Here is a 53,807-nt window from a genome sequence, read left to right as displayed (position 1 = left end):
CATGGACGAGCGTTTGCAGCGCCTCCAGGCCGCCCTCAACCGCGACCAGCTGGCCTTCAACCAGGCAAGCGTCGGCAAGACCTGTGACGTGCTGGTGGAGCGCAAGGGCAAGCTGCCGGGCCAGTGGCTCGGCAAGTCGCCGTGGCTGCAATCCGTCTTTTTCGAGAGCCCGGATGTCGTAATCGGCGACATGGTGCGCGCCGAACTGGCCGAAGCGGGGCCAAATTCGCTGGCGGGTCGCCTGCGCGAAACCGTCTCGGCCTAGTTCTCGCCGAAGTATTCGCGGGCCACGGCAGCCGCCAGCCGCGTCGATGGCGCATTCGGACGCAGCTCGTAGAGCGCGGTGAGATAGGCGCGGTCAAACCGCGTGAGCCCTTCGGCACCGCCTTCCTCCGGAAACAGCGAGGCGATGCTCTCCGGAGCATCGGGCCGTGCTGCTTCGTGAGGCAACAGGTTCGGTGCCAGCAGCCGCAGCGTGGCATAATCGGACAGGCGATCGATCTCCATCCCTTCCACGATGTCGGAATCGAACAGCACGGCAGCGCTTACCACGCCGCGGCTGGAGGAAAGCTCCGCGCGGCTGGGCCATTTAATGTCGTTGATGCGGGCGACCACGTTGAGACCCGTCGTAGAACCGACCATTCCGGGCACCGTCTGGGAATAGCCGATCCTGCGGCCGCCGGTGTTGCGATCTTCCTGATTGTGCCAGACGACGATATCGTCTCCGCGCGCCACCGCCGCTTCCACTTTCACCCGCTCGTCCTGCGTCATCATCTCCGGGTGGTCTTCCTTGATACGCTGATACAGCGCGGGAATATCCGAGTGAACCAGCACCTGCGCGTTCACCCGGCAGCCTTCGTCTTGAACGGCAAGCCCGATCTCCTGGGCGTTGGCGCGAATGCGATTGGCGACATATTCGTTGCCGGCCCGGTTCAGTCCGCTCACCGCCAGGCAAAGCGCGTCGAAATAGCGCGTAGCCGGCGTGTCGAGGCCGACTTCGGCGGTCATGCGACTGGCCAGGGTCCGCACGTCCCGCTCTTCCTGCGTTTCGCCTTCGACGACGATCTCGCCTCCGGACACGACATCGTCCTGCGCCACCGTTGGCGCAGCGATACAGGCCATAAAAGCAAGCAGCGCCAAGCGCCGGGATTTGCCGACAATTTTCATGCAACAAAGTTCCTTCAAACCCGGATCGACCGTGACAGAATGAAGACTTTCCACCGACGTCTTTCTATCAATAGCTTGTCATCATCGACAAGCGCCATCATCTTGAAGTCAGCAAGAACCGGAAGGAATCGCCCAGACCCACATGGCCCGCAAACCGCACCGTGATGCCGGCAACCATGCCGCCACGATCGCCCACCCCGAAGAGCGACGCGATGCTTCACGGCGCGCCCGGGTAGAGGTTTCATTCGATGACCAGGCCGTTTTGGGCGCCCTGTTCGGCGAGTTCGACGCGAACCTTGTGCAGGTAGAGAACAGGCTTGGCGTTTTCATCGCGGCACGCGGCGACACCATTTCCATCGAGGGGCGAGAGGACGACGTGGCCCGTGCCCGCGACGTGCTGGTGAAGCTCCACGAAAAGCTGCTGACCGGTCAGGAGATGGATGCAGGCGCGATCGACGCACTGATCTCCATGTCGGACGAGCCGACCCTGGAAGGGATCATCACCGGCGACGCCAAGATGCCGCCGATCATGATCCGCACCCGCAAGAAGACGATCAGCCCGCGCAGCGCCACGCAGGGCGACTACATGCGTCAGCTGGCCAGCCGCGACCTGATCTTCGCACTGGGGCCCGCGGGTACCGGCAAGACCTACCTTGCCGTGGCGCAGGCCGTCAGCCAACTCATTACGGGCAGCGTTCAGCGCCTGATCCTCTCGCGCCCCGCCGTGGAAGCGGGCGAGCGGCTGGGCTTCCTGCCCGGCGACATGAAGGAAAAGGTCGATCCCTACCTGCGCCCGCTTTACGACGCGCTTTACGACACGATGCCGCCCGAACAGGTGGATCGCCGCATCGCCAGCGGCGAGATCGAGATCGCGCCTATCGCTTTCATGCGCGGACGCACGCTGTCCGATGCCTTCGTCATCCTGGACGAGGCGCAGAACACCACGCGCGAGCAGATGAAGATGTTTCTCACCCGCTTCGGCCAAAACAGCCGGATGGTGGTGTGCGGCGACCCGCGCCAGGTGGATATTCCCGGCGGCGACCAGATGAGCGGCCTGATCGACGCCGTTAACCGCGTCGAAGGGCTGGAAGGCATCGGCGTCACGCGCTTTACCTCCGCCGACGTGGTGCGCCACCCCATTGTTGGCCGCATCGTGGAGGCATACGAAGGCCCGGCCGAAGGACGCGGCCACGCCGATTGATCTCCATCGGTGAGATTGGAGGATCGTCGCGGCTTTTAGGGGAGCGCATTTGGCCTGGCGACACTATCGTGAACAGGGGCGTCGCTGGCCATTCTACTGGTTTGGCATAAATGCCGCGCTCTATTGCGTGACGCAGCTTGTTCTGGCCTTCGTTTTGCTCGACGAAGAGCAATGGTTTGTCGTTCTTTCGATAAGCCTTACTAGCCTCGCAGCGCTTTATGCGCGGCGCACCTGCGACTCGAACGTGAGCAAGGTCTGGCGGATTTCCCTGGGATCGGTGGTTCTGCTGTGGTGGGGCTACACCCTCTTGCTGGTTTATTGGCCCGACGGCGACACAACTGTCTGCTTTGATCGGATTCGACAGACGACCTTCAGAGGACCGCTCATAAATGCGGGGCCGGACCCTTCCTGTGCAGGCATTTCTTTGAGTGGAAACTGATAATTGATGCTTCTTGAAATCGACATCGAAGACTGGCCGGAAGGTGAATGGGAGGCCCTGGCAGAGCGCGTTGCGGAGGCGGGCGGCAAGGTCGCGCCCGAACTGGCGAATCCGCGCCTCGTCACCAGCCTGCTGTTCACCAGCGACGCGCGGATTCACGAACTCAACCGTGAATGGCGCCAACGCGACAAGCCCACGAATGTCCTCAGCTTTCCCATGCTGGAGCGGACCGATCTCGTGCATCTCGACCCCGACGAAGGACCGCCCGAGATGCTGGGCGACATTGCCCTCGCCTACGAAACCTGCGCAAGGGAAGCGGAGGCAAAGGGGGCCGCTCTGGAGGACCACGCGGCCCACCTGATCCTGCACGGCCTGCTTCATCTGGCTGGCCACGATCACGAGGTTTCGGACGAAGATGCCGATAAAATGGAGGCTCTGGAGGTGAAGGCGCTTGCACTCTTGGGTATCGACGACCCATATAACGCGTCCACTTCCTGAACGGAGAAAGCAACAGGGCGATGCCCGAAACCGAAAAACCGGAAGATTCCCAATCAGGGGAATCGGAGAGTAGTAGCGGCGGCGGATTGTGGAATGCGATCCGCGGCCTGTTCGAGGACCAGGGCGACACCAGCCTGCGCGCGCAGCTGGAAGAAGCCATCGACGAGCACGAGGATGGCACGGCCAGCGGCCGCGAGGAGCTGTCGAAGGGGGATCTTTCCTCCGTCGAGCTCACCATGCTGCGAAACCTGCTGCATTTCAGCGAGCACGATGCCGACGACGTGGCGATCCCGCGCAAGGAAATCATCGCGGTGGAAGCCAGCGCTCCGTGGGAAGAGATGGTCGGCCTGTTCGCAGAGCACGGCATCAGCCGCATGCCGGTGTTCCGCGATCAGCTCGACGATGTCATCGGCATGATGCACCTGAAGGACGTGTTTGCCTATCTCGCGGGCGGCAAGGAGCCCCCGCCGGACTGGACCGTGCTGATGCGCCAGCCGCTCTACGTGCCGCAGGCGCGCGGCGCGCTGGACGTGCTGGCCGACATGCGCCAGCGCCGCGTCCATCTGGCTATCGTGGTGGACGAGTTTTCCGGCACCGACGGCATCATCACCATCGAGGACCTCGTCGAGGAAATCGTCGGCGAGATCGAGGACGAGCACGACGAAGCGCCGATCGAACAGGTCGTCGCCATCGACGACGGCGTGTGGGACGCCGATGCCAGTGTGGAACTGGACGACGTGGCGAAAGTCGTGGGCGACCCCCAACTTGCAGAGGTCGAGGAATCGGTCGACACGCTGGGCGGCCTGGCCTTCGTCCTTGCCCAGGAAGTACCGCAGCCCGGCACCGTGCTGCTGCACCCCAGCGGCTGGCGCATCGAAGTGACCGCGGGCGACGAGACGCACGTCACGCGCCTGCGCCTCCACAGCCCCGTCCTCGCGGAAGAAGCAGCCGCCGGGTAGGCCAAGCCCTTCGCGTTGCGGCATTTCTTGTGCAGCGCGGCAAAAACTTGTCAGACGTTGTCAATTTGGCCTCGACAGAGGCTGTTTTAGAACAGACATTGGGACCATGCGCCGCCTTCCGCCCCTGCGCGCTCTCGAAGCGTTCATCCGCGTGGTGCGGCTCGGTTCCGCGCGCTCTGCCGCGAACGAACTTGGCCTGAGCCCGTCGGCGCTGTCCCGCCGGATCAGCAACCTGGAAAGCTTTACCGGGCGCAAGCTGTTCTCGCGCTCGGGCCAGACGATGAAGCTGACCGACGAGGGGCGCAATTTCTACGATGCCGTGGCGCCGCACCTGGAATCGCTCGCTGCCGCGGTCGAGGCGCAGAGCGAGAACGTGCAACTGCTGCGCCTGCGGCTGGGCGTGATGCCGCTTTTCGGCACGCAGCGCCTGTTCCCGCGGCTGAACGAACTGCGCGCCGCCCACCCTCGCCTGCATCTCGATATCGACACCGGCCCGCACCTGATAGACCGCGTGGGCGACACGCTGGATGCGGCGATCGGCCTGATGACGAGGCCGGCCCCGTCGCTGTATTCGGTGCAGCTGGACCAGAACACGGTGCACGCCATAGCCAGCAAGGACCTAGCCACCGAACTGGGCCCCGATCCCGACATGGAACGGCTGGAGAGGCAGACGTTCCTGCTGCACACCGACATGCCGGCGAGTTTCGATGCCTGGAAGGCCGCGCTGGGCCTGGAACGCCTGCAACCTGCCGCGGTGGACCATTACGATTCGGGGCAGCTGATCCTGGAGGCGGCGGCGCAGGGCATCGGCATCGCCATGATGCACGACGATCATCTGGCGCGGAACAACGATCCGCGCCTCGCCCGGATCTACGACGTGAAAGTCGAAAGCCCCTATTCCTACTGGTTCATCTGCCGCCCGGCGGACCTGGAGGCACGCCCGGTGCGGATCTTCCACGACTGGCTGGTGAAAGCAGGGCTCTGACCCTCTAGCATCGCACAGCGAAATCGGGCATCCTCGGGCAAAGTCAATAAGAGGGGACTGCCTGATGAAATACGCAAAAATGCTTCTTGCCGCCGCGCCGGTCATGCTCGGCGCCGTTTCGCTGGCCACGCCGGCCGCTGCGCAGATGCGGGCGATGAACGATCCGGTCACGCCGCATCCCGATCCCGAGAGCCTGTTCGTCGCCGACGATCCGGAGGAACACCGCAACGCGCAGGCGGCGCTGCACATCATGCGCGAACTGCTGCAATGCAATCAGTGGGACAGGGCGGGCGAATGGCTGACCGACCGCTATATCCAGCACAACCCGATGGCGGCATCCGGCCTCGACGGTGTGATCTACTACTTCACCGAAGTGGCGCAGGTGGAGCGTGTCGACAACTGCGGCGAACTGACCAGCCCGATCGTCGAGGTTGTCGCCGAGGATGACATGGTCGTCGTGCTGATCCAGCGCGAAGTGCCCTATGCCGACAATCCCGACGAAACCTACACGACGACCTGGTTCGATGCCTGGCGCTTCGTCGACGGCAAGGCCGATGTTCACTGGGATCCGGCTACCCTGCCCACCGCCCCGCGGCAAGCCGCCGCGCCGGCGGACGAAGCGGCCGATCGGGTGGCTATCGAGGATCTGATGTGGCGCTACGTGCGCGCTGCGGACACACTCGATGCCAATGCCTACGCGGCAGTCTTCACCGAAGACGGATCGTTCAACAACGTGCAGGGACGCGATGCCCTGCGGGACATGATCTCCGGAATGGCCGAGGGCCAGGCAGAACGCCGTGCGAGCGGCGACCTGACCGGTAACATGTATCACGTGATGGCCAATCAGACGATCGAGTTCGTGTCGCCCGATCATGCGCGCGTGCACTATTACTGGCAGACCATGTTTGCGGGCAACGACCTTGCCAATCCCCCGCGCATCGCAGCGGGCGGCCGGGGTGTTGACGACGTCGTTCGGGTTGGCGACGAGTGGCTGATCCAGAGCCGGAACGTCGTGCCGACCGATGGCTGACACGAAAAAGGGGCGCTGAAACCAGCGCCCCTTTCCAATTCGGGTTCAACCGTGGATCAGGCCACGGTGGCCTTCACGATCTTGCCGGGATTGGCGGGCGGTTCGCCGGTGGGCAGCGCGTCGACGTGTTCCATGCCGCTCTCCACTTCGCCCCAGACGGTGTACTGGTTGTCCAGGAACCGGGCATCGTCGAACACGATGAAGAACTGCGAGTTGGCGCTGTTCGGATCCTGCGTACGGGCCATCGAGCACACGCCGCGGATATGCGGGACGTTGCTGAATTCCTGCTTCAGGTTGGGCTTGTCCGATCCGCTCATGCCGGTGCCGGTGGGATCGCCACCCTGCGCCATGAAGCCCGGAATCACGCGATGGAACACCACGCCGTCGTAGAAGCCTTCCTTCGCGAGTTCGGTGATGCGGGCAACGTGATTGGGGGCCACGTCGTCGCGCAGCTTGATGACGACATCGCCACCCTTGCCGTCTCCGCAATCGAGGGTGAAGGTCAGTTTCTCGTCGGCCATATTCGATCTCCTTGAAAAGTTGGGTGCGGCCTAGAGGATCGCGCGGGCAAAGTCACGGCCACCCGCAAGCACCGCCTTGCTTTTGCTGCCACAGTGCATAGACGCTTGCCTTCATGGCCGACACCGATCTCGACGAACGCGACGCCGATACCTCCGCTTCTGCCGAGCGGGTGCAGGGCGAGGGCCAGCAGTTCGACGAGGAGAACCGGCTGAAGCCGGAATTCGTGCGCCAGGTGCGCGATGCGCTGTACGACGAGATCGAGGACAGCGTCTACGACCTGGTGGAGCCGCTCCACCCCGCCGACATCGCCGACCTGTTCGAGCTTCTCGAACGGCGCGAGCGCAACGATCTCGCTGCCGCCATCACCGACCTGATGAGCAGCGACGTGGTGGCCGAGCTCAACGACTACGTGCGCGAGGACATGGTGGAGGCGCTGCCGCCCGAGGCGGTGGCCGAGATCGTCGGCCAGCTGGACACCGACGATGCCGTCCAGCTGATCGAGGATCTCGACGAGTTCGACCAGCGCGCCATTCTGGCGGAAGTGGAGGCGGCGGACCGCGCCGTCATCGAGACCGCGCTCGCCTATCCCGACGAGACCGCCGGCCGCCTGATGCAGCGCGAGCTGATCGCGGTGCCCGATTCGATGACGGTGGGCGACCTCATCGACTATCTGCGCAGCGAGGAAGGGCTCACGACCGAGTTCTGGGAAGTCTTCGTCGTCGATCACCGGTTCCACCCGGTCGGCACCATCCAGCTATCCTGGATCCTGCGCACGCCCCGCACCGTGCGACTGACCGACGTGATGAAGCGCGACCAGACGCTGATCCCGGTCGACATGGACCAGGAAGAAGTCGCCCTGCGCTTCCAGAAATACGCGCTCATCTCCGCCGCCGTGGTGGACGAGAACGGGCGGCTGGTGGGCCAGCTGACCGTTGACGACATCGTCCACATCATTTCCGAGGAAGCGGGCGAGGACACGCTGCTGCTGTCCGGTGCGGGCGAAGGCGACATCAACGAGCCCTTGCGCGATGCCTATTCCAGCCGTGTGCGCTGGCTGGTCGCCAACCTCGGCACCGCCGTGGTCGCATCCGCCATCATCGCCTACTTCGGAGCGGCAATCGAGGAACTCGTGGCGTTGGCCGTGCTGATGCCGATCGTCGCCAGCATCGGCGGCAATGCCGGCACGCAGACAATGGCCGTGACCGTGCGCGCCATCGCCATGAACCAGCTGACCAAGTCCAACACCGGGCGCATCCTGCTCCGCGAGTTGAAGGTGGCCCTGATGAACGGGGCGACCATTGCCGTGCTGATCGGCATCGCGACCGCCCTTATCTTCACGCCGCCGCTGGGGGCGGTGATCGCCGCTGCCATGATCATCAACATCATCGTCTCGGGCATGGCGGGCGTGCTGGTGCCCGTTGCCTTCGAGCGGCTGGACCAAGACCCTGCGGTTGCCTCGAGCGTGTTCGTGACCATGATCACCGATTCGATGGGCTTCCTCGCCTTCCTGGGCCTTGCCGTGGCGTCTGGCCTGGCGGGCTAGGCCGGTTACGCGAGCCCCGCCCTCTCCAGCCTGTCGCGTGCGTCGGCGATGAACCTGCGAACGGTTTCGGCGATTTCCTGCGTCGCCGCGCGGTAGGTGGCAGGATCGTCTTCGATCTGCGAGGGCTGCCAGGCGAGGGTGTAGCTCATCAGGCGGATCCGCAGCGTTTCCGCCCGGGTGCGCAGCTGCGTATGCAGCGCGCCATGATTCCGAAGCTCTCCGTCAACCGCCAGCAGAAAGCTGCGAAACTCGACTGCGAAGCGTCGGCGCAGGAAAAGGATTTCGGCGGCATCGGGCGACTTCTCGTCGAGGGTGGCATCCACCAGCAAGTCGTAAGCGCGTTCGAGCCGATCCAGTGATTCGTGCACCAACACCGGCAATGCTCCCATCGGGCCGAGAAACCGTAGTATCGGGTTGGTCGTCGGCGCGAACAAGAAGAAATCAATGTAAATTTAACGATGTGGAGCAGGAAAACATCAATTATTGGCAAATTTGTGCAATTTGCTGAATAATACAAAGTTAACCATTCGTTTCGGTCAGGAGCATTGGCGATAGCCCGTCCCACTCGATACGAAGCCGCGATCGGCAACGGTTCGCCGCACACGGCGCTCCGGTGGCCTGCCTTATCCGTATTCTCGTTAACTACGTTCATCCCCGTGAAAGGCGGGCCCGAACAGGCGGGCCTGCAAGAGGGGCATGCATGTTCTGTGGATGCCGCAATATCCATCCACTGAATTGAATGAATTTGAACCGGCTGACCTATCAGGAATGCCTGCAGAGTGATGTGTGAGTTGCAGGTGCGCCATGACAGTCGAAGTATGTTGAAGGAGTAAGTATCATGAAGACCATTTCCGGACGTCCGGCAGCCATTGCCGCGATCGCCATGCTCGCCGTTCCCGCGGCGGGCCTTTCGGCACAGGAGCTGGAGCCTACCCAGGTGCGCGCCGAAACCGAGGCCGACATCAACGTCTACGGCACCCTGCCGACCGACCTTTCCGGCCTGGCCGCCGGTCCCGATGTCGAAGGCTTCATTTCCGCGCGTAGCGGACGCGAGATGCAGGTGACCAGCGAAGACGGCACCCGCACCACCGTGCTGGTGGCCGATTCCACCGATATCAAGGCGCGTGGCGGCTTCCTGGGCCTCGGCCGCGAGGAACTGGGCGTGAACGCGCTGCTGAACGGTCTGCCCGTTTCGGTGGAAACCGTGCAGTGGGAAGGCGGCCTTGTGGCCAGCCAGGTGCGTTTCAGCGACAGCGACCTTGAAACCGCCACGATGATCCGCACCGGCACCGACCAGCAGTTTGCCGAGCACGGCGCTGCGATCGAAGAGAATGCGGCTGCCGCCGAGGCGCTGCGTGGCCGCGTGGCGAACATCGACCAGTACAACGTGCTGGACGTGTCGAACGTCTATTTCGACACCGGCAAGTGGGATCTTTCGCCCGCCGCCCGTCGCGATCTGTGCAACACCGCGCAGGAAGCCAACGCCACCGACAACGCCCTGCTGCTGGTCGTCGGCTATACCGACGACGTGGGCGATCAGGACTACAACCAGGTGCTGAGCGAACGCCGCGCGGGCCGCGTGGTCAACTACCTGCAGCAGGAGTGCGACTGGGCACCCTGGCGCATGCTGAGCCCCACCGGCATGTCCGAAGCCGACCCCACGGCGGATAACTCCACCCCGGCCGGCCGCGCGCAGAATCGCCGCGTCTCGGTGAACATCCTCGTCAGCAAGGCTGTCGAAGGCATGTAATCTGGAACACCTGGAACACAGTCCAGGTGGCAAATAACGCAAGGCGCGCGATCCCGGCTTAACCGTCGGTTTCGCGCGCCTTTTTCGTTGTCCTTGCATGGCGACGCGGCATGTGCGCGTCGCCCGCCTGTAGGAAACTCGGCAGTGCCGGGCTGCTACCGGATCGCCACCGGGTTCACGATGGCCTGCACGCTGCCCTGCAACCGCGCCGCGCCCAGCACGAACATGAATTCGTGCACCCCGTCGGCGGCCAGTTCGCGGGTGTCGACGGTTTCGAGGATGTAGATGCCGTTCTCCGCGATCAGCATGGCGTGAACGGGCAGCACGGTGCCATCCTCGGGCGGTGCGTTGGTCTCCAGCCCGGCCGTATCGCTGCCCACCGCGACGACGCCCTGCTCCACCAGCCAGGCCGCCCCGTCGGCATTGATGCCCGGCGCCTGCGATATGAAGGTTTCCGCATCGTCCATCCTGGAAAGCCAGCCGGTGTGGAACAGCACCACGTCGCCCGCGCGTATTTCCACGCCCTGTGCGGCGGCCGCTGCCTGCACTTCCACCGCATCGAACTGGGCGAGCGGCTCCAGCACGTCCACGCCGCGATGGGCCGCCATGTCGATCAGCACGCCGCGCGTGGCAATGGCGGGAATGTTCTCCGCGCCGTAGCGCACCAGTCCATCCTCGCGCATGATGTCCTCTGCAGGCACGCCGCGATAATGCACCCCGTCGATGCCGATGTGGCCCAGCCCGTCGATCTGGGTGCCGATACCCAGGTGCGAATGCACCCGGTCGTCATGGCCGGTGACCTTGTTGGGGCCGTTCACGCCGAGGTCGACGATCTGCATCTCGTAGGTCCGGTCGCCCCAGACGGGCGTATCGGGGCCGCTGACCACGCCAAGGCGGTAGACCTTGCCCTGCGTCACCAGGCCGGCCGCATCGCGCACCATGGCGGTGGTAAGCCCCGTAAGCGCCCCCGCATCGGGATCGCTGTAAAGCTGCTCGGCATCGGCCACCGCCTCCGCCTCGCCATCCTGGGCCTCTGCAGCGCACCCGGCCAGGGCGAAAGCTGCCGCAGCAGCCACCAGTCTATGCATTCGTAATCCTCCCCGCGTCCTTGCGGCGCAGACTGCGACGGCGCGGCGCGCGTGGCAAGCCCCAAACCCCGGCGATACTTGAGCGCGCCGTCACGATACCTATCTCTGGCATCATGCCGCTGAACCTGACCAAGATCGCTTTCGGCGCGAAGAGCTTTGCCGATATCGAGCAGTGGTATGCCAACCGCGCCAGTTTCAAGGTGAACACCCGCTATCGCCCCACCCGCTGGGAAGAGACGATCGGCGGCTCGCTGTTCTGGATCCACGAGCACAACATCGTGGCCCGGTCGACGATCACCGGATACGAGCAGCAGGATAACGGCCGCTGGTGGATCGTGATCGAACCCCGGCTGGTGCGCGTGATGCCGCGCCCGAAGCGTGCGCACCAGGGCTGGCGCTACCTGAAGGGCGAACCGCCGCGCGACCTCAAGGATGGAGAAGAGGTCGGTGATCTCATTCCGGGACGCCTGGCAGGCAAGCTGCAACGGCTCGGCCTGATCTGATACCCAGCCTGCCGCAAGCAGCCATTCCCTTACTTGTGCGGCCCCTGGCCCGCCATTATCGAAATGTCCGGAACCGCAATTCCCTCAAGTGGTTATGCCCTTATGTCGCACAATCAGCCCACCCCGCTCGACAAGAATCTGATGGCCCGCCTGCGTGCCGCTTGCCGCCCGTCCGGGTCCGGCAATGCGATCGGCATGGGCGACGATGAAAGCGGCGAATACGTGCTCGAAACGCGCCATGGCGTGCGCAAGGGCGCCACGCTGGGCAGCTCGATCAACTATCATCCGCGAAACGCCTGATCTCGGAACATCGCCCCCTCCTTTCCCGTTGATCGGGAAAGGAGAAACAATATGCCCGAACGTCAGAGCCGCCACCCCGACAACGAACTGATCGACAAGATGCAGGATGGCGCCACGCCTTCGCACGGAAGCCGCTCGGGAGGCGAAGTGAACACCCGTGTCGGCACGCGGGACGAGATCAACCGCGCCAGCGATCCGGACAATCGCGAGCCCGAAATCGGCAGCGATAACCCGTCGGATGACGCGAAGAAGGGTCCGAAGACCCGTGCCGCCATTCAGGAAGAGCGCAACAAGTCCTAGGCTGCGGCTTCCATATTGGCGATCTGTAGCAGCGCGCGGGCGAAGTTTTCCGGCTCCTGCGCGCCCTGCAGGCCATATTTGTGATTGACGACGAAGGTCGGGACGGCGGCAATTCCGCCTTCCCGGCCTCGTTCTTCTTCGGCGCGCACGGCGATTTCCAGCGCCTCGTCGTCCAGCGCGCGGCGGGCGGCATCGCCGTCCAGCCCGGCATTCTCGCACAGCTCAACCAGCACATCGCGATCGGCCATGTTGCGCCGCTGCTGGAAATGCGCGGCGAACATCGCCTCCTTCAGACGGGTCTGTTCCGCGGGACCGTATTCGGCCAGTGCCCAGCGCAGCAGCTTGTGACAATCGAAGGTGTTCCACATCATCGGGGGCGGCGCTTCGCCTTCGCCCCGCCAGTCGATGGGAAATCCGACACGCTCGGCCGCGCCCGCCAGTTCGGCGCGCATGGCCTCCACCTCTTCCTCGCTGCGGTTGTAGGTTTCCGCGAGGTGCTCGGACTGGAGCCGGCCTTCGGCGGGCATGTCGGGATTGAGTTCGAACGGCATCCAACGGATCGTGACCTCGACATCGTCCGAGACAAGCCGCGCGCCCTCGATGAAACTGCGGTAGCCGACGAGGCACCAGGGGCACATCACGTCGGACCAGATATCGACGACCATGGGTGTGCTCATGCGGTTTTCTCCAGCCAGTGTTGCAGCAGGTAATGCGCGATGGCCGTGGGCGGCGGCGGGATGAAGCTGGCCGCGTCCTTTCCGTTCGTCATCGCGTCCTCGACTTCGGCGCGGGTAAACCAGCGAGCGTCCTCGATCTCGGTCTCGTCGATCGTCAGTTCGCGGCGGTCGGCATAACCATGGCAGCCGATCATCAACTGCGAGGGGAACGGCCACGGCTGGCTGGCGATGTAGGATACGCCGCCCACCTTCACGCCGACTTCCTCCCACGTCTCGCGCGTCACCGCCTCTTCCACGCTCTCGCCCGGTTCGATGAACCCGGCCAGAGCGGAATAGCTGCGCTCGGGCCAGCCGCGTCCCCGGCCCACCAGAAGGTCACCATCGTGCTCCACCAGCATGATTGCGACCGGGTCCACGCGCGGGAAATGCTGCGCCTCGCACGATGGGCAATCGCGTTGCCAGCCGCCTTTGGCCAGCCGCGTGCGTTCCCCGCAGCGGGCGCAGAAGCGGTGCCGGGCATGCCAGTCCGCCACGCTGCGCGCGCCGCCGAACAGGGCCAGTTCCGTGCTGTCCAGCCGCATCAGCGCCATCATCGTCTCGCGCAGGGATACCGCCTGGCGCATGTCGCCCTCGGGCGGAACGGCCACGAACAGCGGCGCACCCTCGCTCAGGCCCAGGTAGACCAGTTCGGCATCCGTGCCGACCTTCGACAGATCGGTGAACGCCAGCGCACCGGCATTGTCGAACACCGGCATCACGCCATCGAGCGCCAGCAGCCGCGCATCGGACCGGGCGCGCATGGCGGCGAGCTTCGCGGGATCAGCGCGGGTATGATCGTCGCGGTCGAGATCGTGTCCGGTAAAGGCCAGTCCTTCCATCATCAGGCGGGCAGCATCTGCATCGCATCGCGCGCCACGACCTGCGGGAAATCGGACTGCACGTCATAGGCGTCAGCCGGCATGTACTGCGTCATCAGGTTGTGCCGCAGGCCGTGTTTCATGTTCACCAGACCTGCCGTGCCCGCAGCGCCGAACCAGCCGAACAGGCCTTCCGTATCGCCGGTGCCCACCAGGCCGCCCGCGCCGAAGCCGAACTGGCGTCCGTTGGAATCGAAGCCCCCGCCCTGCACCAGCGTATCGGGAAAGAGGTTGGACGTGGCCATTTCCACCGCCGCCTCGCTGGCAACGCGCCTGCCCTCGATCTCTCCCCTTCCTGCCAGCATCTGCAGGAAGCGATCGTAGTCGCGCCCGCTGGAAACGAGGCCCGCCCCGCCGAATGGGAACGCAGGCTCGTCGAGGAACACGGAACTGCGCGGCATGTCGACCGGGATCGGCAGGCCGCCCATCAGGAAATAGTTGGCCGTGAGGCGGTTCACATCGTCCCGGTCCACGCGGAAGCCGGTGGATGTCATTCCGCACGGCTCGAAGATGCGCGATTGCAGGAACCGGGCGAAGTCCTGCCCGGTCACCACCTCGATCACGTGGCCCAGCAGGTCGAGACTGACCGAATAGCTCCAGCGCGTGCCCGGCTGGTAAACCAGCGGCAGCTGCGAAAGACCCTCGGCGAATTCGGCGAGGCTGGATGCAGGCCTGCCCCCGAAGATCTCCTGCGCGATGGCCATGCGGCTGACCTGGCCCGGCACGATGCCGCGCTGGCGATAGGCCTGGTTGATCGGGCCTTGCTGGATGATCGAATAGCCCAGCCCCGCCGTGTGGGTCAGCAGGTGGCGGATGGTAATCGGACGCACCGCGGGTTCAAGGTTGTCGCGGGTGATCGGGCCGTCATAGCGCTTCTGCACCTGCATGTTGGCAAAACCGGGCACGATGTCGGCCAGCGGCTGGTCCAGCGACAGCAGGCCGTCGTCGATGCACATCACCGTGGCGAGGCCGGTGATCGGCTTGGTCATCGAATAGATGCGGAACAGCGAGTCCGGCCCCGCCGCGCCATCGCCCGCGAAGGTGCGGGTGCCTGCCGAGATGATGTCGGGCTCCTGCTGGCCGAAACCCATCGTGGCGACCATGCAGGAGACGATTTCGCGATCGACATAGCCGTTCACGAACCTCGCGACGCTGGGCCAGCGCGCCGCCGCGGATTGCTGCGCAAAGGCCGTGGAGGCGAATGGCAGGGCGGCGAGTGCAGCGCCCGCGCCCATCACGGCAGATCCGCGCAGCACGGCGCGGCGGGTGAGGAAGGCAGCGGCGGGATTGTGAAGCATCGGTTGGCAACCTCTCGCAGGATATGGCGGACGAATGGCTTACTCAGGCCGTATGGCTGCGGCAACTGTGCAGAAACACGAGCGCAAATTGCCATGACTTGAACGGAGCCGCTGTATTATCTATGTAGAACACATGCTCAACATCGCCTCTATTCTCATCGGCCTGCTTTCGCTGCTGATCGTCATTCCCGCCCAGATCCCCCTGCTGGGGTGGGCCAACTGGATTGCCCTGCCCTTCGTGGCCGTGGGCATCGTGATCGGCCAGCTGTCGAGCAGCAACGGCGGACGCAACTTCTGCCTCATCGTGCTGCTGATCGCGGCGGTGCGCCTTATGCTGGGCGGCGGGGTACTCTAGTCCCGATCCGCCAGTACCAGCCGCGCGGCCTTGGCAAACAGCGTCGGCAGGCCGGCGTCATCGATGGTGTCGACTGGCCACCATTCGCCCTCCCCCTGGGGTGAGGCGGCATTGCCCGCGTGGATCGCGACGCCAAGTTCCAGGTCGAAATGGGTGAAGCCGTGGCGCACGACGCCCGCCGCCCTCCACGCCCCCGCCACCGGCGCATCGCCTTCTCCATCGCCGCGTGCCGACCAGCCATCGTCGGGCAAGGCGCGCATGCCGCCGAGCATGCCCTTGCCGGGACGTTTCACCAGCCACACGCGATTGTCGCGCTCTATCCAGAACGCCGTGCCGGTGCGGCTGGGCTTGGCCTTTTTCGCAGCCTTCACCGGCAGTTCCAGCGGATCGCCTTCACTGCGCGCGCGGCAATCGGCCGATAGCGGGCAAAGCAGGCAGCGCGCGTCACGCGCGGTGCAGATCGTCGCGCCGAGGTCCATCATCGCCTGCGCGAAATCGCCCGCGCGCTCGTTCGGCGTGATCGCATCCGCCGCCTCGCGGATCTGCGGACGAGAACCCGGCAACGGCTCGCGGATCGCGAACAGGCGCGAGACGACCCTCTCCACGTTGGCATCGACCACCACGGCGCGCTGCCCGAAGGCGATGGCCGCCACCGCGGCCGCCGTGTAGGCGCCCAGCCCCGGCAGCTTCCGCAGTTCCGCCTCGCTTTCGGGAAAGCCGCCGCGCGCCGCCACTTCGCCGGCGCATTTCACCAGGTTGCGGGCGCGCGAGTAGTAGCCCAGCCCTGCCCAGGCGGCCATCACGTCTTCCTCGGAAGCCTCGGCCAGAGCCTCGACCGTGGGCCAGGTCTGGGTGAACTTGGCAAAGTAGGGAGCAACGGCGGCGACCGTAGTCTGTTGCAGCATGACCTCGGACAGCCACACCCGGTAAGGGTCCGGCGCAGGGGCGCCCGGCGGGCTGCGCCACGGCAGGTCGCGCGAATGGTTGTCGTACCAGTCGAGAAGCTTGGCTGAAACGGTGGCGGTCACGCCGCGCCTATGGCATGAGTGCGCCTTCCATGGAACGCGACACACCACCGAAAACGGGGAAGAGTGCGAAAGGCACTGGCGGCAAGCCGAAAGGCAAGCCTGCAAAGCCCTATCAGCGCCCGCGCGGCGGCCCCGCCAGGCCGGTGGCCGACCTTGTGCCGCAGATCGGGCGCGCGGCCTTCCGCCGGTTCGGTTTCGTGCAATCGAGCGTGGTGACGCGCTGGCCGGAAATCGTCGGCGAACACCACGCCAAGGTCTGCTCGCCCGAAAGCATCCGCTTTCCGCCGGGAGAGAAGACCGAAGGCATCCTGCAACTCGTCGTGCTGCCCGCCCATGCCCCGCTGATCCAGCACGTGATCCCGGAGATCATGGAGCGGGTGAACCGCTTTTTCGGCTATCGCGCCGTGGCCAAGGTGAAGATGCGGCAAGGCGCGGTTAAGCCGCCGCCTGCTGAAGAAAGGCGCAGCGCACCGCCCTCGCTGAAGCCCATTCCCATGGAACTGGGCGACAGTTTGCGCGATATCGGCGACCCCGAATTGCGCGCGGTGCTGGAATCACTGGCGCGTTCGGTCGCGCGGAAGGAAGAGGACGAAGGTCAATGAAGCGATGGGTAATCGCCGGGCTTCTGGCAGCGGCCATGCCGCTGGCGGTGGCCGGGGCGCAGGACTGGAACATGACCTACGAGACGACGGAGCGCGGCCACCGCGTGGGCAATCCCGAGGCGGATGTCTCGCTGATCCAGTTCGTCAGCTACACCTGCCCGCACTGCGCCTCTTTCGAGGTGCAATCGGAGGCCGCCCTGCGCCTGCACTATATCCACCAGGGCCTGGCGACCGTCGAAGTGCGATCCGTGATCCGCAATCCAGTCGACCTGGCAGCGTCCCTTGTCGCCGAATGTGGCGATCCGGAGGACTATTTCGGCAACCACCGCGCGCTGATGATGAGCCACCCGCGCTGGATGGAAAAGGCCCGTTCCGCCACCGAGGGGCAGATGCGGCGCTGGTCTGCCGGTTCGGTCGCAAGCCGCATGCGCGCGATCGGCGACGATCTGGATTTCCACGAACTGATGGAGCCGCGCGGCCTCTCCCGCGTCCAGGTCGATCAGTGCCTCGCCGACGAAGCCAAGGCCCTGTCCATCGCCGAAGCGGCCGAGGCGGACAATGCCGAGTTCGATATTCCCGGCACGCCCAGCTTCGCCGTGAACGGCACGCTGGTTCCCGGCGTGCACACCTGGAGCGCGCTTAAACAGGTGCTGGACGACCCTTCCTCGCTGGAAACGGGCGGCTAATAGGGGAAAAGCCTGTGCAAAAGGGCCGATTCGGACGGGTCGGCGCTTTCCAAACACCAACCTTACGGTTCTAAACTGCCGGTTCGCTGCAGTTTTGGCCGAGCAGATCATGACGGGGTATTTTTGACATGACCATTTCGCGCCGTATCGCATTCGCCACCCTCGCCGCGCCACTGGCGCTCGCGCTGTCCGCTTGCGGGGGTGACGCTGAAGGCGAACTGACTGCCAGCGAACCGCTGGATCCCGTTCCCGCGCCCGCGGGCCAGGAATGGACCGACGTCGTCGAAGTGACTGAGGACGACGGTTATCTGCTGGGCAACCCCGATGCGCCGCTCAAGCTGATCGAATACGCCTCGCTTACCTGCGGGGCCTGCGCCAACTTCGCCCAGACCGGGGCCGATCCGCTGGTGGAAGACTATGTTTCCACCGGCATGGTCTCCTACGAACTGCGCAACCAGGTGCACAACGCCTTCGACCTCACGCTGGCCGCCCTCGCGCGCTGTTCCGCGCCCGAAAGCTTCCACCCGCTGGCGGACCAGGTGTGGACCAATTTCGAAGAGGTCATGGGCCGCATGCAGGGCGCGCAGTCCCAGCTCGCCAACGTCGGCCAGCTGCCCGAGGACGAGCGTTTCGTCGCGATTGCCGAAGCCGCGGGTTTCCTCGATTTCTTCGCTGCCCGCGGGGTCAGCCGCGACCAGGCCCGTGCCTGCCTTTCCGATAACGAGGCGGTAATGGCCATCGGCACCCGCTCCGACGAGCAATCCCAGGAACTGGGCGTCAACTCCACCCCCACCTTCATCCTCAACGACCGCGTTCTCGACGAGCGCAGCTGGGAGGATCTGGAAGCCGTGCTGCAGAATGCAGGCGCGCGACCGGCCGAAGGCTGAGGCAGGCGGCGGGCGCTCATGGAGTTTCGCAAGCTTAGACTTAGCGGCTTCAAAAGCTTCGTAGAACCCGCCGAACTGCGCATCGACCCCGGCCTGACGGGTGTCGTGGGCCCCAACGGCTGCGGCAAGTCCAACGTGCTGGAAGCGATCCGCTGGGTCATGGGCGAAAACTCGCCCAAGTCCATGCGATCGGGCGGCATGGAAGACGTGATCTTCGCAGGCACGGCCACCCGCCCGCCGCGCGATTTCGCCGAGGTTGTGCTCCACGCGGTGGACGACGACGGCGAGCCGCTGGACGTGACGCGGCGCATAGAACGCGGCGCCGGCAGCGCCTACCGCATGAACGGCAACGACGTGCGGGCGAAGGACGTCTCGCTGATGTTCGCCGATGCCGCCACCGGCGCCCATTCGCCGGCGCTCGTCAGCCAGGGCAAGATCGCGCAGGTCATCGCCGCCAAGCCCACCGAACGGCGCATGATGCTGGAAGAGGCGGCTGGCATCGCCGGCCTGCACGTGCGTCGCCGGGATGCCGAGAGCAAGCTGCGCTCCACGGAGAAGAACCTGGAACGGCTCGAGGATCTGATGGCGGGCCTCGATTCGCAGATCGGATCGCTGCGGCGGCAGGCGAAGCAGGCGGAACGGTACAAGAAGCTGTCCGACGAAATCCGGGTGGCCGAGGCGCGGCTGCTGTTCGCCCGCTGGCGCGATGCGGCTGCGGCGGCGCAGTCGGCCCGCGACCAAGCCAAGAGCGCCGAGGCCAGGGTCGCGGAGGCGCAGGAGGCCGCGAAGGAGGCGCAGAAGGCACAGGCGCAGCTTGCCGAATCCCTGCACGAACTGCGCGATGAACTGGCCGACCGGCGCGACGATGCCAGCGCCCACGGTCACCGCATGGCCGCCCTTGCAAGCCAGCTGGAAGCGGCCGAGCAGCGTCTGGCCGACCTCGACCGGCAAAAGGCGCGCCTCGAAGAGGACAAGATCGACGCCGACCGCATGACGCGCGATGCGGCAACGGCCCTGAAGGACCTCGAATCCGCTCTCGACAGAGGAGCCAAGGCGCTCGTGGCGGACGAGGCGAAGCGCCCCGAATTCGCCAATGCTGTGGAGAAGGCCGAGAGCGAGGGGCGCAAGGCCGAACTGGCGCTGGCCAGGGCCACGGCGGACCATGCCGGTGTCGAGGCCGAGTGGCGCGTGGCCGAAGCGGAGATTTCGCAGGCGCAGTCGCGGCTCGACCGTCTGGAAGCGGAAGCCCGGCGACTGGAAGACCAGCGCGCCGCCTTGCTGGGCGAAAGCGACCCGGAGGACGATGTCGCCGCCGCGCAGAAGTCTGCCGAAAAGGCCGCCGAGCGGGTTGGCGAACTTCGCCAGTCGCTGGAACAGGCCCGCTCCCGGAAAAACGATCTCGCCGCCGCGCGTGACGAGGCCGCCTCGCAGCTATCCACCGCGCGTGCCGAACTGGCGGGCGTGGAGCGCGAATGGCAGGCGCTTAAGCGCGACCGCGAGGCGCGCGAGCGGCAGAAGAAGGGCAGCCACGGCCTGCCTGCCGCGCTCGATCGCGTGTCGGCCGAGCCGGGCTACGAACGCGCCCTCGCCGCCGCGCTGGGCCGCGATGCGCGCGCGCCGCTGGGCACGCCGGAAGGCAAGGCGGAAGGCCGGTTCTGGACCGGATCGAGCGCCCCCTCCCCCGTGGCCGACAGCCTGGCCGCGCACGTGCGCGAGTGCCCGGCTGAACTGGCCGCACGCCTGGCGCTGGTGCATGTCGTCGAGGCCGACGACGCGCGCGATCTCAACCCCGGCGAGTGGCTGGTGACCAAGGACGGGTTCCTGCGCCGGTGGGACGGTTTCGTCGCCCGCGGCGAAGGCGCGGCCGAAGCGGCCCGGCTGGAGGCGGACAATCGCTTTGCCGCATTGGAAGATCAGCTTCCGGCGCTGCGCGAGGCGGTGGAGAAGGCTTCTGCCACCCAGGAGTCCGCGCAGGCGGAACTGGCGGACCTGCAACGCGATCTCGTGGCGCAGGAACGTGCGCTGGGCGAGGCGTCCGAGCAGGAACGCCAGGCCCTGCGCGCGCTCGACCAGGCCGAGGCCCGTCGCGAGCGTCTGGCCGCCCGGCGCGAGGAACTGGCGAACAGCGGCAAGGATCTGGACGAACAGCGCAAGACGGCGGTGGCCGAGCTGGAAGCAGCCAAGGCCAGGAAAGCGGAACTTCCCGACCCGGCAACAGGTCGGGCCGCACTGGAAGCGGCGCGGGCGAAGAACGAGGCCGCGCGCGAATCCGCGCAGGTCGCCGCTGCCTCGCTGGCTTCGCACGACCAGGCTCTGGCCGTGGCGCGCGAGCGCGTGGCCACGCAGCGCAAGGACATGTCCGCATGGCAGGCGCGTGCCGGCGAAGCCGCGCAGCGCCTGGCGGGCATGGAGGCCCGGTTCGAGGAAATCGCCGAGGAACGCGCGGTGATCGCCGCAAAGCCTGCCGGGCTGATGAAGGAAATCGAGGGCGGCGAAGCGGTGCGCGCGCGCCTGACCGAGGAACTGGCGAAGGCCGAGGAAGCCGTGCGCACGGCCGAGGAACAGGCCCGTGCCGCCGATGCGCGCCTGTCGGACCTCAACGAAACCCTCTCCGCCGCGCGCGAGAATCGCGCCACGCTGGCCACCCGTGCCGAGAACGAGGAATCCCGCCGCGAGGAAATGGCGCGCGTTTCCGGCGAGCGCTTCCAGTCGCCGCCGCCGCTGCTGCCGGGGAAGTTCGAGTTCGACGAGGACGCGGTGAAGCAATCCTCCGCCGAGAGCGAGGAGATGGACCGGCTGGTCGCCAGCCGCGAGCGGATCGGTCCTGTGAACCTGGTCGCCGCCGAGGAACTGGAGCGGATCGAAGCCGAGCACGGCGCGAGCGCGCAGGAGCAGGCCGAGCTTACCGAAGCGGTGGCCCGCCTTCGCGGCTCCATCGGCAACCTCAACCGCGAGGGACGCGAACGGCTTCGCAAGGCATTCGAGGAAGTGGACGGCCACTTCCGCAAGCTGTTCGACCGGTTGTTCGAAGGCGGGCAGGCGCACCTGGCGCTGGTGGACAGCGACGATCCGCTGGAAGCGGGCCTCGAAATCTACGCCCAGCCGCCGGGCAAGCGGCTGCAATCGTTGAGCCTGCTGTCAGGCGGCGAACAGGCGCTGACGGCGACCGCGCTGATCTTCGCGCTGTTCCTGACGAACCCCGCCCCGATCTGCGTGCTGGACGAAGTCGACGCTCCGCTGGACGATGCCAACATCGAACGCTTCTGCGACCTGCTGGATGCGATGAACCGCGATACCAAGACCCGCTACCTCATCGTCACCCACAACGCCGTCACCATGAGCCGCATGCACCGGCTGTTCGGCGTGACGATGGTGGAACGCGGCGTCTCGCGCCTGGTCAGCGTCGACCTGGGCCAGGCGGAGGCTATGGCGGCGGAATAGCCTCTGAAAAGAAAAATGGCAGCGACCCCGAGGGGCCGCTGCCATCATGATCCAGCCTAGAGCAGGACAGGCCACATGGAATCCAGTCGCACGATGTTTGCGATGGCGAGCGGCGCTGCAAAGAACCAGGCAGCAAATGCGGCTTCAAAGAACTTGTCGGTCATAACTCAATACTCCTCGTCTCTTGTGATGAGGCGTTTATGACTTGCCGCCGTTGAAGTGATCGGGGTGCTGGCGCGTGGTATTTGCGCCGGAAGCGTGGTATTTGCGTGGTAGAGGCCTGGAATTGGTCGGCGGGGACCAACCATGACGACTATCGAGATCGGAGAAGACATCTCGGTGCGGCGCGGCGGCGACGTGGTCGAAATGCCGAAGTCGCGCAAGACGCGGGCCCTCTTCGCCTACCTCATCTTTCACGACGGCATGACTTCTCGCGAGCGCCTTTGCGAGATGTTCTGGGATCAGGCGGCCGACCCGCGGGGCGGCGTGCGATGGGCGCTGGCGAAGATCCGCAAGGCCCTAGGTCCGCAGGACGAATGGCTGCAGGCCCGGCGCGACGGGATAGGAATGACCGTCCCCTCAGCAGCCCTCATCATAGACAGGAAGGTGGGGGAGCGACTGCTGGCCCTGACCACGTCCGGCGATCATGACGATTACGCGCTCTGGCTCACCGCCCTGCGCGAGCGTCTGCTCGATCAGGCGGAAAAGGAGGCCGCGCACGATCCCGATGATGCGCCCGTGAAGCAGGTCATTCGATATACCCGCGCGATGGACGGAACGCGCATCGCCTATGCCTCGATGGGAGAAGGGCCGCCAGTCCTCAAGGCCGCCAACTGGCTGAGCCATCTCGAGGCCGAACTGGATGTGCCGGTTTGGTCGGGCCTTTATCGGCGGCTGGCCCAGAACTATCAGCTCCACCGCTATGACGAGCGCGGTAACGGCCTGAGCGACTGGGATGCCGATATAGATTTCGAAGCCTTCGTGAGCGATCTGGAATGCGTGGCCGATGCCATCGGCCTCGAACGCTTTCCCCTGATCGGCATCAGCCAGGGGGGCGCAGTGTCGATAGAATACGCCGCGCGCCATCCCGAACGCGTGTCGGCACTGATCCTGATCGGCGCCTATCCGGCGGGATGGCGATTGCATTCCGATCCCGAAGTCCGGCGGCGCAAGGAGGCGGAGGTGACGCTGGTGCAAACCGGCTGGGGCGAGAACACGCCGGCCTATCGCCAGATCTTCTCACACAGCTTTCTGCCCGAGGCTTCGAGCGAGGACATCGACAAGTTCAACGAGTTCCAGAAGCAGACGACGTCGGCGGAAAACGCGGCGCGCTTCATCGACAGCTTTGGCGATATCGATGTTCGCGACAGGCTGGAGCACCTGCGCGCGCCGACGCTGGTGCTTCACAGCCGCGACGATCAGCGTATCGCCATGAAGGTGGGCGCCGAACTTGCGGCGACCATCAGGGGCGCGCGCTTCGAAACGTTGCCCACGGCCAATCACGTGCCTCTCGCCCATGAACCGGCCTTCGCGAAGATGATGTCTGCAATCGACGATTTTCTCGCAGAGGTCGTCCCGCAGAATTCGGGCTGACCCAGCTCCGTTCCTAGTCGAGAACCGCCCGCGGCCCCGGTCCTTTCAGGCCGAGCTTGTCGTCCTTGTTGTAGAGCTGGCACTTGGTGAGACTGAGGCAGCCGCAGCCGATGCACTGGTCCAGCTGGTTGCGGGTGCGGTTGAGCAAGGTGATCCGCTCGTCGATCTGTTCGCGCATGGCGCGGCTGATCTTGCGCCAGTCCTCCAGCATGGGATTTCTTCCCTCGGGCAGCTGGGCGAGGTGTTCCTCGATCTCCGCCAGCCCCAGCCCCAGCTTCTGCGCGATCAGTACGAAGCTGACGCGGCGGATGTCACTGCGCAGGTATCGGCGCTGGTTTCCCCCGGTTCGAAGCGGGTTCAGCAGGCCCTTTTCCTCGTAGAAACGCAGCGCCGAAACGGCCACGCCCGTACGTTTCGACAACTGCCCGATGGTGATGAAGCTGGCCGTCGGCAAACCCGCTCTCCCGAGAAAAATTTTCCACAAATGCTTGACCTCAACTTAGCTTGAGGTTGCATGACAGTGCAAGCAATGATTCGCGCGGTTGCTTGCATGGGTGCTCCGCAATCGTTGCAGGACAATGATTTGCAAGGAGGATTTTTCATCATGTCTCACGCCCGAATCGAACACGTGAACCTGACCGTCAGCGATCTCGACCGCTCGATCGGCCTGTTCGAGAAGCTTTGCGGATGGCACGTGCGCGCCCGCGACAAGCACACGGTCAGCGGCGAATTCGCCCATGTCGGTGCGGACGACACCTATCTCGCGCTGTGGTCCGATGGAGAGGACCATTCGGGGCAGCAGAAGGGCAAGCCGATGAACCATGTCGGCATCGAGGTGAACGATCTGAAGGCGGCAGAGCGCGTCGTGGTGGCCGCCGGCCTCGAGACGTTCAGCCACGGCCAGTACGACCCCGGCCCGCGCAGCTTCTACTTCTTCGACTGGGACGGCATCGAGTTCGAGGTGGTCAGCTATGAATGAGATCGTCCCCAGGGAACCGCTGTTCCGCTCCCCATCGAAGCCGCGCCGGGAACGACAGGCAAGGCCGTTGCCGGGCCTGCCGCTGTCGCCTCAGAAAGCCTCTTCGTAGACGCGCGAAATGTCTCCGCCCCACTCGCCGTGGTACTTGTCCAGCAGCAGCTGGGCGGGGACTTTCCCGCTTTCCACGATCTCCCTGAGCGGCGCCAGGAAGCCGGTTTCGTTGTCGCCCATGGAGTTCTGCCGCCCGCGCGCCACCAGCCCGTCGTGCGCGATGTCGAGAACGTGGCGGGCAAGATCGCGCAGGGTTCCGCCGCGCGGCAATGGCGCGTTCAGGGCCTGGGCAGGCACGGCGTTGCGCAGGTGTTCGCGCTCTTCCATCGTCCACCCCTTCACGAGGTCCCACGCGGCATCCAGCGCGGCATCGTCGTAAAGCAGGCCAACCCACAGCGCGGGCAACGCGCAGATGCGGTTCCACGGGCCGCCGTCGGCCCCGCGCATCTCGAGGAAGCTCTTCAGGCGCACCTCGGGAAAGGCGGTGGACAGGTGATCCCACCAGTCGCTGGCCGTGGGCAGTTCGCCGGGCAGCGCGGGCAGTTCGCCCTTCAGGAAGTCGCGGAAGCTCTGCCCGGCGGCGTCGATGTAGGTGCCGTCGCGAAAAACGAAATACATCGGCACGTCGAGCATGTAGTCGACGTAGCGTTCGTATCCGAAGTCTTCCTCGAACACGAAAGGCAGCATGCCGGTGCGGTGCGGATCGGTGTCGGACCAGATGTGGCTGCGGTAGGAGAGGAAGCCGTTGGGCTTGCCCTCGGTAAACGGGGAATTGGCGAAAAGCGCGGTCGCCAGCGGTTGCAGGGCCAGCCCGGTGCGGAACTTCTTCACCATGTCGGCTTCGGAACTGTAGTCGAGGTTCACCTGGATGGTGCAGGTGCGCAGCATCATGTCGAGGCCCAGGTTGCCCACCCTCGGCATGTGTCGCATCATGATCTGGTAGCGCTGCTTGGGCATAACCGGCAGGTCTTCACGGGCCTTGTCGGGCCACATGCCCAGGCCAAGGAAGCCGACCCCGCAGGCCTCGCCCACGGTGCGGCACTGATCGAGGTGACGACCGGTTTCGGCGCAGGTCTGGTGCAGCGTTTCCAGCGGCGCACCGGAAAGCTCCAGCTGTCCGGCAGGCTCCAGGCTGATGGTGCCGTCGCTGCCGCTCATGGCAATGGTGTCGACGGTGCCGTCTGGCCCCTTTTCCTGCACCGGTTCCCAGCCAAACCGCTGCATCGACATCAGGATATCGCGGATCCCGCCATCTTCCTTGTAGGATGGGGCGTGATGGTCGTCGGTCTTGAACACCAGTTTCTCGTGCTCGGTGCCGATGCGCCAGTGGTCGCGCGGCTTTTCGCCCGCCTGCATGGGCGCGACCAGCTGGTCGCGGCTTTCGATCGGCGGTTCTAGCGTGTCTGATGCCTTGCGCGTGCTCATATCTGCCAGCCTCTAGCGGATCGGAATCGATTGGCCACCAGCAAATTGACCTAGTCCGTTTCCTCGTCTTCGCCGGAATCCCAATCGCCGGCCAGCCCCATCCACAGCGCGACGGCGGCGATGGCGGCTGTTTCACCGCGCAGGATACGCGGACCGAGCGAGATGGGCCGCGCCTGCGGAAGCGCGCGGATCGCCTCGCGTTCGGCGTCGTCGAAGCCGCCCTCCGGGCCGGTGAGAATGGCGGCGCGATGCGCGCCCTCCCCGCGTTCGGGATACTTGCTGAAGGCAAAGGCGTCGGCGGCGGGTCTGCCGCCCTCCTCATCGGCGAAGAACAGCAGGCGGTCTTCGGGCCAGCCTTTCAGCAGCGCGTCGAGCTTTTGCGGCTCGCCGAGCGACGGAAGGGCCGTGCGCGCGCATTGCTCTGCCGCTTCGGTAACGATGGTGCGGGCACGATCCGGGTTCAGCTTGTCGGCCACGCAGCGGCGCGTGATGACCGGCATGATCGCTGCAACGCCCAATTCGCTCGCCTTCTCCAGCACCATGTCGAAGCGGTCCTTCTTCAGGAGTGCGGGGCAGAGCCAGAAATCGGGCACGTCCTCTCGCGGGCGAAGCTGCTCCTGCACCTTGAGAGAGACCGAACGCTTGCCCGGCTCCTCCACCACCGAAAGCCATTCTCCGGTACGGTCGTCGCAAAGGATCACCGCGTCGCCGGGGGATACCCGCATGACCTTCGCCAGATAGTGGGCCTGCTGGCCTTCCATCGTGCGCGCCTGCCCTGCGGAGAGTTCGCCATCCACGAACAGGCGGGGGGCTGATTTGGGCGGCCAGGCTGGCGTTGCGGGCATGGCTTTCCACTAGAGCCAAGCGCGGCTAACAGGCAAGCCATGGCAGCCGATACGATCACTCCCGACAGCGAGCACCGCTCGCTTGCCGAGCGCCTGCCGCAACCGGCACGCGACTATGCGCTGCTTGCCCGGTTCGACAGGCCGATCGGCTGGTGGCTGCTGTTCTGGCCCTGCGCCTGGGGCACCTGGCTGGCCGGCGCGGGATTGCAGTGGCAGCTGATCGCGTGGTTCCTGCTGGGCAGTATCGCGATGCGCTCCGCAGGCTGCGTCTACAACGACATCGTCGACCGCGACCTGGACAAGAGCGTGGCACGCACCGCCAGCCGACCCATCGCCAGCGGCCGGGTGAGCCGCAAGGCGGCCTGGGTCTGGCTGCTGGCGCTGTGCGCGGTGGGATTGATCGTGCTGCTGCAACTGCGCTGGCAGGCGCAGCTGGTGGCACTGGGCAGCCTAGCGCTGGTGGCGGCCTATCCCTTCATGAAGCGGATTACCTGGTGGCCGCAGGCCTGGCTGGGCCTCGTCTTCACCTGGGGCGCGCTGGTGGGCTGGACGGCGCTGCGCGACGACAACCTGGGCGTGATGCTGGCGCTCTACGCGGGCGCGTTCTTCTGGTGCATGGGATACGACACGATCTATGCCATGCAGGACCGGGAGGACGACGCGCTGGTCGGCATAAAGTCTTCCGCCCTGCGGCTTGGCGGCAAGGTGAAACCGGGCGTGGGCCTGTTCTACGCCGCCGCCGTCGCCTTGTGGGGCCTCGCCTTCTGGCAGCTGCGCAGCGACTGGATCGCGCTGCTGGCGCTGATTCCCGCCGCCCTGCACCTGGGCTGGCAGGTGGTGACGCTGAAGGGGGACGATCCCGCCAATCCGTTGAACCGCTTCCGCTCGAACCGATATGCTGGCGCGCTGGTCGCCGCGGCCTGCTTCGTGGTCGGAAACAGCGGGGGCTAGGCCCTATTCCGCGGGCTGCGGCACCGCGCGTCCCCCACGCGGATTGGCCCTGCGGATCAGCCGGGCCAGGCGCGAGGTAATGACGCCGTTCTCTTCCATCCAGTCGTAGTAATCCCGGTATTTCGGGTCTTCCGCCAGCAGGTGGGCTTCCTCCGTTCGGGCGCGCCAGTAGTAGATGGCGCTGACGACTCCCAGGAACACGGTGTTGCGGATGGCGTCGGTCAGCGAATCCGAGGTGACCAGAAATGGCATGTAGCAGAACCACCAGAAGGCGTTCTTGGACAGGTAGGCCGGGTGGCGGGTGTAGCGATAGGGCCCGTTGGTGATGACGCCGCGATAGGTGAGGTTGGAAAAGCGGATGCCGAAAGCCACCGTCGCCCACGCGTAGATCGCGGTGAGGAACACCAGCCAGGCAGCCCAGACCCACAGCAGCGGGCCGGTATCAGCCAGCCAGTAGGCCCAGTCGGCGGTGTTGTGTTCGTACTGGATCACGCCGCCCTCGCCCATGAAGCCGAAGACGAACGGCGGGTAGCACAGCAGCGCCGCAACCCAGCCCGCCAGGAAGGGGTTGCCGCTGCGGATGTGGGCATCGAGCGGGCGCAGGGTCAGCAGGTATCCCACCGTGCCGATCTGGACGTCGATCACGAACAGCAGTTCGAACAGCAGCACGCCTAGGCGCACGGGATCGCTCAGGATTGCCGAGACATCGGTTTCCACCACGGCGGCGAATCCGGGCGGCAGGATGCCGATCATGAAGGCGCTGAAGAACCCCTTGATGATCCAGGCACGCCAGTGCTTCTTCACCTGCTCACCGTCCCACGCCTCTCGGCCCACCAGCATCGCGCCGAAATGCCAGCAATGGTCCCGGGGGTTCACCATTACCCGATCGAGCCAGATGACGTAGGGCACCGAGAGCACGAAAAGCGGCACGATGGCCCAGCCGATCACGCGCATGGCGAACAGGTAATTGCCGTCCCAGTACCACCGGCACAGCATGTAGAGCGCACCGATGATGAACCAGGTCGCCCACAGTCCGGCCAGCTTGGTGATGGAGATGTCGAGCACTTCGGAAACCGGCCGCCGGCGAGACCAGTCGATTCCGGTCGACGGGTTGCGGTGGACCTTCTCCACCAGCACCGACCATGCAGCCATGGAAAGCCCGGTGAGCACCATGGCCATCAGCGCGGCATTCGGGCCGGACAGGCGACCGCGATCGTTGGGCCAGCCCATGAATTCACAGATGTCCGGCCAGCTGCGCGCGAACAGGATGAACGAAACCAGCGTGACCAGGCCGACCAGGCCCACCCACGGGGAAACATCGCTGGCTGGCAGCCGCGTGCGCTGCTGGAGTGCATCCATCGCACGCGGACTAGCCGCGAACGGTTAAGGGGCGGGTAACGCCTGCCTTTTCAACTCGCGGCGTCCCGCTACGGGACATTCTCGACGAGCCGTCCGGCGGTCAGCGCCAGGCGTGGATAGTGCCGCCGTTGTCGAGGATATACAGCGTGTTGTTCGCCACCACGGGGGGCAGCGAAACGCCGTCGTCCAGCTCGGTGAAATCGGCCACCTCGCCGGTCGTCACGTCGAGGCTCTTTACCGCTCCACGGCTGCTTGCGACCCACAGGCGTCCGCTTGCCAGCACCGGCCCGGTCCAGAAGATCGGTCCCTCGCGGTCTTCGGCATCGCGCCAGCGATCGAGCTGGGTCAGCCAGCGGATGCGGCCGCTGGTGCGCTGGATGGCCAGCAGCTGTGCCTCGTCGGTCAGGGTGAACACCCATTCGCCCACCACGGTGGGGGTGGAAATGCCTGCCAGCGTCAGTTCCCAGATGCGCTGCCCGGTCAGCAATTCGTAGGCAGCCATGCGCCCACCCTGGCCGAGGGCATAGACGCGCCCCTGGTCGATGATCGGATCGGCGTCGACGTCGGTCAAGGTGCCGACCTGCGTGCTGATGGAAGTGCGCGCCAGAGCGTCGGACCACAGTTCGCGGCCGTTCTCGTAGCGGTAGGCGACCAGTTCGCCGGACGAGAAACCGGCAACAACCGTGCCCTGCCCCGCGGCCGGAGCAGCCACGCCGAACACGCCCGACTGGCCGGAAGCCGCCGCGCGCTGCCAGACGATCTCGCCGTCTTCAACGCTCAGCGCGAAGACCTGGTTGTCCTGCGTCATCACGAACACTTCGTTGAAGGCCACCGTCGGCGCGCCGCGCAGCGGACCGGCAGGCTTCACGCGCCAGATCTCGTTGCCGGTCTGGGCGTCCAGCGCCACCACGTCGCCCACGCCGTTGGTCGCATAGACGCGACCATCGTGGTAGGCAGCGCCGCCGCCGAAGGTCGCATCCTCCAGGTCGCCCGAAACGCGGATCTGGTGGCGCCAGCGGCGCGCGCCGGTCTGTGCGTCGAAGGCGTGAATCACCGCGGCGGTGTCGACAGCGTAGAGCATGCCGCCGCCAACCACCGGCGCGGCGGCGAGGCGGCGCGTCTTGGTGGTGCCGGCAATGTCGGCTGTCCACGCGCGGGAGGGATTGTTGGACAGGGTCACGTGCCCGGCAACCTTGGCAGCGTTGCCGCCCGTCTGCGGCCACGCGCTGTTGGTCGTGGCCGGGGGAACGACAACCGTGACATTGGCGAGTTCGGGATCGGCGGAGATGTCGGTCGCGATGCGCGAGAGAATGGGCACCCGATTGCCCACGGTGGGGGTATCTTCCTCGTCGTCTCCACCACCGAACAGTCCGCCGGCGCACCCGGTAAGGGCCAGAGCCAGTACTGGGGCCATCAACGGTGCGGCAAATCGTGTCGCCTTGCGGCGCAGGTTCGTCATCGTGTTCATACTCGCTTCTATTCGACCAGCTCGACAGAGCCCGCTTCCGGATCCTGGCCCGTGATTTCGGCCAGGGTGGCGTCCACATCCTCTATGGCGTCGAAGCCCAGGAGGCCTGCCAGCTGTCGGGCGCGGCCACGGATCGAATTGGGAACTTCTTCATTGGAGGCGAGGTCCATCAACAGGGCCCCTGCTTCCTCGGTCCGGTTCATGTCCAGGTAGGCGTGGGCCACCAGCTCTCCGGCACTGCCGTAATAGGGATTGTCCGGCACGGCGAGCGGACCGACGGCGTCGATCACTTCCTGCGGCTCCATCTGGTCGAAGCGGGCGGTCACGCTGCGGATGGTGGCCACGTCGCGCAGTTCGGAGGGCAGGTCTTCATTGGCGGCGACCTGCTGGTAAAGCTCGGCGGCAGCAGCGGCATCGCCACTTTCCACCGCGATGCCGGCGCGCAGCAGCGTGGCCATGGCGGCGGCACCGCCCTCGCCGCCGGCCAGCGCGGCCAGTTCTTCATCCGCGATATCGGTATTGCCGGCCTCGAGTTCGTCGATCGCCTGCACCAGCGCTTCGGACTGGCCTTCAAGGTCGCCCTCGCTGCTGTCCTGCCAGAACAGGAAGCCACCGAAGGCCGCCATCGCGACCACGAAGGCTATGCCCAGTGGCCATCCGTATTTCTTTGCGAAATCGCCGACTTCATCCTGGCGGACGGCCTCGTCCACCTCGCGCATGAGCATTTCCTGCTCCGCGTCGGCACGCTCCCGCGTCTTGGATTTCGCCGGGACATTGGAATTGGTCGGTTGTTTGGCCACTTTTTGTCGTTCGTGCTGGAATGGATATCAAGCCGCGCTCTTTAACGGATGACGCAGGCTTTTCAATCGAAGAGGGGAGAGTGTCCCCGCCCGCGTGAACCGCCCATTAAGGCCGATTTCGGACAAGTCACTGGCCGCGCGGGTATTTCTGCATCAGGCCCCAGTAAAGCGCCCGGTAGCGTTCGATCATGCGGCGTTCGTCGAATTCCTCGCGCGCCTTCTCGCGGTTGGCCTGGCCCATGCGCTTGCGCGTCACCGGATCGTCCGCCAGCCGGGCGAGCGTCTTGGTCAGGGCCTTCTCGTCGCCGGGATCGACCAGCGCCGGGCCGTTGTCGCTGGCAACCATCGAACCGATATCGCCCACGCGCGGCGCGACGATGGGAAGGCCGGCGGCCATCGCCTCCACCACGGAGATGGGAAACTGCTCCGACTGGCTGGAGAGCGCGAACATGTCGAACAGGCCGATCAGCTTGGCGGGTTCGGCCACGAAGCCGGGCAGGTGGACGCGGTCCTCCACGCCCCAGCGCTCGGCCTCGGCCAGCAACACCTCGCGCTCCGGCCCCTCGCCCGCGATGACCAGCTGCCATTCCTGGGGCATCCGGTCCATCGCGCGCACCAGCACGTCGAGCTGCTTCACCTGCCGCAGCCCGGCCAGGGTACCCAGCCAGAATTCGTCCTTGTGCTTGACCAGGTTGGGCAGGATGTCGCGTTTGGGCGGCGCGGCGAAGGCGCGCGTATCGATTCCGTTGGGAATGCGCCGCACGCGGGTACGCGGCTGGCTCCAGACATTGAGCGCGATGTCTTCCAGCTTGGCGGACGGCACCACCAGCGCCGCCGTGCGCCCCAGCGCGATCTTGCGATACCAGTTGCGCCGCCGCTTGAGCCGTTTCGCCTCGTCTTCGTTGAAACCGTCCTCGTGATGCACCAGCGGCGGCAGCTTGAAGGCATCGGCGAAGACGGTGTGCGCCATCACCGCGTCGATCGCGCCCCAGTTGTAGGTGCAGATCAGGTCATAGCCCGCCATGGCCTTTGCCAGCGCCGACAGCCGCCCCGGAGTCGGCTTGCCCTGCAGGGGCGGGAATTTCGGCCATGAAACCTTGGCCTTCTTGCCAATCAGCCGCGCCGCGCCGCGCTTTTCCAGGTCGCCCGAGACGATGGCATGGTCCACCTCCTTGCCCCACTCGTTGATCAGGCGGACGTTGCGCAGTTCCTTCCCCCCTGTATCGAAGGTGGAGTGCAGGTGCAGGATCTTAGGGGTCTTGCTCATGCAACGCGGCTCAACAGGCGGGCGACGGCTTCCAGCGCCACGGGTTCCTCCAGCGTGGGGGCGTGGCCCACGCCGGGCACGGTGACGGTCTCGATCCCTTCCACTTCCTCTTGCATGCGGCGGAAGGTGCTTTCCGCAAGCAGGTCCGAAAACTCGCCGCGCACGGCCAGCACCGGTCGCCCATGCAGCGCGCGCAAGGCGGGCCAGAGGTCGATTTCCAGGTTCTCTCCCGGCCTGGAGAAGGGTTCCGCAATCTTCATGTCGTAATCGAAGGCGATGCGCCCGTTGCCCGAAACGCACATCAGGCGCTTGGCATAGCGCAGCCAGTCTTCCGTCCCGAAAGCGGGATAGATGTGGCTGGAACTGTCGCGCAGGGCCCATGCCGCGTGCATCCACGTGGGATAGCTGCGACCCTGCCCCACATAGTCGCGTATGCGCGCAAGCCCGTCCTTCTCGATGACCGGTCCGATATCGTTGATGACGGCGCCCGCCAGCCGATCCGGATCGGCCTTCGCCAGCAACATGGTGATGATCCCTCCCAGCGACGTGCCGATGGCAACGACCTTTTCCAGCGCCGCCTGCTGGATCAGGGAGGAAACATCCTCCAGATAATGCGCGGGCGTGTAGCTGCCCGGATCCTTGGCATAGTCGCTTTCGCCCCGGCCGCGCAGATCGGCGCAGATCACGCGCCATTCGCCCGCAAAGGCTTCCGCCAGCGGCTCGAAATCGCGGGCGTTCCGGGTAAGGCCGGGGATGCACAGTATGGGAGGGCGATCATCGCGCCCCGGATAATCGCGGTAGCGCAACGTCAATCCGTCGCCGCTTTCCCATGTGCCGACCGAGAAGGCAGCGTCGCTCAATCCATGCCCCTTGTCCTGTGCGTGCCTTGCGGCGAGCCTTGCGAAGGGCCACTAATGGATGGATGCGACACGATCCGCAACCGGCTGAATACACCCCCGACACACAAATCGAGGAGGTGGCCGATTTCCTGGCCGATCCGGTCGAGCCGGCGCGCTTCCCCGAGCACGTGCTGCGCTTCCGCAACGATCGCTGGGACGGGTCGGTGGGGCTGGAAAGCCTTTCCGAAGAGGCATGGGTGAATCACTTCGGCCGGTTCGAGCCGTTGCCGGACAACCTGCCGCGCCCGCTGGCGCTGCGATACCACGGCCACCAGTTCCGCGTGTACAACCCGGAAATCGGCGACGGGCGCGGGTTCCTGTTCGCCCAGCTGCGCGACGGGCCGGGCCGCCTGATGGACCTTGGCACCAAGGGCAGCGGCACCACGCCCTACAGCCGCACCGCCGACGGTCGCCTGACGCTGAAAGGCGGCGTTCGCGAGATCATGGCGACCGAGATGCTGGAAGCGCTTGGCACCAACACGTCCCGGACGTTCTCCATCATCGAGACCGGAGAGGCGCTGGAACGCGGGGACGAACCCTCACCCACGCGATCTGCCGTGATGGTTCGCATGTCCCACGGACATATCCGCATCGGCAGCTTCCAGCGACTGATGGTGCTGGAGGAGCACGAGCACCTCGCGCGCCTGGTGGACTACTGCCTGCGCGTCTATCCCGGCCCGCCGCCGCCCGAGGATGCGCCGGGCCGCGACGAACCTGCCATCCAGCTGATGCACCAGGTAACGGAGCGGCTGGCCGACCTGGCGGCCAGCTACATGGTGGCGGGCTTCGTCCACGGCGTTCTCAATACCGACAACATGAACATCACCGGCGAAAGCTTCGACTACGGCCCGTGGCGCTGGCTGCCGGCCTGGGATCCGGGGTTTACCGCCGCCTATTTCGATCAGACCGGCCTCTATGCCTTCGGCCGGCAGCCCGAGGCGATCCGCTGGAACCTTGGCCAGTTCGCCATCGCCCTTCGCCCGCTGGTGGAGGCCGAGCCGCTGGTGGCAGCGCTGGAACGCTTCGGCAGCCTCTATCACCACGCCATGACGCGGCGGTTCTGCTGGCGGATGGGCATCGAGGAGCGCGGGCTGGAGACCGATGCCGCCGTCGTGAACGCCGCCGAGAAGACCATGCGCGAGGGAAAGATCGGGCCGGACGAATTCTTTTACCGGCATCGGGGTGGCCGCGATGCGGAGGGCGCTCTGGCCGACGCGCTGGAAGGAGCCAGATCGATCGACCAGGGTCACGAATACTGGAGCGAGGGCCATCCGGAATCGATGCTGATCGACGAGGTGGAAACGCTCTGGTCGGCGATCGACGAGCGGGACGACTGGGCCCCGCTATACGACAAGGTCGCGCGCATCCGGCGCATGGGCGAAGCGCTGGGCGAACCGCCTGCCCCGCCGGGCCACGGCGGCTGATTGGCGCTGTCGGCGCGGAAATGTTACGCAACAGGCAGCGACTTCAAAAAGGGGGAACACGTTCCATGCGTAAATTCGTCATCGCCGGCATCGCCACCATCGCCGTCGCCAGTTCGGCCTGGGCCATCGAGCCCGGCAACTGGGAAGCCACCAGCCGCATGACCGACGTGCAGCTCCCCGGGGATCTGCCGCCGCAGGCCGCGGACATGATGCGCCAGATGCTTGGCGGCGAAGGCATGACTTCGCAGAACTGCGTGACGCAGGATCAGCTCGACAATGCGCCGGAGCGCATCTTCGAGGAGACCAACGGCGAATGCCGCTACAACGAATTCGAGATGAGCGGCGGCGAAATCCACGCGGTTGCCCAGTGCAACAGCGACCAGGGCACCATGAACATGACGATGGACGGCACCTACACCGATACCACCTACGACATGACGATGGCGATGCAGGGCGACATGGGCATGGGCCCGATGACCATGACCTTCGCAGTGACTGGCCGCAGGCTCGGACCCTGCTCGTGATTCGCACAGGCCGGTCGACGCGCGGATCCGGTTTTGCTTGAAACCAGTCGCCTTTCGGGGCTTTAACTCTTCGGGTTAACCGCCACTTTGCGCGCGCGGCCGGAATTCACTAAGCCGCCTTGCACGAACATCTTTACGAAGGGCTTTCCGCCTTGCCTCACAATGCCGAACTGATCTCGTACGAACCTGCCACGGGTGCCGAACTGTGGAGGGGGACACATGGCGACGTGGACTCCCTTGTCGAACGCGCCCGCAAGGCCTGGCCGGTATGGGCTGCGGAACCGCTGTCCAAGCGTATCGAGCTCGTGCGCCGCTTCGCGAACGAGGTGCGCAAGGATCTGGATCGTTTTGCCGAACTGATCGCGCGCGAGACGGGCAAGCCGCTCTGGGAAGCCCGCACCGAAGTCGAGGCCGTGATCGCCAAGGTCGATATTTCGGTGCAGGCCTATGCCGATCGTACCGGGCAGCGCAGGCTCGACAGCGCCCTGCAGGGGTCTGCGGCGCTTCGCCATAAGCCGCACGGCGTCATGGCGGTGCTCGGCCCCTACAATTTCCCGGCCCACCTTCCCAACGGACACATCGTTCCCGCCCTGATCGCGGGCAACGCGGTGATCTTCAAGCCTTCCGAGAAGACCCCTGCCGTGGGCGAGCGGCTGGTTTCCTTCTTCCACAAGGCGGGCATTCCCGAAGCGCTGGTGCAGTGCCTGATCGGCGGACCCGACGAAGGCAAGGAAGTGGTGGCGCACCCGGGCGTGGACGGGGTGCTGTTCACCGGCTCCGCCCAGGTGGGCATTGCCATCAACCGCAAGCTGGCGAGCGATCCCGGCAAGATCGTTGCGCTGGAAATGGGCGGCAACAATCCCATCGTCCTGTGGGATACGCCCAAGATGTCGGATGCGGCGGCGCTCATCATCCAGTCCGCCTTCACCACGGCCGGGCAGCGCTGCACGGCGGGACGCAGGCTGATCGTCAAATCCTCGATGTATGACGAGGCGGTGGACGCGGTGAAGACGCTGGCAAAGCGCATCATCGTGGGCGCGCCCTTCGACGATCCCCAGCCCTTCATGGGCACAGTGATCGACAACAGGACGGCCGACCAGCTGACCGAGAGCTTCCTCTATCTCCTGTCGAACGGAGGCAAGGCCATCAGCCACCTGCGGCGACCGCAGGATGACAAGCCGTTCCTCACGCCCGGCATCATCGACACGACCGGCATGCAGGAACGGCCTGACGTCGAACTTTTCGGCCCCCTGCTGCAGGTCATCAAGGTGGACGATTTCGACGAGGCGATCGCGGAAGCGAACAATACGCGTTTCGGGCTTTCGGCATCGCTGATCGGCGGCACGCCGCAGCAGTACAACCGCTTCTGGGCGAATATCCGCGCCGGTATCGTGAACTGGAACCGCCCGACGAACGGCGCGTCCAGCGCAGCGCCCTTCGGCGGCATCGGTCTATCCGGCAATCATCGCCCCGCAGCCTATTACGCTGCCGACTACTGCGCCTATCCGGTTACCAGCACGGAAATGGAACAGCCGCGCGCCAGCGTGGGCGTGGGCTTCAAGCAGGACTGACGGGCACCCCCCGAATGCGAACAAGGCGCCCGGACATGATAGCCCGGACGCCTTGGCGCGACCCCCCTAAACACGACCCGAGGGGCCGCGCAACGATGCCACCTCAACAGGGTACGGCAGCACCGATAGGTGTTCTCAAACACGCGTTCTCTACTTCCCGGCACATATAGGGGGCCGTTGCTTAACGCAGGGCAACTGTTTGATTGCCTTGCAGTCAGACTTTCACGCGTCCAAGAGCGCTTGCATGACAGAGCAGCAGACCAGCCGGCAACGCGCACTGATCCTTGCGCTCTGCACCCATGTCATATGGGGATCGATGCCGGTCTACCTGCTGCTGGTGGACCGGGTGCCGCCGCTGGAATACGTCGCCTGGCGCACGCTGTTCACCTTGCCCATCTGCCTGTTCTTCGTGATCCGGTCCGGCAGCACTTCGGAGCTGGGGCAGACCCTGGCAAACGGGCGAACCGTGCGCACGCTGATGGCGAGTTCCTGCATGATCGCGGTCAACTGGTTCGGCTATATCTGGGCGATCCAGAACGAATTCGTCTACGCCGCCAGCCTGGGCTATTACATCCTGCCGCTCAACATGATGCTGCTGGGCTTCGTCTTCCTGAAGGAGCGGCTGACCCGGTCGCAGGCCATCGCGGTGGCGCTCGCCGTCATCGGCGTGGCGGCCCTGGCGGCGGGCGCGATTACGACCATGTGGATCAGCCTGCTGCTGGCGACGACCTTTGGCATCTACGGTCTGCTGCGCAAGACAGTGGCGGCGGGTCCGCTGATCGGGCTGACGACCGAATCGATCATCCTTCTGCCGCTTGTCGTGGGCTATCTCGGCTGGGTGCAGATCTATGGCGGCGGCGTGGCGCTGGGTCGCGACACGCTGGAGACGCTGGCGATCATCGCCGGCGGACCGATGACGGCCGTGCCGCTGCTGCTGTTCGCCACCGCCGCGCGCGCCCTCCCCTACACCACCATCGGCTTCCTGCAGTTCATTTCGCCAACCATCGTGTTCCTGCTCGGCCTCACCGTGTTCGGAGAGGAGCTGAAGCCCGCGCAACTGGTGTGTTTCGCCCTGATCTGGACCGCGATTGCCCTGTTCACCTGGGACATGCTGCAGAACGCCCGCCGCGCGCAGAAGGCGAAGGTCGGACGCGGCGTGGCCTCCTGACCGGATCGTCCGGGATCAGTCCGCCAGGCGCCAGCGCAGGGTGTCGCCCGCGTGGAAGGGAACAAGCTGCGTGCCGTCCGCCTCGATCGCGCCCGGCACAGCGGTTTCGGCCCGCTCCAGCGTGACCTTCGTTTCGTTCAGCGGCAGGTTGTAGAAGCGCGGCCCGTGTTCGCTGGCGAACCCCTCGAACCGGTCGAGCGCGCCTTCTTCCTCGAACACCGCGAGATAGCTTTCGAGCGCGAATGGCGCGTTGAAGATGCCGGCACAACCGCAGGCGCTTTCCTTCGCCTCCCTGGCGTGGGGAGCGCTGTCGGTCCCCAGGAAGAACTTGGGATTACCGCTCGTCGCCGCACGGCGCAGGGCCAGCCTGTGCTTCTCGCGCTTGGCCACCGGCAGGCAATAGGCATGCGGGCGCATTCCCCCCACCAGCATGGCATTGCGGTTGATGTGCAGGTGCTGCGGCGTAATCGTCGCCGCGACGCTGGTCGGTGCATTCTCGACGAACTGCACCCCTTCCTCGCTGGTGAGATGCTCGAACACCACCTTCAGGCCCGGCAGGTCCGCCAGCAGGGGGGCCAGCACACGCTCGATGAACACCGCCTCGCGGTCGAAGATGTCGACATCGGCGCTGGTGACTTCACCGTGGACGCACAGCACCATGCCGATCTCTGCCATGACCTCCAGCACGCCGCGGATATTGGCGACATCGGTCACGCCGCTGTCGGAATTGGTCGTCGCTCCGGCGGGATAGAGCTTGGCCGCCGTGAAGCCCCCCGCCTCGAAACCGCGACGCACCTCCTGGGGATCGGTATTGTCGGTGAGGTAGCAGGTCATCAACGGCGTGAAATCCGCGCCCGCGGGAAGCGCTGCCATGATGCGCCCGCGATAGGCCTCGGCCAGCGCGACCTTCGTCACCGGCGGCGTGAGATTGGGCATCACGATGGCGCGAGCGAACTGCCTGGCGGTGTGGCCGACCACGGCTTCCAGCATGGCACCGTCGCGCAGGTGCACGTGCCAGTCGTCCGGGCGGCGGATGGTAATGGTATCTGTCATGGCCGTGGCCCTTAGCCTTCTCGTCCGTGCTTCGCCAGCCACGCCTTGCCGTCCTCGACGCCCTGGTCCCACGTGCGGCTGACCTTCCTCGCGTCGGAAAAGTCGATCTTGTCCGCGGCCACTTCCCTGCTCGGCTGGATATAGGTTCGGCCGGGCACCTCGCGGCAGTTGCGATAGCGCGAAGTCAGCAGGACCAGCGTTTCGCCATCGTCTTCCAGCGGCAACGGTGCCTTGTCCACCATGCCCCCATCCAGCACGCGGCAATCCTGCCATTCGGGCACGTCGAACACCGGCGGAATGGTCGCCGCAGCACAGATCAGATCGACCAGCTTGCCGTCGCGCGCGGCCTGCCTCGCGTCGACGCGCAATTGCCTCAGCCCCAACCCCGTGGGCAGGCGCAAGTGGGGCGTCGATCGCACCGCCTGATCCAACTGGTAGAGCGCACCGTAGACAGCAGCTGCCACCCGCGGCGCGACCGCGCGCGGCGGCACGGAAAGGGAAACCTCGTATGCCGGCCCATCGGCAATGGCCTCGATCGCTTCCTTGTCCAGCGTCACGTCCACCACCGCGCGGTAGATTTCCTGGTGCGGCGTGAAATTGGATTGGTGCGCATCGAGATTGGAATCGTTGACGACAAACGCCTCCTGCATCACGGCCAGCAGGTCGTCTTCCCTGTTGCCGATCCAGCACGCCGCGCTCAGGGCTCCGCCCGACACGCTGCTGATCCGGCTCGGGCGAATGTCGTCGAAGCTGCCGAACTCGCTCAGGAATCCGCCGTGCCAGAAGCAGCGGATGCCTCCGCCGGAAAAGACGACCTGATCGTATCTGCGCGCCATCGCATTGCCTATGGCGCTCACCACCCTATCTGTCACCCATGCAATCGACCCATCTAGCCGACCGCGCGCTGGTTCGCGTGTCCGCCACCGATGCGGCAGAGGATGCCGCCACCTTCCTTCAGGGCCTGCTGACCAATGACATCAAGGCCGCCCCGCCCGTCTATGCCGCGCTGCTGACGCCGCAGGGCAAGACCCTTTACGACATGATCGTGTGGCGCGATGGCGAGGACGTGCTTCTCGATTGCGAGGCCGACCACGCCGAGGACCTCGCCAAGCGCCTCTCGCTCTATCGCCTGCGCCGCAAGCTGGCGATCGCCCGCGATGACAGCCTTTCGGTGCACTGGCAGGCCGAAGCCGTGGACGGCGCTTCGCCGGATCCGCGCCTGCCTGCGTTGGGATCCCGCTGGCTGGCCCCGGCACAGGACACGTCCGAAAGCGCCGAGGACGCGTGGCGCGCCCACCGCCTTTCGCACGGCGTGCCGGAGGGTCATGCCGAACTCGGCGACATCCTGTGGCTGGAGACGAACGCGGTGGAACTGAACGGGGTCAGCTTCGACAAGGGCTGCTACATCGGGCAGGAAAACACCGCGCGGATGAACTGGCGGCAGAAGGTGAACCGGCGCCTGGTCGTCGTGCCGCTGGACCGCTCGGAGGAAAAGCGCCGCAAGGCCGCCCATGCGGACCTTGGCCTGGCGGTGGACCACCTGCGCACCGCCGATATTCCCGCCGACCTGGTGCCCGAATGGCTGACCCTGGAACAGGCCGACTAGGGCTGTACCTCGATCCCGTTCGTACGGAACGCGGCGATCATCATCGCCTCCGCCCGGTCACGCGCCGTCGTGCGTTCGACCCCCAGCGAATCGGCCAGCTGTTCGCCCAGCAGGGCATCTCCCAGCGCCAGCAGGACCAGCGTGAAGGTCGTCTCGTGCATGGAGAATTCCGACGTGTGAGAGACTTCCTCGGGGTGCAGGTCGTGCACCAGCGCATGGATTGTCTCCACGATCGGATCCAGCGCGTCTTCGTTTCCCGATGCCAGCATCCAGCTTGCCAGGGCTCCCCCGCCCTCCTGCCCGAAGGCATCGAAAGTCAGGTCGACGACTTCGCGCGGGCTGCCGATGCCGGCTCGCGTGGCTCTCACCGCTTCGCCGATAGAGTCGCATACCGTCTCTGCAAGATGCCCCGCCAGCTGCTTCTGCAGGCCGGATGCGGAACCGAAATGGTGCAGCAGGTTGGCATGGGTGCGTCCGATGCGCGCCGCGACAGCCTTCAATGTCACGCTCTGCGGGCCGGTCTCGATCAGCAGCGCGCGCGCCGCTTCCAGCGCTGCGGCGCGGCTCTCCTCCGGCGTGAGCCTCTTTCTTATTGACACTGATGTAAGTTTCCCTATTTTCGGCTCACTGCAACATGGAACAGGTCCGTGATATGACGGCACAACCACACTGGCAAGAAAGCCCCCGCCAAGCCCCTTCCATCACCGTGCGCGACAAGCGGTTCGAACGCGGGCGCACGCGCCGCCGCGGAGTCGACCCGGTCGCCTCCGCCTGGTTCGCGGCGCTCTCTTGCAGCTTTCCCCGCGGAGAGGCGATGTTCATCGAGGCGGTGAAGGCTCACCGCGACGGTGTGCCCGACCAATTGGCCGCCGAGATCCGCGATTTCATCCGCCAGGAAGTGAACCATTCGCGCGAGCACATCGCCTTCAACCGCGCGGTTGAGGAGGCGGGCTACGACCTCTCCGAGATCACCGCACGGGTGAACAGCCTCGTCGACGAAACCCTGTCGGCCCCGCCCATCGTGCAACTGTCGATCACCTGCGCGCTGGAGCATTTCACCGCCATGTTCGCCCACCAGTTCCTGAAGGATCCCGGCTCGCTGGCGACGGCAGGCATGGGCGATCCGCAGCTGTGGATGTGGCACGCGGTCGAGGAAATCGAGCACAAGGGCGTCGCCTTCGACACGTGGCTGCATGCGACCCGCAACTGGTCGGATTTCAGGCGGTGGCGGATCCGCAGCCTGATCATGCTGCTCGTCACCTTCCGCTTCCTGCGCAATCGCACCGCCGATGCGGCCGAACTGCTGGCGCAGGACGGGATCACCGGATGGCGCGCAAAGTGGGGGCTGCTGAGCTACCTCGTCGGCAAGCCCGGCATCCTGCGCAAGATCTTCCCCAAGTGGCTTTCCTATTTCCGCCCCGGCTTCCACCCTTGGGATCACGACGATCGCTACATGATCGCCGAATACGACAGCGCGGAAGCGCTGGCGGGACCGGCGGAATAGCGGCCGCAATCCTCCCCATCGCAGCGCGACGGGGAGGGAGTGTTCAGGCGGCCTCGGCGTCGGGCTGCTGTGCCTCGACAGCCAGTTCGCAGACGTACCGGCGCGCGAGGAACGATTCGCCGCCACGCGCCGCGCAGGGCGTGGGACGGATTTCGCCGGTCTCGACGAAGCCGTTGGCTTTAAGCACCTTTCCGCTGGCCATGTTCTCGAGGAAATGGCCCGCGTGGACCCGCTCGATGCCCACTGTCTGGGCTATCTCCAGCACACCGCGCACCGCTTCGCTGGCATAGCCGCGCCTCTGGAACCGCTGGGCGATCCAGTATCCCAGTTCATGGCCGTCCTCGTCGGGTTCGATACCGATCTGGCCGATCACGGGCGCACCGGCAAGCTGCGGCAGGGTGATCGCAAACTTCATCGCGTTCGCTGGCACGGGCTTGCGGCAAAAGGCCACCGCGTCCGAGGGACGATACGGCCAGGGCGCGCGCGAAAGCATGCTGACGACGCGGAAATCGGCGATGCCGCGATGGATATCGCGCCAGTCTTCGGGGAATGTGGGCCGCAGGAACAGCCGCTCGGTACGCATGAACATCGAATATTCTCCCCATAGGCCGGCTGCCCGCCTCCAGTGGGCCTCCGGACAAGTCGGAAGGAGAATCAAAAAAGGAGACGGGGCGGCCCCATCTCCTTCCAAATTCCGGGCTATTTGCCGCCCGGAAGGGGCCATCCCGGTGGATGACCCCTTTATCGAGTCATCCGGTTATTCGGCGGCTTCTGCTATCATGTCGACCGACACGTATTTGCGGCCGAGCTTGCCGTCGTGAAAGCGCACGACGCCCTGGGTCAGCGCAAACAGCGTGTGGTCCTTGCCCATGCCGACATTGGCACCCGGGTAGAACTTCGTGCCGCGCTGACGCACGATAATGTTGCCGCCGATCACGTCCTGACCGCCGAACTTCTTCACACCAAGGCGACGTCCTGCTGAGTCGCGACCGTTACGCGATGAACCGCCTGCTTTCTTATGTGCCATGGTTCGAGATCCTTACTTCTTGTCGGCCGACTTGTCGGCGCTCTTCTTGGTAGCGGCCGCCTTCTTGGGCGCAGCCTTCTTGGGCGCAGCCTTCTTCGCCGCAGGCTTCTTCGCGGCGGCTTCCTTCTTGGCCGAGCCAGCGGCTTCCTTCACCGGAGCAGCCTTCTTCGGCTTGTCCGCGGCCTTCTCCTCGGAGGTGTCCTTGACCGGAGCGTCAACCTTCTTGGCAGCAGCCTTCTTCGGCGCAGCCTTGCCCTCGCCGACGGCCGTGATGCGCAGCAGGGTCATCTGCTGACGGTGGCCGTTCTTGCGACGATAGTTGTGACGGCGACGCTTCTTGAAAACCGTCACCTTCTCCGACTTCGCCTGGGCGATCACTTCGGCCGAAACCGTGACCTTGGATGCATCCGCCAGGTCGGCACCATCGCCGGCCAGCAGAACGTCTTCCAGTACGATCGTGTCACCGGCGTCACCCGCCAGCTTCTCGACTGCGATCTTGTCTCCTTCGGCGACGCGATACTGCTTGCCGCCCGTGCGCACTACTGCGAACATGGTGCTTAAATCCGTTTCTTCTGGTGTCTTCAGCTGCTTCTCGACCGAAATCGATCCACGGCAATGACAAAAAAGGCGCCCAAGGGCACCGTAGAGAGCGCAGCCGTTAGGCGAAGAGCCCAAGACTGTCAACCATCACATGCCCCGATCACGCACCAAAAAATGCGTGCTGGAAAGCTGCCCGGCTCGAATGTAGGGCATGCGGACCATGGTGCAAGCCCGCCTCCTCCTTTCCGCCGCGCTTGTTTCGCTGCTGGCCGCATGCGCATCGCCCGAGGGTGCATATCCCTCGCTCGCCGTGCGCGATGTCGAACGCATTAGCGGATCGATGGAGGTGGAGCCCGCGCCGCTGCTCGAACCGCCCGCCCCTGCAACGCTGGCGAACCTCGAGGATCTGGCCGAAAATGCGCGCGCTGCCCATCAGCGCTTCCTGGCTGCCGCGCCCGACGCGCGGGCCATCACCAACGCCGCGGCGGGCGCGTCGCGCGGAAGCGAGGCGTGGGCTCGCGCTCAGGTCGCCATTGCCAATCTGGAGGCGCAGCGCAGCCAGACAATGATCGCGCTGGCGGACATGGACCGCATCTACGTGGATGCCGCCACTTCTGCCGTGACGACCGAATCGATCACCGAGGTGCGCAGCGACATCGATGCCCTGGTGGAAGAGCAGAACGCCCTGATCCAGTCGCTGCTGGCGACGCTGGCAGGGTAGCCCCTGCGGTCCAAACGCAAACGCGCGAGACCGCCCCCCCGCGATCCCGCGCGCAACGGCGTGTAGGGTAGTGACCTAGACCAGCGCCGCAATCAGGACGCAGGTAAGGCCCCAGACGAAGATCAGCGTCGGCAGGATCAGCACCTGCACCGTGGCATCGCGCGCATTCGTGCGGCCGTAGGCGGTCATGATCCCCTCCTGCCGGAAGCGGGCCCAGGTCCTGGGCCGGCTCTTCGTTTCGGGCGCAAGCAGCGTCCAGATCGCCGGCACGCCGAATCCCGCCACGATGAACAGGGCAAAGATCGCGAAAGGTATGTTCATCTCGGGATGGGCGAAGCCGACTGTCAGCACCGTGATGAACCCCAGGAACAGGGCAACCGTGGCGACATAGAGGCCGGTCGGCAATTCGAAGGTCCGATCTGTCGGAGCCGCCACGCGGGGCGCCTCGATGCGGATATCGGCCTGCTCGGCCAGTTTTTCGCGGGTAAGTTGTTCGACCATTTGCCTATTCCTTCCTGTTGCAGAAGGATTGGACCGAATCGGCTCGCACTTCTTTGACGCCGGTCAAACGGCCCCGAATTCAGGCGTCCCAGCGTGCCGCGTCGCGGTGGTCTTCTTCGCGCGGCTCTATCCAGTGCCAGGAATCGCCCCGCTTTTCCCGTTTCCAGAACCAGCTGCGCGACTTGAGATGGTCCATGGCGAAATCGACGGCCTCGAAAGCCTCGCGGCGATGGCGGGCGGCCGCGGCAACCAGCACGATCGGCGCTCCGGGCCGCATGTGTCCGGTGCGGTGATGGATGAGCAGTCCGTCGAGCGACCAGCGCGACTCCACCTCGTCCGCGAGTGTTTCCATGCCCGGCAATGTCAGGCGATCGTAGCTGACCAGTTCGAGCACCTTCACGTCCCCATCGGGCCTCACCTTGCCCACGAAACTGGCGATGCCCCCGGCCTGCGGGTGCGCCTTGGCAAAGAGGCCAAGTGCCTTTCCGGGCGAGAATCCCTTGGTCAGCAGCTGAATGTCGCGCGCCACGTCAGCCCCCGGAAACGGGCGGCAGCAGCGCGACTTCATCGCCGTCCCCGGCGGCAAGCGTGGTCTTGTCGGACAGGACCTTGCCGTTCACCGCAATCTTGGTCCGTTCGTCCGACGCGGCATCGGCCAGTTCCGGGCCGAGCGCATCGCGGAACCTCGCCCATTCGAGCGGCGCGGACACCTCGCGTTCGCCCTCGCCTGCCAGGTCGGCCAGCTTGCCTATGAATACGACGGTGACGGCCATCAGCCGCCCGTCATGGACATGTGGCGCGGCTGCGCGGGCCCTGCCCCTTCCTCGATGCGGAAATGGTGACGTTCGGGCTTGATCCGCATCGCCTCGTCCAGCGCGGCGGCCAGCCGGGCGTCGGGCGCGTCGGACCGCAAGGCGGCTCGCAGGTCCACCTTTTCCGCGCCGCCGAGGCAGGCGTAGAGCTGCCCGGTGGCGGTAACGCGGATGCGATTGCAGGTGACGCAGAAATTGTTGGTGAGCGGGGTTATGAACCCCAGTCGTCCGCCGGTCTCCGCCACGCGCACATAGCGCGCGGGGCCGCCGGTATTGTCGGGAAGGTCGGTAAGGGTGAAGCGCTCTTCCAGCGCGTCGCGCACGGCGGGCAGCGGCAGGTAATGATCCACCCGTTCGCCATCCACTTCGCCCAGCGGCATGACCTCGATCAGGGTCATGTCATGCCCGTGCGTGCCTGCCCATTCGACGAGGAAGGGGATCTCGCTCTCGTTGATGCCCTTCAGTGCAACGGTGTTGATCTTCACATGCAGACCGGCGCGCTTCGCCTCCGCGATGCCGCGCAGAACCTGCACCAGCCGGTCACGACGGGAAAGCGTCTGGAACAGTTCTCCGTCCATCGTGTCGAGCGACACGTTCACACGGCGCACGCCCGCCGCGAACAGGTCTCCGGCGAATTCCTCCAGCCGGGTGCCGTTGGTGGTGAGGGTCAGTTCGTCCAGCCCGTCACCCAGCTTTCGCCCTAGCGCCTGGACCAGTTCCACCACGTCGCGCCGGACCAGCGGCTCTCCACCGGTAAGGCGGATCTTGGTGATGCCGCGTTCGATGAAGGCCAGGCCCAGCTTGTGCAGTTCCTCCAGGCTCAGGACGTCCTTCTTGGGCAGGAAGGTCATGCGTTCGGGCATGCAGTACGAACAGCGAAGGTCGCAGCGGTCCGTCACCGAAAGGCGCAGGTACGAGATGCGGCGCTGGAACGCGTCTACGAGAGGCTCGGAACAAGTCATGTGCTGCCTACCTAGGCTTTCTCGCGCGAATTGCCATCCACTGCGAACAGTTGACCCGTCACTCCCGGCGCGCTGCCGAGGTAGTCGCATAGCGCCGCGACAGCATCGCTCGATCCGCCTACAGCGCCGTTGACCCGGCTGGGAGCGGCCTCGCGCGCCAGCTCCTCCACCGCCGCGGTACGCCAGTGTTCGTGCGTGTGATCGGCGGAATCGAACAGCAGCACGATGTCGCTTCCTGCCGCGCGGCGCGCCTCGGGCAGGATGCGTGCGTGAAAGGCCGCAGCCGCATCCAGCGGTGCCTCCGGCAATGGGCGGGCTTCGATGCGCACCTGCGCCATCACTTCCGCTCCCGCACCAGGGTGATGCCGATTTCCTCGTCCGCTTCGGACAGCGCCAGCTTGACGATCCGCACGCTGATTTCCTCCACGCGCCTGTCCTGCAGGAACAGCGTCTCGCACACGTGATCCGCCACGGCCTCGATCAGCTTGTAGTGCCGGTCGCCCAGCGCGGCGGAGCAGGCGAATTTCAGATCCATGTAGTTCTTGCTGGCATCCAGCGGCGTATCAGGATCGTAATGCGGTTCCACCGCCAGCTTCACGCGCAGGGAAAAGCGCAGCGGCTGAGGCTGGCCGGTTTCCTCGGAATAGATGCCCGTGTGCACCATGTGCACGAAGTCGACGAGTTCGAGATGGAGGCTGTCTGCCATAGGCGCGCGACACTAGCGTTGCTTGCGCGCATGACAAGGCAGGAGGATTCCTCGGGCACGATAGTCGATGGTCGCGGTTGACCAAGTGTAGCGATTAAGGGCATCTCGGTTACAAACGAGGGGGAGCGATCCGATGAGCGAAGGTACTGTCATTTCCGAACCGGGCACCACGAAGGGCCGCAAGCAGTCGCGGCCGCTGAAGTGGGTCGGCAATTTCGTGATCGGCGGCGCGCTGATCATGGTGGTGATCGTCTTCGTCGCGGCCACGCTCGCGCGGTTCGACATCATTGCCAAACTCAGCGGCTTCATCCCCTTTGCCATGTCGCTCAACCCGGCGCGCGCGCTGGCCATCATCGGCGGTGCGGCACTGGTCTATGCGATGGTGCGCAAGGTCGGTCCGACGAAACGCCTCATTGCAGGAACCGTGCTGTCGCTCGCCATGCTGATCATGATCTATTCCATGCTCATCATTCCGGCCGGCAAGGTGCCGCCGATCCACGACGTCACCACCGACATGGCCGATCCGCCGCAGTTCTCCACGCTGGACGTGGACAGCCCGGTCAGCACCGGGCCGTTCAGCCTGGAGGAATGGCGCGCCTTCCACGAAGGTGCCTACAGCGACATCCGGCCCATCGTCATTTCCGCCTCGCCAGAGGAAGTGCTGGCGCGGGCGCAGGCGCTTGCCGAGGATCGCGGCTGGGAAATTGCCGCCTACGATGCCGAAGCGGGCACGCTGGAAGCAACGGCAACCGCCGGCTACGTGCGCTTCTACGACGACGTGATCATCGAGGTGACGCCGGTCGCCGACGGCAGCACACGCGTCGACATGCGATCCGTCAGCCGCGTGGGCGTAAGCGACGTCGGATACAACGCCGCGCGCATCCGGGATTTCCTGGCGGACCTGCGCAACACCTAGCTATTGCTCCACCGCGCGAAGATCGCGGTGGGCAGCAGGCGGCCACCCTCCCCGTCCTCGCGCACGGCAAGGTCGCCGTGTTCGATGGTTCCGGGCATATCGGCGAAGAGCTCCTCCAGCAGACCACCAATCGCCAGCGAACTCATGCGCACGGCATAGACCGTCAGGAACAGGAAGCGGCTGTCGGCATCGAGCAGGCGACGGCAATCGCCGACGAGGCCGGGCAGCCCTTCCTCGATGCGCCATGTCTCGTTCTTCGGGCCGCGCCCGAACTTCGGCGGATCGAGGATGATGCCGTCATAGCGCCGTTCCCGGCGCACTTCGCGCGCGGTGAACTTCGCGGCGTCGTCCACCAGCCAGCGAATGGGGCGATCGTCCATGTTCGAAAGCGCGGCGTTCTCGCGCGCCTGGGCAACCGATTTCTTGCTGGCGTCGACGTGGGTAACGGGGCCGCATTCGCTCAGCGCCAGTGAACCGACGCCGGTATAGCCGAACAGGTTGAGTGTCTGGGCGTCGGCCTTTCCCTGCAACTGCCCGCGCATCCAGTGCCAGACCGGGGCCATGTCGGGAAAGAAGCCGAGATGACGGAATGGCGTGCACTGGGCGGTGAAGCGCACGCCGTCCCACTCCAGCGGCCAGCCATCGCCCGGCACGTCGGTTTCGAACTGCCAGCGCCCGCCCCCGTCCTCGTCGCTGCCCGGCACGAATTCGCCATCGGCTTGCCAGTCCGCCTCTCGCGGGGACCAGAGCGCCTGGGGTTCGGGCCGGATGAAACGGCGAGAGCCATACCGCTCCAGCTTGCGGCCGTGACCGCTGTCGACAAGGCCGTAGTCGGACCATCCCTCGCCGACCATGATCACGGGATCGCGAACCAGCCGGGCCATCAGCTGCTGGGGGTTGCGTGCTCGGCCACATACTCCGCAACGGCGGAATAGTCGCCCGGCAGCTCCACCACCGCTTCACTGCGTTCGAACAAGTCGCCCACGCGTGCGGGCAGCGCGGGCCGCGCACCGGTGGCCCGCTCCACCGCGTCGGGGAACTTGGCCGGATGCGCCGTCGCCAGCGTGACCACGGGCGTCGAAGCTTCGATTCCGGAAGAGCGCGCCGCGGAGAGGCCAATGGCGGTGTGCGGATCGAGCACCTCGCCGCAGGATTGGGCAGCCCAGCTTATGGCCTGCGCCATCGCGCCCTGGTCCACCCGCGCACTCGAAAACAGGGTCGCAGCGCCTTCGCGCTGGCTGTTGGTGAGGTGCATCGCCCTGGTCGTCTCGAAGCCACGCATCTGCTTCGCCATCGCCGCGCCGTCGCGTCCGCCAAGGTCGAACAGCAGCCGCTCGAAATTCGAACTGACCTGGATATCCATGCTGGGCGCAGCCGTGGGCGTTACTGTGCCGGCCGAATAGTCGCCTGTGGAGAGCGCCCGGTGGAGAATGTCGTTCACGTTGGTGGCGACGATCAGGCGTTCGATGGGCAGCCCCATCTGCGCCGCGACATAGCCAGCGAACACGTCGCCGAAATTGCCGGTCGGCACGCTGAAGGCGACCTTCCGGTGAGGCGCGCCCATCTGCAGCGCGGCGGCAAAGTAATAGACCACCTGCGCCATCAGCCGCGCCCAGTTGATCGAATTCACCGCGCTGATGCGGAACCTGCCGCCTTTTGAGGTCGCCATCGCCTCGTCGGCGAACATGCGCTTCACCATGGCCTGCGCGTCGTCGAAGCTGCCTTCGATGGCGAGGTTGTGCACGTTGGGCGCGCGGACCGTGGTCATCTGGCGGCGCTGCACGTCGCTGACCCGCCCCTTGGGGTGCAGCATGAAGATGTCGATGCGCTCGCGGCCCGCCACCGCGTCGATGGCGGCGCTGCCGGTATCGCCGCTTGTCGCCCCGACGATGGTCAGGTGCTGATCGCTCTTCGCCAGGAAATGCTCGAACAGGCGGCCAAGCAGCTGCAAGGCGACGTCCTTGAAGGCCAGCGTGGGACCGTGGAAAAGTTCCAGCACCCAGTGCTGCTGGTCCAGCTGCACCAGCGGGGTCACGGCCTCGTGAGAGAAACGTCCGTAGGCGCGGCTGCACAGGTCATGCAGTTCTTCCCTGGTCAGCGATCCCTCGACGAAGGGCGCCATGACCCGCACCGCCAGATCGACGTAGGGCAGGCCCGCCATCTCGCTGATCTCGCTCTCGGAGAAGCGCGGCCAGCTTTCGGGCAGGTAGAGGCCGCCGTCGGACGCAAGGCCCGCCAGCGTGACGCCTTCGAAATCGAGCGCTTCGGCGCTTCCCCGGGTAGAGACGTATTTCATCGTGGGGCGCGGGTTAGCCGCGAGCCCGCGCTGCCGCAAGCAAGCAGTGGTTTGACGCGGCGATGCTACCCTTGCTCCCGCCACCGCCGCCGCAGGGCGAGCCAGTAGATCACCAGCGCAGTGAGGGCGAAGAAGAACCACTGCCCGGCATAGGCAAGGTGGTTGTTGGGCAGGTCGGCCGGATCGGGCTTGGCGAGCGGCTGAAGTCCGGCCTGCCCTTCGTCCGCCACCAGTTTGACCACATCGCCATAGGGAGCGATCAAGCCGCTGACTTCGCCCCCTGCCCATGCGGGAGGATTCGGATCGCGCGACCAGCCGATGGCCACATCTACAGTGCCTTCGCCCTGGTGCGCACATCGCGCGATCAGCGCCCAGCCGGAGACTCCGTCAGCCGATCTTCCCGCAACGCTGTCGATGCCTCGAACCCGGGTGCAATCGACCGTGGCGCGGTTGAACAGGCTTTCCTCGTATTCGTCCGGTGACGGCCAGTCGACCTCGGTCGAGGACGCGGCGGCGGCTTGGTATCGGGCGATCAGCGCTTCCTTCTCATCCATCCGCCCCAGTTGCCAAACGCCCAGCGCAACCATCACGGCAGCTGCCGCGACGACGAGGATCGTCGGAATGATCGGAATGCGCCCGGCGATCACGAAAGGTCGCTTCCGTCATGGCGGTGTTCTTCCGCGCGCCGCTGGTATTCGGCCACCAGCAGCCAGGCCTTGGTTACGCGCAGGCCGGCGATCACGCCGACAACGGTGAAGGGAACCCACAGGACGACATGCACCCACCACGGCGGCTCCACGCTCAACTGCAGCCAGATCGCCAGCACCACGACGATCGTGCCCACCCCTAGCGTCAGGAAAGCTGCTGGGCCGTCTCCCACGTTGAAGCGGGAATAGTTCAGGCCGCAGGAAGGGCAGCGGTCGGCAAAGGCGATTAGGCCGTCGAACAGCGTGTTCGCCCCGCAGCGCGGGCACGAACCGAAAAGGGCGGCCTCGCGCATGGCGGGCCGCCCCTTCTTGGTTTCGGTTGGGTCTGTCACGAAAGGCTTAGTGGACCTCTGCGCCCCAACCGCCCCAGACGTAGACGGAGATGAAGAGGAACAGCCACACCACGTCGACGAAGTGCCAGTACCAGGCAGCCGCCTCGAAACCGAAGTGCTGGCGCGGCGTGAAGTGACCCAGATAGGTCCGCCGCAGGCAGACGATCAGGAAGATCGTGCCGACCAGCACGTGGAAGCCGTGGAAGCCGGTGGCCATGTAGAAGGCCGAGGAATAGTTGTTGCCGCCGAAGCCGAAGGAAGCGTGGCTGTACTCGTAGGCCTGGATGCAGCTGAACAGGATGCCCAGCCCGATGGTGAGCCAGAGGCCCTTCTTGAGGCCCTCGCGGTCGCCCTGGATCAGCGAGTGGTGCGCCCAGGTAACCGTGGTGCCCGAGCACAGCAGGATCAGCGTGTTGAGCAGCGGCAGGTCGAACGCGTCGAGCACGTGCACGCCGTCGGGCGGGAAGTTTGCCAGCGCTGCGGCGCCTTCCTGGCCGATCAGGTTCTGCCAGGTGCCTTCCGACACCATCTGGATCGGCGCGGGGAACAGTGCGAAATCGAACCAGCTCCAGAACCAGCCGACGAAGAACATCACTTCGGACGCGATGAACAGGATCATGCCGTAGCGCATGTGCAACTGCACCACGGGCGTGTGATCGCCCCGCTGCGCTTCGTTCACCACCTTGGAGAACCAGCCGAAGAAGGTCGCGATCAGGCCGGCGATGCCCAGGCCCAGGACGATGCGCCATGCGCCCTCGGGAAAGGCTCCCTCGTCGGCATGCATGTACATCACCATGCCCGTGGTAAAGGTCAGCGCGGCGAAAGCGCCGACGAACGGCCAGATGTCGGGCTCGAGAATGTGGTAATCGTGGTTCTTGGCGCCGGCCATGTTCCTAGTCCTGATGCTTGGGCCTGAATCGAAGGTTTGTGCGGCCTGTAATGGGTGCTTGCGTCCGGGTCCAGAGCCTAGCTCGGGTTCTCGTCACCCTGCGACACGCGGTGGAAGGTATAGGAGAGCGTGATCTGTTCCACGCCTTCCATGTTGGGATCGTCCAGCGCCGCCGGATCGACGAAATACAGCACCGGCATGCGGATTTCCTGGCCGGGCTGCAGGGTCTGCTCGGTGAAGCAGAAGCACTGGATCTTGTTGAAATAGGCGCCCGCCTGTTCCGGCTCCACGTTGAAGGTGGCGGTGCCGGTGATGGGAACGCTGGAATTGTTGCGCGCGGTGTAGAACGCCATGTCGCGCTGACCGATGGCGACCGTGTCGGTCACCTGCACGGGCTTGAATTCCCACGGCACGTTGCGCGCGGTGTTGGCATCGAAGCGGATCGAATAGGTCACGCCGCCGGCGCTCGCGGCAAGCCGCTCTGCCGTGGCGGCATCCGCCTCGCTGGCGACCTGCGTCGTGCCACCGAATCCGGTGACGCGGCAGAACAGATCGTAGAGCGGCACGGCGGCATAGCCCAGGCCGAGCATGGCCAGTGCCGCGCCGAACGCGATCAGCATCGTTCGCCGGTTGCGGGTGTCGAGGGTTTCGGTCGTCATCAGTCGCCCATCCTCACGATTGTGATCAGGTAGAAAAGTACGACGAAGCCAGCCAGGATCAAGCCAAGCACCATGT

At 65.4% G+C, this 53,807-nt stretch carries 63 protein-coding genes (2 of these 63 cut by a window edge); 28 read left to right on the top strand and 35 right to left on the bottom strand.

Going from position 1 to position 53,807, the window contains the following annotated elements:
• Positions 1–265, top strand: partial view of a tRNA (N6-isopentenyl adenosine(37)-C2)-methylthiotransferase MiaB gene (miaB, locus tag AAA989_RS12200; RefSeq protein ID WP_338243938.1) — the 3' end only. The gene continues 1,082 nt to the left of window position 1, outside the view; the window shows 265 of its 1,347 coding nt (coding positions 1,083–1,347); its start codon lies off the left edge, out of view; the stop codon is at positions 263–265.
• Here miaB and AAA989_RS12195 read toward each other — a convergent pair.
• Positions 262–1,122, bottom strand: a complete 861-nt coding sequence (locus AAA989_RS12195) for a hypothetical protein (protein ID WP_338243936.1) — start codon at positions 1,120–1,122, stop codon at positions 262–264. The genes miaB and AAA989_RS12195 overlap by 4 nt on opposite strands.
• Positions 1,123–1,309: 187 nt before the next feature.
• Between AAA989_RS12195 and AAA989_RS12190 the strand changes: the two genes are divergently transcribed.
• The 6 genes from AAA989_RS12190 to AAA989_RS12165 all read left to right on the top strand — a co-directional run bounded on the left by AAA989_RS12190 (position 1,310) and on the right by AAA989_RS12165 (position 6,279).
• Entirely contained in the window at positions 1,310–2,368 is a 1,059-nt protein-coding gene (locus AAA989_RS12190) for a PhoH family protein (protein ID WP_338243934.1), read from the top strand.
• A gap of 49 nt (positions 2,369–2,417) precedes the next feature.
• Positions 2,418–2,807, top strand: coding sequence for a hypothetical protein (locus AAA989_RS12185; RefSeq protein WP_338243932.1), 390 nt, complete (start codon positions 2,418–2,420; stop codon positions 2,805–2,807).
• A 6-nt stretch (positions 2,808–2,813) separates the two neighbouring features.
• Complete coding sequence (gene ybeY / locus AAA989_RS12180) at positions 2,814–3,305, top strand: rRNA maturation RNase YbeY (RefSeq protein WP_338245525.1); 492 nt, start codon at positions 2,814–2,816, stop codon at positions 3,303–3,305.
• A gap of 20 nt (positions 3,306–3,325) precedes the next feature.
• On the top strand, positions 3,326–4,264 hold the full coding sequence (locus AAA989_RS12175) for a hemolysin family protein (RefSeq protein WP_338243930.1): 939 nt from the start codon (positions 3,326–3,328) through the stop codon (positions 4,262–4,264).
• Between the two features lie 106 nt (positions 4,265–4,370).
• Positions 4,371–5,249, top strand: coding sequence for a LysR substrate-binding domain-containing protein (locus AAA989_RS12170; RefSeq protein ID WP_338243928.1), 879 nt, complete (start codon positions 4,371–4,373; stop codon positions 5,247–5,249).
• A 64-nt stretch (positions 5,250–5,313) separates the two neighbouring features.
• Positions 5,314–6,279, top strand: coding sequence for a nuclear transport factor 2 family protein (locus tag AAA989_RS12165; protein WP_338243926.1), 966 nt, complete (start codon positions 5,314–5,316; stop codon positions 6,277–6,279).
• Between the two features lie 56 nt (positions 6,280–6,335).
• Here AAA989_RS12165 and AAA989_RS12160 read toward each other — a convergent pair whose 3' ends face one another.
• The gene (locus tag AAA989_RS12160) at positions 6,336–6,800 is read right to left on the bottom strand and encodes a peptidylprolyl isomerase (RefSeq protein WP_338243923.1); all 465 of its coding nucleotides are present in this window, start codon (positions 6,798–6,800) and stop codon (positions 6,336–6,338) included.
• Between the two features lie 113 nt (positions 6,801–6,913).
• On the opposite strand from AAA989_RS12160, the gene mgtE reads away from it, so the two are divergent.
• Positions 6,914–8,344 (top strand): magnesium transporter, encoded by a 1,431-nt coding sequence (gene mgtE / locus AAA989_RS12155; protein ID WP_338243922.1) that lies wholly within the window; start codon positions 6,914–6,916, stop codon positions 8,342–8,344.
• Between the two features lie 5 nt (positions 8,345–8,349).
• On the opposite strand, the gene AAA989_RS12150 is transcribed toward mgtE, so the two are convergent.
• Entirely contained in the window at positions 8,350–8,712 is a 363-nt protein-coding gene (locus tag AAA989_RS12150) for a hypothetical protein (protein ID WP_338243921.1), read from the bottom strand.
• Positions 8,713–9,182: 470 nt separating this feature from the next.
• On the opposite strand from AAA989_RS12150, the gene AAA989_RS12145 reads away from it, so the two are divergent.
• Entirely contained in the window at positions 9,183–10,094 is a 912-nt protein-coding gene (locus AAA989_RS12145) for an OmpA family protein (protein WP_338243920.1), read from the top strand.
• A 155-nt stretch (positions 10,095–10,249) separates the two neighbouring features.
• Here AAA989_RS12145 and AAA989_RS12140 read toward each other — a convergent pair whose 3' ends face one another.
• A complete protein-coding gene (locus tag AAA989_RS12140) occupies positions 10,250–11,182 on the bottom strand; it encodes a cyclase family protein (RefSeq protein ID WP_338243919.1) in 933 nt (310 codons plus the stop codon).
• A gap of 113 nt (positions 11,183–11,295) precedes the next feature.
• On the opposite strand from AAA989_RS12140, the gene AAA989_RS12135 reads away from it, so the two are divergent.
• The 3 genes from AAA989_RS12135 to AAA989_RS12125 all read left to right on the top strand — a co-directional run bounded on the left by AAA989_RS12135 (position 11,296) and on the right by AAA989_RS12125 (position 12,285).
• Positions 11,296–11,685, top strand: a complete 390-nt coding sequence (locus tag AAA989_RS12135; protein WP_338243918.1) for a DUF1489 family protein — start codon at positions 11,296–11,298, stop codon at positions 11,683–11,685.
• A 141-nt stretch (positions 11,686–11,826) separates the two neighbouring features.
• Positions 11,827–11,985, top strand: coding sequence for a hypothetical protein (locus AAA989_RS12130; RefSeq protein ID WP_338243916.1), 159 nt, complete (start codon positions 11,827–11,829; stop codon positions 11,983–11,985).
• A gap of 51 nt (positions 11,986–12,036) precedes the next feature.
• Positions 12,037–12,285 (top strand): hypothetical protein, encoded by a 249-nt coding sequence (locus tag AAA989_RS12125; RefSeq protein WP_338243915.1) that lies wholly within the window; start codon positions 12,037–12,039, stop codon positions 12,283–12,285.
• Here AAA989_RS12125 and AAA989_RS12120 read toward each other — a convergent pair.
• Genes AAA989_RS12120 through AAA989_RS12110 form a run of 3 tightly spaced genes read right to left on the bottom strand, consistent with a single transcriptional unit; the run spans position 12,282 to position 15,177 of the window.
• Entirely contained in the window at positions 12,282–12,962 is a 681-nt protein-coding gene (locus tag AAA989_RS12120) for a DsbA family oxidoreductase (protein ID WP_338243913.1), read from the bottom strand. The two genes, AAA989_RS12125 and AAA989_RS12120, sit on opposite strands and share 4 nt — an antisense overlap.
• Entirely contained in the window at positions 12,959–13,843 is an 885-nt protein-coding gene (gene nudC, locus AAA989_RS12115; RefSeq protein WP_338243911.1) for an NAD(+) diphosphatase, read from the bottom strand. The genes AAA989_RS12120 and nudC overlap by 4 nt, the downstream gene beginning before the upstream one ends.
• Entirely contained in the window at positions 13,843–15,177 is a 1,335-nt protein-coding gene (locus AAA989_RS12110; RefSeq protein ID WP_338243910.1) for a serine hydrolase domain-containing protein, read from the bottom strand. The genes nudC and AAA989_RS12110 overlap by 1 nt, the downstream gene beginning before the upstream one ends.
• A gap of 133 nt (positions 15,178–15,310) precedes the next feature.
• Here AAA989_RS12110 and AAA989_RS12105 point away from each other — a divergent pair, with 133 nt between their 5' ends.
• Positions 15,311–15,532, top strand: coding sequence for a hypothetical protein (locus AAA989_RS12105; protein WP_338243908.1), 222 nt, complete (start codon positions 15,311–15,313; stop codon positions 15,530–15,532).
• Here AAA989_RS12105 and mutY read toward each other — a convergent pair.
• Positions 15,529–16,560, bottom strand: coding sequence for an A/G-specific adenine glycosylase (mutY, locus tag AAA989_RS12100; RefSeq protein WP_338243906.1), 1,032 nt, complete (start codon positions 16,558–16,560; stop codon positions 15,529–15,531). The genes AAA989_RS12105 and mutY overlap by 4 nt on opposite strands.
• A 14-nt stretch (positions 16,561–16,574) precedes the next feature.
• Between mutY and AAA989_RS12095 the strand changes: the two genes are divergently transcribed.
• The 5 genes from AAA989_RS12095 to AAA989_RS12075 all read left to right on the top strand — a co-directional run bounded on the left by AAA989_RS12095 (position 16,575) and on the right by AAA989_RS12075 (position 23,769).
• Positions 16,575–17,162, top strand: a complete 588-nt coding sequence (locus AAA989_RS12095) for a DUF721 domain-containing protein (protein ID WP_338243904.1) — start codon at positions 16,575–16,577, stop codon at positions 17,160–17,162.
• Complete coding sequence (locus tag AAA989_RS12090) at positions 17,159–17,848, top strand: DsbA family protein (RefSeq protein WP_338243902.1); 690 nt, start codon at positions 17,159–17,161, stop codon at positions 17,846–17,848. The genes AAA989_RS12095 and AAA989_RS12090 overlap by 4 nt, the downstream gene beginning before the upstream one ends.
• Before the next feature lie 128 nt (positions 17,849–17,976).
• Complete coding sequence (locus tag AAA989_RS12085) at positions 17,977–18,735, top strand: thioredoxin domain-containing protein (protein ID WP_338243901.1); 759 nt, start codon at positions 17,977–17,979, stop codon at positions 18,733–18,735.
• Between the two features lie 18 nt (positions 18,736–18,753).
• Complete coding sequence (gene smc, locus AAA989_RS12080; RefSeq protein ID WP_338243900.1) at positions 18,754–22,176, top strand: chromosome segregation protein SMC; 3,423 nt, start codon at positions 18,754–18,756, stop codon at positions 22,174–22,176.
• A 306-nt stretch (positions 22,177–22,482) separates the two neighbouring features.
• Positions 22,483–23,769 (top strand): bifunctional AfsR/SARP family transcriptional regulator/alpha/beta hydrolase, encoded by a 1,287-nt coding sequence (locus AAA989_RS12075; protein WP_338243899.1) that lies wholly within the window; start codon positions 22,483–22,485, stop codon positions 23,767–23,769.
• A gap of 13 nt (positions 23,770–23,782) precedes the next feature.
• Here AAA989_RS12075 and soxR read toward each other — a convergent pair whose 3' ends face one another.
• The gene (gene soxR, locus AAA989_RS12070; protein ID WP_338243898.1) at positions 23,783–24,223 is read right to left on the bottom strand and encodes a redox-sensitive transcriptional activator SoxR; all 441 of its coding nucleotides are present in this window, start codon (positions 24,221–24,223) and stop codon (positions 23,783–23,785) included.
• A 150-nt stretch (positions 24,224–24,373) separates the two neighbouring features.
• Here soxR and AAA989_RS12065 point away from each other — a divergent pair, with 150 nt between their 5' ends.
• Positions 24,374–24,748: a VOC family protein gene (locus AAA989_RS12065; RefSeq protein WP_338243896.1), complete on the top strand. Its 375-nt coding sequence runs from the start codon at positions 24,374–24,376 to the stop codon at positions 24,746–24,748.
• A 90-nt stretch (positions 24,749–24,838) separates the two neighbouring features.
• On the opposite strand, the gene AAA989_RS12060 is transcribed toward AAA989_RS12065, so the two are convergent.
• Together AAA989_RS12060 and AAA989_RS12055 are read right to left on the bottom strand one after the other, a co-directional pair.
• Positions 24,839–26,224 (bottom strand): glutamate--cysteine ligase, encoded by a 1,386-nt coding sequence (locus tag AAA989_RS12060; protein ID WP_338243893.1) that lies wholly within the window; start codon positions 26,222–26,224, stop codon positions 24,839–24,841.
• 50 nt (positions 26,225–26,274) lie between these two features.
• Entirely contained in the window at positions 26,275–27,069 is a 795-nt protein-coding gene (locus AAA989_RS12055; protein WP_338243891.1) for a 16S rRNA (uracil(1498)-N(3))-methyltransferase, read from the bottom strand.
• Between the two features lie 39 nt (positions 27,070–27,108).
• On the opposite strand from AAA989_RS12055, the gene ubiA reads away from it, so the two are divergent.
• The gene (gene ubiA / locus AAA989_RS12050; protein ID WP_338243889.1) at positions 27,109–28,020 is read left to right on the top strand and encodes a 4-hydroxybenzoate octaprenyltransferase; all 912 of its coding nucleotides are present in this window, start codon (positions 27,109–27,111) and stop codon (positions 28,018–28,020) included.
• 3 nt (positions 28,021–28,023) lie between these two features.
• Here ubiA and AAA989_RS12045 read toward each other — a convergent pair whose 3' ends face one another.
• The 5 genes from AAA989_RS12045 to AAA989_RS12025 all read right to left on the bottom strand — a co-directional run bounded on the left by AAA989_RS12045 (position 28,024) and on the right by AAA989_RS12025 (position 33,774).
• Positions 28,024–29,379, bottom strand: a complete 1,356-nt coding sequence (locus AAA989_RS12045; RefSeq protein WP_338243887.1) for a methyltransferase family protein — start codon at positions 29,377–29,379, stop codon at positions 28,024–28,026.
• A gap of 100 nt (positions 29,380–29,479) precedes the next feature.
• Positions 29,480–30,847 (bottom strand): outer membrane protein assembly factor BamB family protein, encoded by a 1,368-nt coding sequence (locus AAA989_RS12040; RefSeq protein WP_338243885.1) that lies wholly within the window; start codon positions 30,845–30,847, stop codon positions 29,480–29,482.
• An 8-nt stretch (positions 30,848–30,855) separates the two neighbouring features.
• The gene (locus AAA989_RS12035; protein ID WP_338243883.1) at positions 30,856–31,647 is read right to left on the bottom strand and encodes a tetratricopeptide repeat protein; all 792 of its coding nucleotides are present in this window, start codon (positions 31,645–31,647) and stop codon (positions 30,856–30,858) included.
• Between the two features lie 127 nt (positions 31,648–31,774).
• Positions 31,775–32,914: a glycosyltransferase family 4 protein gene (locus AAA989_RS12030; RefSeq protein ID WP_338243880.1), complete on the bottom strand. Its 1,140-nt coding sequence runs from the start codon at positions 32,912–32,914 to the stop codon at positions 31,775–31,777.
• Positions 32,911–33,774 (bottom strand): alpha/beta fold hydrolase, encoded by an 864-nt coding sequence (locus AAA989_RS12025; protein ID WP_338243879.1) that lies wholly within the window; start codon positions 33,772–33,774, stop codon positions 32,911–32,913. The genes AAA989_RS12030 and AAA989_RS12025 overlap by 4 nt, the downstream gene beginning before the upstream one ends.
• Before the next feature lie 62 nt (positions 33,775–33,836).
• Here AAA989_RS12025 and AAA989_RS12020 point away from each other — a divergent pair, with 62 nt between their 5' ends.
• The 4 genes from AAA989_RS12020 to rarD all read left to right on the top strand — a co-directional run bounded on the left by AAA989_RS12020 (position 33,837) and on the right by rarD (position 38,500).
• Positions 33,837–35,237 carry a protein adenylyltransferase SelO family protein gene (locus tag AAA989_RS12020; protein ID WP_338243878.1) on the top strand — a complete coding sequence of 467 codons (1,401 nt, stop codon included), beginning with the start codon at positions 33,837–33,839 and terminating at the stop codon, positions 35,235–35,237.
• Positions 35,238–35,302: 65 nt separating this feature from the next.
• Positions 35,303–35,761 carry a DUF3617 domain-containing protein gene (locus tag AAA989_RS12015; protein ID WP_338243876.1) on the top strand — a complete coding sequence of 153 codons (459 nt, stop codon included), beginning with the start codon at positions 35,303–35,305 and terminating at the stop codon, positions 35,759–35,761.
• A gap of 170 nt (positions 35,762–35,931) precedes the next feature.
• Entirely contained in the window at positions 35,932–37,332 is a 1,401-nt protein-coding gene (astD, locus tag AAA989_RS12010; protein WP_338245523.1) for a succinylglutamate-semialdehyde dehydrogenase, read from the top strand.
• A 244-nt stretch (positions 37,333–37,576) separates the two neighbouring features.
• Positions 37,577–38,500 (top strand): EamA family transporter RarD, encoded by a 924-nt coding sequence (gene rarD / locus AAA989_RS12005; RefSeq protein ID WP_338243874.1) that lies wholly within the window; start codon positions 37,577–37,579, stop codon positions 38,498–38,500.
• Between the two features lie 15 nt (positions 38,501–38,515).
• Here the strand turns inward: rarD and pyrC are convergent, their stop codons facing one another.
• Both pyrC and AAA989_RS11995 read right to left on the bottom strand, forming a co-directional pair.
• Positions 38,516–39,553 carry a dihydroorotase gene (gene pyrC / locus AAA989_RS12000; RefSeq protein ID WP_338243872.1) on the bottom strand — a complete coding sequence of 346 codons (1,038 nt, stop codon included), beginning with the start codon at positions 39,551–39,553 and terminating at the stop codon, positions 38,516–38,518.
• Between the two features lie 11 nt (positions 39,554–39,564).
• Entirely contained in the window at positions 39,565–40,389 is an 825-nt protein-coding gene (locus tag AAA989_RS11995; protein ID WP_338243870.1) for a patatin-like phospholipase family protein, read from the bottom strand.
• 38 nt (positions 40,390–40,427) lie between these two features.
• Here AAA989_RS11995 and ygfZ point away from each other — a divergent pair, with 38 nt between their 5' ends.
• On the top strand, positions 40,428–41,159 hold the full coding sequence (gene ygfZ / locus AAA989_RS11990; protein WP_338243868.1) for a CAF17-like 4Fe-4S cluster assembly/insertion protein YgfZ: 732 nt from the start codon (positions 40,428–40,430) through the stop codon (positions 41,157–41,159).
• On the opposite strand, the gene AAA989_RS11985 is transcribed toward ygfZ, so the two are convergent.
• Positions 41,156–41,758: a TetR family transcriptional regulator gene (locus tag AAA989_RS11985; protein ID WP_338243867.1), complete on the bottom strand. Its 603-nt coding sequence runs from the start codon at positions 41,756–41,758 to the stop codon at positions 41,156–41,158. The two genes, ygfZ and AAA989_RS11985, sit on opposite strands and share 4 nt — an antisense overlap.
• A 53-nt stretch (positions 41,759–41,811) precedes the next feature.
• On the opposite strand from AAA989_RS11985, the gene AAA989_RS11980 reads away from it, so the two are divergent.
• On the top strand, positions 41,812–42,663 hold the full coding sequence (locus AAA989_RS11980; protein ID WP_338243865.1) for a metal-dependent hydrolase: 852 nt from the start codon (positions 41,812–41,814) through the stop codon (positions 42,661–42,663).
• Between the two features lie 43 nt (positions 42,664–42,706).
• On the opposite strand, the gene AAA989_RS11975 is transcribed toward AAA989_RS11980, so the two are convergent.
• From AAA989_RS11975 to rplU, 3 genes are all read right to left on the bottom strand, one after another.
• Positions 42,707–43,252 carry a GNAT family N-acetyltransferase gene (locus AAA989_RS11975; protein ID WP_338243863.1) on the bottom strand — a complete coding sequence of 182 codons (546 nt, stop codon included), beginning with the start codon at positions 43,250–43,252 and terminating at the stop codon, positions 42,707–42,709.
• Positions 43,253–43,420: 168 nt separating this feature from the next.
• Positions 43,421–43,690 (bottom strand): 50S ribosomal protein L27, encoded by a 270-nt coding sequence (gene rpmA / locus AAA989_RS11970; protein WP_338243862.1) that lies wholly within the window; start codon positions 43,688–43,690, stop codon positions 43,421–43,423.
• A 12-nt stretch (positions 43,691–43,702) separates the two neighbouring features.
• A complete protein-coding gene (gene rplU / locus AAA989_RS11965) occupies positions 43,703–44,242 on the bottom strand; it encodes a 50S ribosomal protein L21 (RefSeq protein WP_338245521.1) in 540 nt (179 codons plus the stop codon).
• Between the two features lie 208 nt (positions 44,243–44,450).
• On the opposite strand from rplU, the gene AAA989_RS11960 reads away from it, so the two are divergent.
• On the top strand, positions 44,451–44,951 hold the full coding sequence (locus tag AAA989_RS11960; RefSeq protein ID WP_338243860.1) for a hypothetical protein: 501 nt from the start codon (positions 44,451–44,453) through the stop codon (positions 44,949–44,951).
• 75 nt (positions 44,952–45,026) lie between these two features.
• On the opposite strand, the gene AAA989_RS11955 is transcribed toward AAA989_RS11960, so the two are convergent.
• The 6 genes from AAA989_RS11955 to AAA989_RS11930 form a co-directional block, all read right to left on the bottom strand.
• Positions 45,027–45,452 carry a hypothetical protein gene (locus tag AAA989_RS11955; RefSeq protein WP_338243858.1) on the bottom strand — a complete coding sequence of 142 codons (426 nt, stop codon included), beginning with the start codon at positions 45,450–45,452 and terminating at the stop codon, positions 45,027–45,029.
• Positions 45,453–45,531: 79 nt separating this feature from the next.
• Positions 45,532–46,020: a molybdenum cofactor biosynthesis protein MoaE gene (locus AAA989_RS11950; protein ID WP_338243857.1), complete on the bottom strand. Its 489-nt coding sequence runs from the start codon at positions 46,018–46,020 to the stop codon at positions 45,532–45,534.
• A complete protein-coding gene (locus tag AAA989_RS11945; RefSeq protein ID WP_338243855.1) occupies positions 45,983–46,225 on the bottom strand; it encodes a MoaD/ThiS family protein in 243 nt (80 codons plus the stop codon). Before AAA989_RS11945 ends, AAA989_RS11950 begins: the two co-directional genes overlap by 38 nt.
• A complete protein-coding gene (moaA, locus tag AAA989_RS11940; protein ID WP_338243853.1) occupies positions 46,225–47,226 on the bottom strand; it encodes a GTP 3',8-cyclase MoaA in 1,002 nt (333 codons plus the stop codon). Before moaA ends, AAA989_RS11945 begins: the two co-directional genes overlap by 1 nt.
• An 11-nt stretch (positions 47,227–47,237) precedes the next feature.
• On the bottom strand, positions 47,238–47,564 hold the full coding sequence (locus tag AAA989_RS11935; RefSeq protein ID WP_338243851.1) for a Rossmann fold domain-containing protein: 327 nt from the start codon (positions 47,562–47,564) through the stop codon (positions 47,238–47,240).
• A complete protein-coding gene (locus AAA989_RS11930) occupies positions 47,564–47,932 on the bottom strand; it encodes a dihydroneopterin aldolase (protein WP_338243849.1) in 369 nt (122 codons plus the stop codon). Before AAA989_RS11930 ends, AAA989_RS11935 begins: the two co-directional genes overlap by 1 nt.
• Before the next feature lie 133 nt (positions 47,933–48,065).
• Between AAA989_RS11930 and AAA989_RS11925 the strand changes: the two genes are divergently transcribed.
• Positions 48,066–48,848, top strand: coding sequence for a DUF1499 domain-containing protein (locus tag AAA989_RS11925; protein WP_338243847.1), 783 nt, complete (start codon positions 48,066–48,068; stop codon positions 48,846–48,848).
• Here the strand turns inward: AAA989_RS11925 and AAA989_RS11920 are convergent.
• The 7 genes from AAA989_RS11920 to AAA989_RS11890 all read right to left on the bottom strand — a co-directional run.
• Positions 48,845–49,732: a class I SAM-dependent methyltransferase gene (locus AAA989_RS11920; protein ID WP_338243846.1), complete on the bottom strand. Its 888-nt coding sequence runs from the start codon at positions 49,730–49,732 to the stop codon at positions 48,845–48,847. The genes AAA989_RS11925 and AAA989_RS11920 overlap by 4 nt on opposite strands.
• Positions 49,732–51,144, bottom strand: a complete 1,413-nt coding sequence (gene thrC, locus AAA989_RS11915) for a threonine synthase (RefSeq protein ID WP_338243844.1) — start codon at positions 51,142–51,144, stop codon at positions 49,732–49,734. Before thrC ends, AAA989_RS11920 begins: the two co-directional genes overlap by 1 nt.
• Positions 51,145–51,209: 65 nt before the next feature.
• On the bottom strand, positions 51,210–51,791 hold the full coding sequence (locus AAA989_RS11910; RefSeq protein WP_338243842.1) for an SURF1 family cytochrome oxidase biogenesis protein: 582 nt from the start codon (positions 51,789–51,791) through the stop codon (positions 51,210–51,212).
• Positions 51,788–52,183 carry a DUF983 domain-containing protein gene (locus AAA989_RS11905; protein WP_338243840.1) on the bottom strand — a complete coding sequence of 132 codons (396 nt, stop codon included), beginning with the start codon at positions 52,181–52,183 and terminating at the stop codon, positions 51,788–51,790. Before AAA989_RS11905 ends, AAA989_RS11910 begins: the two co-directional genes overlap by 4 nt.
• 7 nt (positions 52,184–52,190) lie before the next feature.
• Positions 52,191–53,072, bottom strand: coding sequence for a cytochrome c oxidase subunit 3 (locus AAA989_RS11900; protein ID WP_338243838.1), 882 nt, complete (start codon positions 53,070–53,072; stop codon positions 52,191–52,193).
• Between the two features lie 77 nt (positions 53,073–53,149).
• Positions 53,150–53,731 (bottom strand): cytochrome c oxidase assembly protein, encoded by a 582-nt coding sequence (locus AAA989_RS11895; RefSeq protein ID WP_338243836.1) that lies wholly within the window; start codon positions 53,729–53,731, stop codon positions 53,150–53,152.
• A protein-coding gene (locus AAA989_RS11890; protein ID WP_338243834.1) for a cytochrome c oxidase system small membrane protein crosses the window boundary here: on the bottom strand, positions 53,731–53,807 show its 3' portion. The gene runs 49 nt beyond the window's last position; only the last 77 of its 126 coding nucleotides appear in the window; its start codon lies off the right edge, out of view — the gene reads right to left on this strand; the stop codon is at positions 53,731–53,733. Before AAA989_RS11890 ends, AAA989_RS11895 begins: the two co-directional genes overlap by 1 nt.

It is taken from the genome of Aurantiacibacter hainanensis (assembly GCF_036321025.1).
Lineage (GTDB): Bacteria > Pseudomonadota > Alphaproteobacteria > Sphingomonadales > Sphingomonadaceae > Alteraurantiacibacter > Alteraurantiacibacter hainanensis.
The sequence above is the reverse complement of the archived record's forward strand: the minus strand, read 5'-3'. Positions and strand labels throughout refer to the sequence as shown.

Coding starts and splice junctions, on each gene's coding strand:
- AAA989_RS11895 (WP_338243836.1), bottom strand. CDS start 53,731: ATGACGACCGAAACCCTCGACACCCGCAACCGGCGAACGATGCTGATC.
- rpmA (WP_338243862.1), bottom strand. CDS start 43,690: ATGGCACATAAGAAAGCAGGCGGTTCATCGCGTAACGGTCGCGACTCA.
- AAA989_RS11960 (WP_338243860.1), top strand. CDS start 44,451: ATGGTGCAAGCCCGCCTCCTCCTTTCCGCCGCGCTTGTTTCGCTGCTG.
- AAA989_RS11900 (WP_338243838.1), bottom strand. CDS start 53,072: ATGGCCGGCGCCAAGAACCACGATTACCACATTCTCGAGCCCGACATC.
- AAA989_RS11920 (WP_338243846.1), bottom strand. CDS start 49,732: ATGGCCCGGCTGGTTCGCGATCCCGTGATCATGGTCGGCGAGGGATGG.
- moaA (WP_338243853.1), bottom strand. CDS start 47,226: ATGACTTGTTCCGAGCCTCTCGTAGACGCGTTCCAGCGCCGCATCTCG.
- AAA989_RS12110 (WP_338243910.1), bottom strand. CDS start 15,177: ATGCTTCACAATCCCGCCGCTGCCTTCCTCACCCGCCGCGCCGTGCTG.
- AAA989_RS11975 (WP_338243863.1), bottom strand. CDS start 43,252: ATGTTCATGCGTACCGAGCGGCTGTTCCTGCGGCCCACATTCCCCGAA.
- AAA989_RS12095 (WP_338243904.1), top strand. CDS start 16,575: ATGAGTGCGCCTTCCATGGAACGCGACACACCACCGAAAACGGGGAAG.
- mgtE (WP_338243922.1), top strand. CDS start 6,914: ATGGCCGACACCGATCTCGACGAACGCGACGCCGATACCTCCGCTTCT.
- nudC (WP_338243911.1), bottom strand. CDS start 13,843: ATGATGGAAGGACTGGCCTTTACCGGACACGATCTCGACCGCGACGAT.
- AAA989_RS12015 (WP_338243876.1), top strand. CDS start 35,303: ATGCGTAAATTCGTCATCGCCGGCATCGCCACCATCGCCGTCGCCAGT.
- AAA989_RS12090 (WP_338243902.1), top strand. CDS start 17,159: ATGAAGCGATGGGTAATCGCCGGGCTTCTGGCAGCGGCCATGCCGCTG.
- AAA989_RS12160 (WP_338243923.1), bottom strand. CDS start 6,800: ATGGCCGACGAGAAACTGACCTTCACCCTCGATTGCGGAGACGGCAAG.
- smc (WP_338243900.1), top strand. CDS start 18,754: ATGGAGTTTCGCAAGCTTAGACTTAGCGGCTTCAAAAGCTTCGTAGAA.
- rplU (WP_338245521.1), bottom strand. CDS start 44,242: ATGTTCGCAGTAGTGCGCACGGGCGGCAAGCAGTATCGCGTCGCCGAA.
- AAA989_RS12165 (WP_338243926.1), top strand. CDS start 5,314: ATGAAATACGCAAAAATGCTTCTTGCCGCCGCGCCGGTCATGCTCGGC.
- ubiA (WP_338243889.1), top strand. CDS start 27,109: ATGGCAGCCGATACGATCACTCCCGACAGCGAGCACCGCTCGCTTGCC.
- AAA989_RS11950 (WP_338243857.1), bottom strand. CDS start 46,020: ATGAAGTCGCGCTGCTGCCGCCCGTTTCCGGGGGCTGACGTGGCGCGC.
- AAA989_RS12190 (WP_338243934.1), top strand. CDS start 1,310: ATGGCCCGCAAACCGCACCGTGATGCCGGCAACCATGCCGCCACGATC.
- AAA989_RS12120 (WP_338243913.1), bottom strand. CDS start 12,962: ATGAGCACACCCATGGTCGTCGATATCTGGTCCGACGTGATGTGCCCC.
- AAA989_RS12045 (WP_338243887.1), bottom strand. CDS start 29,379: ATGGATGCACTCCAGCAGCGCACGCGGCTGCCAGCCAGCGATGTTTCC.
- AAA989_RS12040 (WP_338243885.1), bottom strand. CDS start 30,847: ATGAACACGATGACGAACCTGCGCCGCAAGGCGACACGATTTGCCGCA.
- ygfZ (WP_338243868.1), top strand. CDS start 40,428: ATGCAATCGACCCATCTAGCCGACCGCGCGCTGGTTCGCGTGTCCGCC.
- AAA989_RS11980 (WP_338243865.1), top strand. CDS start 41,812: ATGACGGCACAACCACACTGGCAAGAAAGCCCCCGCCAAGCCCCTTCC.
- ybeY (WP_338245525.1), top strand. CDS start 2,814: ATGCTTCTTGAAATCGACATCGAAGACTGGCCGGAAGGTGAATGGGAG.
- AAA989_RS11935 (WP_338243851.1), bottom strand. CDS start 47,564: ATGGCGCAGGTGCGCATCGAAGCCCGCCCATTGCCGGAGGCACCGCTG.
- thrC (WP_338243844.1), bottom strand. CDS start 51,144: ATGAAATACGTCTCTACCCGGGGAAGCGCCGAAGCGCTCGATTTCGAA.
- AAA989_RS12195 (WP_338243936.1), bottom strand. CDS start 1,122: ATGGCCTGTATCGCTGCGCCAACGGTGGCGCAGGACGATGTCGTGTCC.
- AAA989_RS12060 (WP_338243893.1), bottom strand. CDS start 26,224: ATGAGCACGCGCAAGGCATCAGACACGCTAGAACCGCCGATCGAAAGC.
- AAA989_RS11925 (WP_338243847.1), top strand. CDS start 48,066: ATGAGCGAAGGTACTGTCATTTCCGAACCGGGCACCACGAAGGGCCGC.
- AAA989_RS11945 (WP_338243855.1), bottom strand. CDS start 46,225: ATGGCCGTCACCGTCGTATTCATAGGCAAGCTGGCCGACCTGGCAGGC.
- AAA989_RS12075 (WP_338243899.1), top strand. CDS start 22,483: ATGACGACTATCGAGATCGGAGAAGACATCTCGGTGCGGCGCGGCGGC.
- AAA989_RS12170 (WP_338243928.1), top strand. CDS start 4,371: ATGCGCCGCCTTCCGCCCCTGCGCGCTCTCGAAGCGTTCATCCGCGTG.
- AAA989_RS12085 (WP_338243901.1), top strand. CDS start 17,977: ATGACCATTTCGCGCCGTATCGCATTCGCCACCCTCGCCGCGCCACTG.
- AAA989_RS12135 (WP_338243918.1), top strand. CDS start 11,296: ATGCCGCTGAACCTGACCAAGATCGCTTTCGGCGCGAAGAGCTTTGCC.
- AAA989_RS11930 (WP_338243849.1), bottom strand. CDS start 47,932: ATGGCAGACAGCCTCCATCTCGAACTCGTCGACTTCGTGCACATGGTG.
- AAA989_RS12145 (WP_338243920.1), top strand. CDS start 9,183: ATGAAGACCATTTCCGGACGTCCGGCAGCCATTGCCGCGATCGCCATG.
- AAA989_RS12140 (WP_338243919.1), bottom strand. CDS start 11,182: ATGCATAGACTGGTGGCTGCTGCGGCAGCTTTCGCCCTGGCCGGGTGC.
- AAA989_RS12125 (WP_338243915.1), top strand. CDS start 12,037: ATGCCCGAACGTCAGAGCCGCCACCCCGACAACGAACTGATCGACAAG.
- rarD (WP_338243874.1), top strand. CDS start 37,577: ATGACAGAGCAGCAGACCAGCCGGCAACGCGCACTGATCCTTGCGCTC.
- AAA989_RS12030 (WP_338243880.1), bottom strand. CDS start 32,914: ATGAGCAAGACCCCTAAGATCCTGCACCTGCACTCCACCTTCGATACA.
- AAA989_RS12020 (WP_338243878.1), top strand. CDS start 33,837: ATGCGACACGATCCGCAACCGGCTGAATACACCCCCGACACACAAATC.
- AAA989_RS12065 (WP_338243896.1), top strand. CDS start 24,374: ATGTCTCACGCCCGAATCGAACACGTGAACCTGACCGTCAGCGATCTC.
- AAA989_RS11955 (WP_338243858.1), bottom strand. CDS start 45,452: ATGGTCGAACAACTTACCCGCGAAAAACTGGCCGAGCAGGCCGATATC.
- pyrC (WP_338243872.1), bottom strand. CDS start 39,553: ATGACAGATACCATTACCATCCGCCGCCCGGACGACTGGCACGTGCAC.
- AAA989_RS12175 (WP_338243930.1), top strand. CDS start 3,326: ATGCCCGAAACCGAAAAACCGGAAGATTCCCAATCAGGGGAATCGGAG.
- AAA989_RS12105 (WP_338243908.1), top strand. CDS start 15,311: ATGCTCAACATCGCCTCTATTCTCATCGGCCTGCTTTCGCTGCTGATC.
- AAA989_RS12055 (WP_338243891.1), bottom strand. CDS start 27,069: ATGCCCGCAACGCCAGCCTGGCCGCCCAAATCAGCCCCCCGCCTGTTC.
- AAA989_RS11995 (WP_338243870.1), bottom strand. CDS start 40,389: ATGGCGCGCAGATACGATCAGGTCGTCTTTTCCGGCGGAGGCATCCGC.
- AAA989_RS12130 (WP_338243916.1), top strand. CDS start 11,827: ATGGCCCGCCTGCGTGCCGCTTGCCGCCCGTCCGGGTCCGGCAATGCG.